Origin of the sequence: Reyranella soli (genome assembly GCF_007992495.1) — a bacterium.
Taxonomy (GTDB): Bacteria; Pseudomonadota; Alphaproteobacteria; order Reyranellales; family Reyranellaceae; genus Reyranella; species Reyranella soli.
Genome location: NZ_BKAJ01000054.1, coordinates 1 through 55,562 on the forward strand (window position 1 = coordinate 1; position 55,562 = coordinate 55,562).

The 55,562-nt window shown below is 66.6% G+C and carries 56 protein-coding genes and 1 pseudogene (1 of these 57 running past the window's edge); 21 read left to right on the top strand and 36 right to left on the bottom strand.

What is annotated here, in order from left to right; translation table 11 throughout:
• The 3 genes and pseudogenes from RSO01_RS16015 to RSO01_RS16025 all read right to left on the bottom strand — a co-directional run.
• Positions 1-397: pseudogene (locus RSO01_RS16015) on the bottom strand (hypothetical protein); the annotation flags it as partial.
• A gap of 282 nt (positions 398-679) precedes the next feature.
• The gene (locus tag RSO01_RS16020; RefSeq protein WP_147150123.1) at positions 680-1,036 is read right to left on the bottom strand and encodes a hypothetical protein; all 357 of its coding nucleotides are present in this window, start codon (positions 1,034-1,036) and stop codon (positions 680-682) included.
• Positions 1,033-1,710 carry a DUF2459 domain-containing protein gene (locus RSO01_RS16025; RefSeq protein ID WP_147150124.1) on the bottom strand — a complete coding sequence of 226 codons (678 nt, stop codon included), beginning with the start codon at positions 1,708-1,710 and terminating at the stop codon, positions 1,033-1,035. The genes RSO01_RS16020 and RSO01_RS16025 overlap by 4 nt, the downstream gene beginning before the upstream one ends.
• 146 nt (positions 1,711-1,856) lie before the next feature.
• On the opposite strand from RSO01_RS16025, the gene RSO01_RS16030 reads away from it, so the two are divergent.
• From RSO01_RS16030 to RSO01_RS16040, 3 genes are read left to right on the top strand one after another with little or no spacing between them, the layout of a single operon-like run.
• Positions 1,857-3,092: an extracellular solute-binding protein gene (locus RSO01_RS16030; RefSeq protein WP_147150125.1), complete on the top strand. Its 1,236-nt coding sequence runs from the start codon at positions 1,857-1,859 to the stop codon at positions 3,090-3,092.
• Entirely contained in the window at positions 3,089-3,991 is a 903-nt protein-coding gene (locus RSO01_RS16035) for a carbohydrate ABC transporter permease (RefSeq protein ID WP_147150126.1), read from the top strand. The genes RSO01_RS16030 and RSO01_RS16035 overlap by 4 nt, the downstream gene beginning before the upstream one ends.
• 34 nt (positions 3,992-4,025) lie before the next feature.
• On the top strand, positions 4,026-4,892 hold the full coding sequence (locus tag RSO01_RS16040) for a carbohydrate ABC transporter permease (RefSeq protein WP_170303101.1): 867 nt from the start codon (positions 4,026-4,028) through the stop codon (positions 4,890-4,892).
• A gap of 291 nt (positions 4,893-5,183) precedes the next feature.
• On the opposite strand, the gene RSO01_RS16045 is transcribed toward RSO01_RS16040, so the two are convergent.
• The 6 genes from RSO01_RS16045 to RSO01_RS16060 are packed head-to-tail and all read right to left on the bottom strand — an operon-like array spanning position 5,184 to position 10,356.
• Positions 5,184-6,146 carry a tripartite tricarboxylate transporter substrate binding protein gene (locus RSO01_RS16045; RefSeq protein WP_246158466.1) on the bottom strand — a complete coding sequence of 321 codons (963 nt, stop codon included), beginning with the start codon at positions 6,144-6,146 and terminating at the stop codon, positions 5,184-5,186.
• Positions 6,146-6,982, bottom strand: a complete 837-nt coding sequence (locus RSO01_RS47285) for an amidohydrolase family protein (RefSeq protein WP_170303102.1) — start codon at positions 6,980-6,982, stop codon at positions 6,146-6,148. The genes RSO01_RS16045 and RSO01_RS47285 overlap by 1 nt, the downstream gene beginning before the upstream one ends.
• The gene (locus RSO01_RS47290) at positions 6,979-7,416 is read right to left on the bottom strand and encodes a hypothetical protein (RefSeq protein WP_170303103.1); all 438 of its coding nucleotides are present in this window, start codon (positions 7,414-7,416) and stop codon (positions 6,979-6,981) included. The genes RSO01_RS47285 and RSO01_RS47290 overlap by 4 nt, the downstream gene beginning before the upstream one ends.
• Positions 7,417-7,422: 6 nt before the next feature.
• Positions 7,423-7,863, bottom strand: a complete 441-nt coding sequence (locus tag RSO01_RS47295) for a hypothetical protein (protein WP_170303104.1) — start codon at positions 7,861-7,863, stop codon at positions 7,423-7,425.
• Positions 7,860-9,281, bottom strand: a complete 1,422-nt coding sequence (locus tag RSO01_RS16055; protein ID WP_147150130.1) for an amidase — start codon at positions 9,279-9,281, stop codon at positions 7,860-7,862. The genes RSO01_RS47295 and RSO01_RS16055 overlap by 4 nt, the downstream gene beginning before the upstream one ends.
• Before the next feature lies 1 nt (position 9,282).
• The gene (locus tag RSO01_RS16060; protein WP_147150131.1) at positions 9,283-10,356 is read right to left on the bottom strand and encodes a dihydrodipicolinate synthase family protein; all 1,074 of its coding nucleotides are present in this window, start codon (positions 10,354-10,356) and stop codon (positions 9,283-9,285) included.
• Positions 10,357-10,487: 131 nt separating this feature from the next.
• Here RSO01_RS16060 and RSO01_RS16065 point away from each other — a divergent pair, with 131 nt between their 5' ends.
• On the top strand, positions 10,488-10,805 hold the full coding sequence (locus RSO01_RS16065) for a hypothetical protein (protein WP_147150132.1): 318 nt from the start codon (positions 10,488-10,490) through the stop codon (positions 10,803-10,805).
• A 29-nt stretch (positions 10,806-10,834) separates the two neighbouring features.
• Here the strand turns inward: RSO01_RS16065 and RSO01_RS16070 are convergent, their stop codons facing one another.
• The 5 genes from RSO01_RS16070 to RSO01_RS16090 all read right to left on the bottom strand — a co-directional run bounded on the left by RSO01_RS16070 (position 10,835) and on the right by RSO01_RS16090 (position 16,037).
• Positions 10,835-11,794: a LysR family transcriptional regulator gene (locus tag RSO01_RS16070; RefSeq protein ID WP_147150133.1), complete on the bottom strand. Its 960-nt coding sequence runs from the start codon at positions 11,792-11,794 to the stop codon at positions 10,835-10,837.
• Between the two features lie 137 nt (positions 11,795-11,931).
• The gene (locus RSO01_RS16075) at positions 11,932-12,801 is read right to left on the bottom strand and encodes a GNAT family N-acetyltransferase (RefSeq protein ID WP_147150134.1); all 870 of its coding nucleotides are present in this window, start codon (positions 12,799-12,801) and stop codon (positions 11,932-11,934) included.
• Entirely contained in the window at positions 12,788-13,813 is a 1,026-nt protein-coding gene (locus tag RSO01_RS16080) for an NAD-dependent epimerase/dehydratase family protein (RefSeq protein ID WP_147150135.1), read from the bottom strand. The genes RSO01_RS16075 and RSO01_RS16080 overlap by 14 nt, the downstream gene beginning before the upstream one ends.
• Positions 13,810-15,222, bottom strand: coding sequence for an enolase-like domain-containing protein (locus RSO01_RS16085; protein ID WP_147150136.1), 1,413 nt, complete (start codon positions 15,220-15,222; stop codon positions 13,810-13,812). The genes RSO01_RS16080 and RSO01_RS16085 overlap by 4 nt, the downstream gene beginning before the upstream one ends.
• Complete coding sequence (locus RSO01_RS16090) at positions 15,219-16,037, bottom strand: sugar phosphate isomerase/epimerase family protein (protein ID WP_147150137.1); 819 nt, start codon at positions 16,035-16,037, stop codon at positions 15,219-15,221. Before RSO01_RS16090 ends, RSO01_RS16085 begins: the two co-directional genes overlap by 4 nt.
• A 64-nt stretch (positions 16,038-16,101) precedes the next feature.
• On the opposite strand from RSO01_RS16090, the gene RSO01_RS16095 reads away from it, so the two are divergent.
• Genes RSO01_RS16095 through RSO01_RS16115 form a run of 5 tightly spaced genes read left to right on the top strand, consistent with a single transcriptional unit; the run spans position 16,102 to position 20,724 of the window.
• The gene (locus tag RSO01_RS16095) at positions 16,102-16,869 is read left to right on the top strand and encodes an ABC transporter permease (RefSeq protein ID WP_147150138.1); all 768 of its coding nucleotides are present in this window, start codon (positions 16,102-16,104) and stop codon (positions 16,867-16,869) included.
• A gap of 44 nt (positions 16,870-16,913) precedes the next feature.
• The gene (locus RSO01_RS16100) at positions 16,914-17,894 is read left to right on the top strand and encodes an ABC transporter substrate-binding protein (protein WP_147150139.1); all 981 of its coding nucleotides are present in this window, start codon (positions 16,914-16,916) and stop codon (positions 17,892-17,894) included.
• A gap of 11 nt (positions 17,895-17,905) precedes the next feature.
• On the top strand, positions 17,906-18,709 hold the full coding sequence (locus RSO01_RS16105; protein ID WP_308933090.1) for an ABC transporter ATP-binding protein: 804 nt from the start codon (positions 17,906-17,908) through the stop codon (positions 18,707-18,709).
• A 52-nt stretch (positions 18,710-18,761) separates the two neighbouring features.
• Positions 18,762-19,973: an acyl-CoA dehydrogenase gene (locus RSO01_RS16110; RefSeq protein ID WP_147150195.1), complete on the top strand. Its 1,212-nt coding sequence runs from the start codon at positions 18,762-18,764 to the stop codon at positions 19,971-19,973.
• A 4-nt stretch (positions 19,974-19,977) separates the two neighbouring features.
• Positions 19,978-20,724, top strand: a complete 747-nt coding sequence (locus RSO01_RS16115) for a sulfite exporter TauE/SafE family protein (RefSeq protein WP_218037355.1) — start codon at positions 19,978-19,980, stop codon at positions 20,722-20,724.
• 69 nt (positions 20,725-20,793) lie between these two features.
• On the opposite strand, the gene RSO01_RS16120 is transcribed toward RSO01_RS16115, so the two are convergent.
• The 9 genes from RSO01_RS16120 to RSO01_RS16160 form a co-directional block, all read right to left on the bottom strand.
• Entirely contained in the window at positions 20,794-21,780 is a 987-nt protein-coding gene (locus tag RSO01_RS16120; RefSeq protein ID WP_147150140.1) for a glutathione S-transferase family protein, read from the bottom strand.
• The gene (corA, locus tag RSO01_RS16125; RefSeq protein ID WP_170303105.1) at positions 21,777-22,844 is read right to left on the bottom strand and encodes a magnesium/cobalt transporter CorA; all 1,068 of its coding nucleotides are present in this window, start codon (positions 22,842-22,844) and stop codon (positions 21,777-21,779) included. Before corA ends, RSO01_RS16120 begins: the two co-directional genes overlap by 4 nt.
• A 25-nt stretch (positions 22,845-22,869) precedes the next feature.
• Positions 22,870-23,154 (bottom strand): putative quinol monooxygenase, encoded by a 285-nt coding sequence (locus tag RSO01_RS16130; protein WP_147150142.1) that lies wholly within the window; start codon positions 23,152-23,154, stop codon positions 22,870-22,872.
• A 15-nt stretch (positions 23,155-23,169) separates the two neighbouring features.
• Complete coding sequence (locus RSO01_RS16135) at positions 23,170-23,655, bottom strand: MaoC family dehydratase (RefSeq protein WP_147150143.1); 486 nt, start codon at positions 23,653-23,655, stop codon at positions 23,170-23,172.
• Positions 23,656-23,682: 27 nt separating this feature from the next.
• Positions 23,683-24,297, bottom strand: coding sequence for an HAD-IA family hydrolase (locus RSO01_RS16140; RefSeq protein ID WP_147150144.1), 615 nt, complete (start codon positions 24,295-24,297; stop codon positions 23,683-23,685).
• Positions 24,294-24,974, bottom strand: coding sequence for a glutathione S-transferase N-terminal domain-containing protein (locus RSO01_RS16145; RefSeq protein ID WP_147150145.1), 681 nt, complete (start codon positions 24,972-24,974; stop codon positions 24,294-24,296). The genes RSO01_RS16140 and RSO01_RS16145 overlap by 4 nt, the downstream gene beginning before the upstream one ends.
• 3 nt (positions 24,975-24,977) lie before the next feature.
• Complete coding sequence (gene mmsB / locus RSO01_RS16150) at positions 24,978-25,859, bottom strand: 3-hydroxyisobutyrate dehydrogenase (RefSeq protein WP_147150146.1); 882 nt, start codon at positions 25,857-25,859, stop codon at positions 24,978-24,980.
• Positions 25,860-25,872: 13 nt separating this feature from the next.
• A complete protein-coding gene (locus RSO01_RS16155; RefSeq protein WP_147150147.1) occupies positions 25,873-26,940 on the bottom strand; it encodes an enoyl-CoA hydratase/isomerase family protein in 1,068 nt (355 codons plus the stop codon).
• Between the two features lie 195 nt (positions 26,941-27,135).
• Positions 27,136-28,275: an acyl-CoA dehydrogenase family protein gene (locus RSO01_RS16160; protein ID WP_147150148.1), complete on the bottom strand. Its 1,140-nt coding sequence runs from the start codon at positions 28,273-28,275 to the stop codon at positions 27,136-27,138.
• 58 nt (positions 28,276-28,333) lie between these two features.
• On the opposite strand from RSO01_RS16160, the gene RSO01_RS16165 reads away from it, so the two are divergent.
• From RSO01_RS16165 to RSO01_RS16175, 3 genes are read left to right on the top strand one after another with little or no spacing between them, the layout of a single operon-like run.
• Positions 28,334-28,765 (top strand): hypothetical protein, encoded by a 432-nt coding sequence (locus RSO01_RS16165; RefSeq protein WP_170303106.1) that lies wholly within the window; start codon positions 28,334-28,336, stop codon positions 28,763-28,765.
• A gap of 19 nt (positions 28,766-28,784) precedes the next feature.
• Positions 28,785-29,795 (top strand): porphobilinogen synthase, encoded by a 1,011-nt coding sequence (gene hemB / locus RSO01_RS16170; RefSeq protein WP_147150150.1) that lies wholly within the window; start codon positions 28,785-28,787, stop codon positions 29,793-29,795.
• Positions 29,792-30,280, top strand: a complete 489-nt coding sequence (locus RSO01_RS16175) for an NUDIX hydrolase (protein ID WP_147150151.1) — start codon at positions 29,792-29,794, stop codon at positions 30,278-30,280. The genes hemB and RSO01_RS16175 overlap by 4 nt, the downstream gene beginning before the upstream one ends.
• A gap of 78 nt (positions 30,281-30,358) precedes the next feature.
• Here the strand turns inward: RSO01_RS16175 and RSO01_RS49470 are convergent, their stop codons facing one another.
• Genes RSO01_RS49470 through RSO01_RS16185 form a run of 3 tightly spaced genes read right to left on the bottom strand, consistent with a single transcriptional unit; the run spans position 30,359 to position 32,469 of the window.
• On the bottom strand, positions 30,359-30,490 hold the full coding sequence (locus RSO01_RS49470; RefSeq protein ID WP_281291464.1) for a hypothetical protein: 132 nt from the start codon (positions 30,488-30,490) through the stop codon (positions 30,359-30,361).
• On the bottom strand, positions 30,483-31,463 hold the full coding sequence (locus RSO01_RS16180) for a YheT family hydrolase (protein ID WP_147150152.1): 981 nt from the start codon (positions 31,461-31,463) through the stop codon (positions 30,483-30,485). Before RSO01_RS16180 ends, RSO01_RS49470 begins: the two co-directional genes overlap by 8 nt.
• A 13-nt stretch (positions 31,464-31,476) precedes the next feature.
• The gene (locus tag RSO01_RS16185; protein ID WP_170303107.1) at positions 31,477-32,469 is read right to left on the bottom strand and encodes a YheT family hydrolase; all 993 of its coding nucleotides are present in this window, start codon (positions 32,467-32,469) and stop codon (positions 31,477-31,479) included.
• A 28-nt stretch (positions 32,470-32,497) separates the two neighbouring features.
• On the opposite strand from RSO01_RS16185, the gene RSO01_RS16190 reads away from it, so the two are divergent.
• The 5 genes from RSO01_RS16190 (at position 32,498) to RSO01_RS16210 (ending at position 39,666) form a co-directional block, all read left to right on the top strand.
• Positions 32,498-33,376, top strand: a complete 879-nt coding sequence (locus RSO01_RS16190; RefSeq protein WP_170303108.1) for a DMT family transporter — start codon at positions 32,498-32,500, stop codon at positions 33,374-33,376.
• Between the two features lie 67 nt (positions 33,377-33,443).
• Positions 33,444-34,601 carry a CaiB/BaiF CoA transferase family protein gene (locus tag RSO01_RS16195; RefSeq protein ID WP_147150155.1) on the top strand — a complete coding sequence of 386 codons (1,158 nt, stop codon included), beginning with the start codon at positions 33,444-33,446 and terminating at the stop codon, positions 34,599-34,601.
• 3 nt (positions 34,602-34,604) lie between these two features.
• Complete coding sequence (locus tag RSO01_RS16200) at positions 34,605-37,046, top strand: penicillin acylase family protein (protein WP_147150156.1); 2,442 nt, start codon at positions 34,605-34,607, stop codon at positions 37,044-37,046.
• 101 nt (positions 37,047-37,147) lie between these two features.
• On the top strand, positions 37,148-38,434 hold the full coding sequence (locus RSO01_RS16205) for an NtaA/DmoA family FMN-dependent monooxygenase (RefSeq protein WP_246158468.1): 1,287 nt from the start codon (positions 37,148-37,150) through the stop codon (positions 38,432-38,434).
• Positions 38,435-38,601: 167 nt separating this feature from the next.
• The gene (locus tag RSO01_RS16210) at positions 38,602-39,666 is read left to right on the top strand and encodes an LLM class flavin-dependent oxidoreductase (protein WP_147150158.1); all 1,065 of its coding nucleotides are present in this window, start codon (positions 38,602-38,604) and stop codon (positions 39,664-39,666) included.
• A 16-nt stretch (positions 39,667-39,682) separates the two neighbouring features.
• On the opposite strand, the gene RSO01_RS16215 is transcribed toward RSO01_RS16210, so the two are convergent.
• The 3 genes from RSO01_RS16215 to RSO01_RS16225 form a co-directional block, all read right to left on the bottom strand.
• The gene (locus RSO01_RS16215) at positions 39,683-41,446 is read right to left on the bottom strand and encodes a hydantoinase B/oxoprolinase family protein (RefSeq protein WP_147150159.1); all 1,764 of its coding nucleotides are present in this window, start codon (positions 41,444-41,446) and stop codon (positions 39,683-39,685) included.
• A 4-nt stretch (positions 41,447-41,450) separates the two neighbouring features.
• Complete coding sequence (locus RSO01_RS16220; RefSeq protein ID WP_147150160.1) at positions 41,451-43,538, bottom strand: hydantoinase/oxoprolinase family protein; 2,088 nt, start codon at positions 43,536-43,538, stop codon at positions 41,451-41,453.
• Positions 43,539-43,607: 69 nt separating this feature from the next.
• The gene (locus RSO01_RS16225; RefSeq protein ID WP_147150161.1) at positions 43,608-44,528 is read right to left on the bottom strand and encodes a polysaccharide deacetylase family protein; all 921 of its coding nucleotides are present in this window, start codon (positions 44,526-44,528) and stop codon (positions 43,608-43,610) included.
• 104 nt (positions 44,529-44,632) lie between these two features.
• On the opposite strand from RSO01_RS16225, the gene RSO01_RS16230 reads away from it, so the two are divergent.
• Positions 44,633-45,298: a cupin domain-containing protein gene (locus RSO01_RS16230; RefSeq protein WP_170303109.1), complete on the top strand. Its 666-nt coding sequence runs from the start codon at positions 44,633-44,635 to the stop codon at positions 45,296-45,298.
• 13 nt (positions 45,299-45,311) lie between these two features.
• Here RSO01_RS16230 and RSO01_RS49475 read toward each other — a convergent pair whose 3' ends face one another.
• Positions 45,312-47,123 carry an amino acid ABC transporter permease/ATP-binding protein gene (locus tag RSO01_RS49475; RefSeq protein ID WP_281291465.1) on the bottom strand — a complete coding sequence of 604 codons (1,812 nt, stop codon included), beginning with the start codon at positions 47,121-47,123 and terminating at the stop codon, positions 45,312-45,314.
• 49 nt (positions 47,124-47,172) lie between these two features.
• Positions 47,173-48,048, bottom strand: a complete 876-nt coding sequence (locus tag RSO01_RS16240; protein ID WP_147150164.1) for an ABC transporter substrate-binding protein — start codon at positions 48,046-48,048, stop codon at positions 47,173-47,175.
• A 313-nt stretch (positions 48,049-48,361) separates the two neighbouring features.
• On the opposite strand from RSO01_RS16240, the gene RSO01_RS16245 reads away from it, so the two are divergent.
• Both RSO01_RS16245 and metG read left to right on the top strand, forming a co-directional pair.
• The gene (locus tag RSO01_RS16245) at positions 48,362-49,051 is read left to right on the top strand and encodes a cyclase family protein (RefSeq protein ID WP_170303110.1); all 690 of its coding nucleotides are present in this window, start codon (positions 48,362-48,364) and stop codon (positions 49,049-49,051) included.
• A 177-nt stretch (positions 49,052-49,228) separates the two neighbouring features.
• Entirely contained in the window at positions 49,229-50,929 is a 1,701-nt protein-coding gene (metG, locus tag RSO01_RS16250) for a methionine--tRNA ligase (protein ID WP_147150166.1), read from the top strand.
• On the opposite strand, the gene RSO01_RS16255 is transcribed toward metG, so the two are convergent.
• The 3 genes from RSO01_RS16255 to RSO01_RS16265 all read right to left on the bottom strand — a co-directional run bounded on the left by RSO01_RS16255 (position 50,917) and on the right by RSO01_RS16265 (position 54,015).
• The gene (locus RSO01_RS16255; RefSeq protein ID WP_147150167.1) at positions 50,917-52,239 is read right to left on the bottom strand and encodes a hemolysin family protein; all 1,323 of its coding nucleotides are present in this window, start codon (positions 52,237-52,239) and stop codon (positions 50,917-50,919) included. The genes metG and RSO01_RS16255 overlap by 13 nt on opposite strands.
• A gap of 120 nt (positions 52,240-52,359) precedes the next feature.
• Positions 52,360-53,202, bottom strand: coding sequence for a TauD/TfdA dioxygenase family protein (locus RSO01_RS16260; RefSeq protein ID WP_147150168.1), 843 nt, complete (start codon positions 53,200-53,202; stop codon positions 52,360-52,362).
• A gap of 3 nt (positions 53,203-53,205) precedes the next feature.
• Positions 53,206-54,015 carry an enoyl-CoA hydratase/isomerase family protein gene (locus RSO01_RS16265; protein WP_147150169.1) on the bottom strand — a complete coding sequence of 270 codons (810 nt, stop codon included), beginning with the start codon at positions 54,013-54,015 and terminating at the stop codon, positions 53,206-53,208.
• On the opposite strand from RSO01_RS16265, the gene mepA reads away from it, so the two are divergent.
• On the top strand, positions 54,014-54,883 hold the full coding sequence (gene mepA, locus RSO01_RS16270) for a penicillin-insensitive murein endopeptidase (protein ID WP_147150170.1): 870 nt from the start codon (positions 54,014-54,016) through the stop codon (positions 54,881-54,883). The genes RSO01_RS16265 and mepA overlap by 2 nt on opposite strands.
• A gap of 69 nt (positions 54,884-54,952) precedes the next feature.
• Here mepA and RSO01_RS16275 read toward each other — a convergent pair whose 3' ends face one another.
• Together RSO01_RS16275 and RSO01_RS16280 are read right to left on the bottom strand one after the other, a co-directional pair.
• Positions 54,953-55,327: a hypothetical protein gene (locus RSO01_RS16275; protein ID WP_147150171.1), complete on the bottom strand. Its 375-nt coding sequence runs from the start codon at positions 55,325-55,327 to the stop codon at positions 54,953-54,955.
• Between the two features lie 16 nt (positions 55,328-55,343).
• On the bottom strand, positions 55,344-55,562 hold the 3' end of the coding sequence (locus tag RSO01_RS16280) for an endonuclease/exonuclease/phosphatase family protein (protein ID WP_147150172.1). The gene runs 516 nt beyond the window's last position; only the last 219 of its 735 coding nucleotides appear in the window; its start codon lies beyond the right edge, outside the window — the gene reads right to left on this strand; its stop codon occupies positions 55,344-55,346.

The window sequence follows — 55,562 nt, forward strand, 5'->3', positions numbered from 1 at the left end:
TCATCGCGTCCGCGCCGGCCGCGCCATTCAGCGCATCGTTGCCGCCACCACCGTTCAGCGTGTCGGCGCCCGCCGCGCCGTCTAGCGTGTCGGCATAGGCCGAACCATTGACGACATCATCGTTGACGGTGCCCGTGAGCACGACCCGACTCGTCAGTCCGATGTCCTCGACCCAGACGGAGTGGGCGCCGCCAATGCGCGGGAAGAAGTTCAGTGTGCCGCCTGCGCCTGCCACGCGGAAGACGATCTGCGCCTCCGCTTCAAAGGGGTCGGCGCCGCCCGAGTTGACCGTTATCGTGCTAAAGGTGGAGAGCTGAGCGACGCTCGTGGGATCCACGATATATTGCCAGCCATCCAACGGAGAGAATTGGCCGACAACCTCAAACGTGACTGGCACAGACTCGTCCCCCCATCATCGGAGTCCGCGCCCCGAAGTCATCTATCATGGCATCCAAAATGTCCTGGACTCCCCACGCAGCCGAACCGGCACTGTCTCGGGCCAATCGGCCCGCCAGCTCACGCTCCCACAACGAATCAGAGTGCCCCAAACCCACCCAATTGCGCAGTAGTAAGGCCCTACTCGACCTCGCTTTTCAAGTGCAAACCCGGCCAAGCAAGCACTGAACTCGGTGAAATGGCGGACGATCCACAGCACCTACGCCGAGTGACCGTTTGCGACTCACCCTCCAGCTGTAGTGGTACTAAGCAGCAAACCAATAGTTGCTATCTCTTGATTGGTGAGTTCGGCACCGTACTGGGCAACACTGATGGTGGCGCCGGAAAGCTGCGTTTGGGTGAGGTCGGTTTTGACCAGAAGTATCAGCCAGTCAGTGTGCCGATCCCCTGTAATGTTCCGCCTGTTCTTTGGCCTGTGCGCAACACATTCCTGGAGGATTGTGCTTCCCTCTGCCAACTCGATCGCGCAGGTGGCTTCATAATATCGGCCGAAACCAATGTGATCTGGAATGGTCGCCACCCTGAAGAGCTGGATCAGGAACTGTCGGCCCCCAATCGGAATGACATCAATCCTCGTCATCTGTGTGCTCCCAACGACCGGAGCTGGTCGGTCAACTGGTCCACGAAAACGACACCCGCCGGAGTCACCGGTACCCCGCCCACACGCAAACCTTCCGCGGTCCATGTGTTGCAGGTGTAGCTCGCGCTGTATGTCCCGGTAGCGGCATAGAAGGCGCTCCCGGGTGCGGGGCCCGCCGCGAGGCGGCGCGGCGTGCCGTCCCCCGACTTTTCGAATGCGGCCCATAGGTAGTTCGACAGCCGATCGAGCCCCGCCGTCGACAGGCTGAGCTCGAATACCTGCGAACTGGCCCTCGACTCCCGTGGCGAGCTGTATAGCGGGGTCACCAGAAGCACCGCCGGCCCAGGGAACAGCGCGCTCATGGCATCGCCGGCCGTGGGCGCGCGCGCCATGTAGTAGTTGCGCTCGCCCCAGCCGAAAGAGAGGTATTGGGCGCCCGGGAAATCGGGCGCGACCGCCCGCAAGGGCTCCTGCACGGTGTTGATCGAGAGGGCGATCTCGGTGTGCCAGCCGGCAGCAATCATGAATATCCTGACGCCGTCACCCTGCGCTTCCTGATAGGTCGGCGGCGATGTCGAGCCGCAACCAGCCAGGGCCTGCAACGTGCCAGCTGCGAGACAGGCGTCCAGCAGCGTGCGACGCGTTACAGCATAGCAGGGCATCTGGTCGGGCATCGCAGGCGTCCGGCACCCATTATCGCGCGCCTGGCACTGAACTTCACTGCTGTTGCACACAGGCCGGCAATCAAATCCTCATCTGGCGGTCATCCCACTGACATGCAGGGCAGCGACATCGCCCTCTCATTTCATGGGAGGTCGCAATGTCCCGCGCCGTCAGCCGCCGCCATTTCACCCTGGCCGCCGCGGCGCTTGCCGCGCCGGTCGTGCTGCCGCGCGAATCGCTGGGCAACGACGTCAAGGTCGACCTGGTCCATCTCTTCTCGGGCGCCGAGCATCCCATCCAGAAGGTCATAAAGGCCTTCAACGACAAGGGCACGGGCGTCACGGTGGTGAGCCGCCAGGACGGCACGACCTACGAGACCATCACCCAGAAGGCGATGGCCTCGATCGCCGCCGGTCGCGGGCCGGCGATGATGACGACCGGCTGGAAGCTCGGCGACTTCGCGCGCAAGACCCTGGGTGCGCAGGATTTCAGGCAGATCTTCGGGCCCGACCGCACCCAGGCGCTGCTCGCCAAGTTCCGCCCGCAGGTCCGTCCGCTCGCCGCCATCGGCGGCGTGCCGATCGGCCTGCCCTGGTCGATGAGCACGCCCGTCCTCTACATCAACCAGTCGCTGTGGACCGAGGCCGGCCTCGATCCCGCGGCCACGCCCAAGACGGTCGAAGAGCTCTATCCCATGGTGCGCCAGCTCCAGGACAAGACCGGCAAGCAAGGCCTCTGCTACGAGGTCAACGAGTGGCTGCCGCAGGCCTTCATCCAGAATGCCGGCGGCGATGTCATCGACGGCGACGGCAGGCCGGTGATGGACAGCGCCGCCGCGGTGAAGGGCATCGAAGCCTTCGTCCAGCCGCGGCGCGACAACCTCTGGCGGGTCATGACCATCCCCGAGATGGTGGCGGCCTACCAGGCCGGCGCGATCGGCGTCATGGCCTCGTCGTCGGCGCGCCAGTCGGTGGTGCGCCAGGCCGCCAAGTTCGACCTGCGCCTGATCCAGATGCCGGGCCTCGCGGGCCTGCCGCGCCGCATGAACTCGGGCGGCAACTTCCTCGCCGTCTATTCCAAGGTGAAGGAACAGCAGGACGGCGCCTACAAGTTCATGGAGTTCGTCACCAGCAAGGAAGGCTTCGAGATCTGGCTGGAGACGGGCTACCTCAACGTCACCACCAACGACATCCCTGTGCGTCCCGGCAGCGAGGCGGCGCAGGCGCAGATGGAAGGCGGGCTCACCAGCGAGACGATCTGGCCGGGCGCCCGCGGGCTGGAAGCCCTCACCGTGCACATCGACTGGATCACCAAGATCGTCAACGGCGCGGTCTCGGTGCCGGACGGCCTGCGCAGCGATCGCGCCGCCATCGACAAGCTGATCGCGGCATGACGACGGCGTGGCGAGGGGCCTGGCGACGCCTCGCCGGCTCGCCCTGGCTGTTCGCCGGCCCTGCCGTTGCCGCCGCGATCCTCTTCGTGTGGCTGCCCATGGCCTCGACCCTGGGCCTGTCGTTCTTCGACTGGAGCCTGCTCCGCCAGGAAGCGACCTGGCGCGGCCTCGATCACTATCGCGGCACGCTCGCCAATCCCGACTTCCATCTCGCCCTGGTCAACACCGGCGTCTACCTCGCGGCGCTGCTGCCCTTGCAGGTCGGCATTCCTCTGGTGCTGGCCTTCGCCCTGGTGCGCGTCAAGGCGAAGGCGACGGGTCGCCTCTATCGCACCGCCCTGTTTGCGCCGTCGGTTCTCTCCTTCCCCGTCGCCGCGGTCGTATGGCTCTGGCTGTTCAACCCGACGGTGGGGTTCCTCAACACGCTGGGCGGCGCGGTCGGCCTGCCGCCGCAACGCTGGTTGACCGATCCCGATATCGCCATCTGGAGCGTCATCATCGTCGCCTTCTGGAAAAGCTTCGGTCTCAACCTGCTGATCTTTTTGGCCGCCCTCGCCAACGTGCCGACCGACGTCACCGAGGCGGCGCGCATCGACGGCGCGAGCCCGCTGCGCCAGGCCATCGACATCGAGCTGCCGCTGATCTCGCCCGCCCTGTTCTTCGCCGTCGTGACCACGATCATCGTCGTGCTCGACGAGATCGTGGGCGCCGTCGACGTGCTGACCGAGGGCGGGCCCTACCGCACCTCGAGCAACCTTCTCTACTTCCTTTACGAGCGCGGCTTTCGCCATTTCCAGTTCGGCGAGGCGGCCGCGGTCGCCGTGCTGATCGCGGCCATCGTGGCCGGCGTCACCTGGGCGCAATTCCGCTTCGGGGAGCGGCATGTCCACTACGACTGAGACTCTCACGGAGCGCGGACCTCCAGGTCCGCTCATGACTCGTGATGCGGACCTGGAGGTCCGCGCTCCGATGCGCTTCCGGCACGGCAGCCAAATCGTGCTGCACATCGCCTTCATCGTCGCCTGCCTGGCGACGCTCTTCCCGTTGGTCTGGATGCTGCGCACGGCCTTCGCGCCGCCTCACGACGTGTTCCGCGCGACGATGTCGCTCTGGCCCGAGAATGCGACGCTGGCCAATTTCACCGCCGCCTTCCGCCTGCATCCCGTCGGCACCTGGTTCGTGAACTCGGTCGTGGTCGCAGGCGCGATCACCTTCGGCAAGCTCGCGGTGTCGGTACCGGCGGCGTTCGCCTTTGCGGTGATGAGCTTTCGCGGCCGCGATGCTGTCTTCGCTTTGGTGGTCGGCACCATGACAGTGCCCTACGTCATCACCTTGCTGCCGACCTATGTGGCCGTGGCCAGCATCGGACTGTACGACACGCTGACCGGCGTCGTCGTGCCGGCGATCGGTCATTGCGGCTTCGTCGTCTTCTTCCTGCGCCAAGCCTTCAAGGCGCTGCCGCGCGAGCTGTTCGAGGCGGCTCGCATCGATGGTGCGGGGCCATGGCGGCAGATGCTCACCATCGCGTTGCCCAACATCTGGGGCGCCGTGGCGGCCATGGCGGTGCTGTCGTTCCTCGGTGCGTGGAACCTCTACCTGTGGCCGCACCTCATCCTGGATTCGACAGAGCACAAGACCCTGTCGATCGGCCTGAAGCTGTTTGCGACCACGGGCGAACAAGGCGGCGATTGGGGGCCGTTAATGGCGACCGCCCTGCTCGCCGCCTTGCCGGTGGTGCTGCTTTACCTGATGGCGCAGCGACAGCTCGTGTCGGCCTTCGCCACCTCAGGCATACGCTGAATCATCGCTCGGAAAATCGGCCGAGCTTCTTCGCCTCCGTCGCGAGGCGACTGCGAGCCCGGGCCTGTACCAGGGCGGGTGCCGGCACGGCCAAGCCACCCCGAAGTTGCCGCAACGGTTCCAGTGCGCGCTCGAGAGAGAGCAGCGGACGCTTCGCCCGCCAGAATGGAATCGTCCGCTTGGATCCAAGCACTACATCCTCCATCCGAATGCCAACGTTACTTCCGGCAACATGGTGACGGGCTGCCATCCGATTCAAGGCACAAGCGGCGGAGAGGTTCCCTGTAGAAGCTACTCGATCTTGATGTTGGCAACCTTCACGACTTCGGCCCACTTGGCCATCTCCCCGCGCAGGAAGGCGGCAAGCTCGGCCGGCGTCGAGCCGATCGGCTGGGCGCCGAGGTCGGCGAACTTGGCCTTGATCTCCTCGGTGGCGAGGATCTTCGCGACCTCGGCCTGCAGCCGTTCGATCGCCGCCGCCGGCGTGCCGGCGGGCGCCAGCAGGGCGTTCCACTCGGAGATCTCGCAGCCGGTGACGCCGGCCTCGGCCATCGTCGGAACTTCGGGGGCTGCCGGCGAGCGCTGCGGGCTGGTGACGGCGAGCGCCCGCACCCGCCCGGCACGCGCCTGCGGCAGCGCCGCGCTCATGTTGCCGAAGTAGAACGGCACGTGGCCGGCGGCGACGTCCGCCACCGCCAGGCTGCCGCCCTTGTAGGGCACGTGCTGGATGTCGGTGCCGGTGCGCAACTTGAAGAGCTCGGCGGCGAGATGCTGGGCGCTGCCATTGCCCGACGAGGCGTAGGACAGCTTGCCGGGCTCGGCCTTGGCCATCGCCACCAGCTCCGCGACCGTCTTGGCGGGAAAGGTCGGCGTCACGACCAGCAGCTCGGGCACCGTGACCAGCAGCGACACCGGCGCAAAATCGTCGGGCGTGCGGAACGGCATCCTGGGCATCAGCGACGGATTGACGGCATGCGCGAAGGCGCCGATCAGCAGCGTGTGGCCGTCGGGTGGCGCCTTGGCGACGGCATCGTCGCCGATCGTGCCGCCGGCGCCCGGCTTGTTGTCGATCACCACCGTCTGGCCGAGCGCCTCCTGCAGCTTGGGCCCGATCAGGCGCGCCGTCGTGTCGGCGCCGCCGCCCGCCGTATAGGGCACGACGATGCGCACTGGCTTCGAGGGAAACTGCTGCGCCAGAGCCGGCGCGGCAAGACTTGCGGCCGCTGCTCCAAGCAGGACGCTACGCCGACGCATCAAATCCTCCATCCGATCCATTCGCACACGCCGCGGCCCATGACCCAGTCGAGGTCGTCGCCCTTCAGCCACGGCATTTCCTCGGTGAACATGGTGACGCCCTGGCGGTAGCTGCAGGGCAGCCGCGACCAGTCCGTGCCCCAGAACGTGCGCCTGGGTCCATAGGCGTCGAAGACGCGGCGGATATACGGATGCACCGACCGGAAGGGATAGCTCTTGGCGGCGGCGTAGCACGGCATGGCCGAGACCTTGGCCGCCACGTTGGGCCGCTTGGCGAGCGCCAGAACGTTGTCGAGGGTGGCGAAGTTGGTGGCTTCGCTCACATCCTTCGCGCTCTTCAGCCCGAGATGGTCGAGCACCAGGCGCAGGCCCGGGTAGCGCTCGGCGATCTTGTCGGCGAGGTGCATGTATTCGTGATGGAACAGGACCATGGCGGGAATGCCCGCCTTCTCCATCTCGCCCCAAACCCAGTCGAAGCGGCCGTCGAGCAGCGGTTGGCGCAGGACCTCGGTATGGAAGGTGAAGCGCATGCCCATCATGCCCTTCTGCTTCCTCCATCCGGCGATCTGGTCACGAGCACCAGGTGCGTCGGGATCGAGGCGGCCCATGATGCAAAAGCGGTCGGGATGGCTGGCCGTGGCGTCGAGCGCCACGTCATTGCGATCGCCCTCCCAGGACGGCGGCACGATGACGACGCCGTCGACGCCGGCCTTGTCCATCTCGGCCAGGAGCTCTTGCTTGCCGAGCGGCGCGCGATGCGGCTCGGCACGCGCCGGCCATGGACGCTCAGGTGTGTTGGCCGCCCAGATGTGCACCTGCGCGTCGACGATCTTCATCCTTTCCTCCCTTGCAGTCGCGTCGCGGCGACACGAACCCCGACCATGACCAGCCACGTGCCGAGCGCCCACACGATAGCGAAGACCAGCACGAATTCGACATGAGCAAACGACAGGTAACCGCCGTGCAGTCGCTGGAAGATCAGGAAAATGGCGGCGAAGAGCACGGGAGCCGCCAGACCGGTACGACGACCGAACAGCCACTCGACCAGCACCGCCGCCACCGCGCCGCAGAGGCCAGCCCACAGCGCGCCGGCGGTATATAACGGCACCGCCATGCGCCGGACTTCCTGAGCCACGGCCTTGACCGGGACAACCGACTCCGGCTGAAGCCCGAAGCGGGCGACAAGCCAATACGCCGCCTGGGTCAGCACCAGCATCCAGAGAGCGCCGGCCAGGAATCCGACGACGGCCGTGCCGAGCCAGCGCTGCATGCCGCTTTATCGCCAACCCAACGCGGCGCGCGTCCCGCGGGCGATCAGCCACATGCCGAAACCCCAGAGGCCATAGACCAGCGGCAGCACGACGATGATCGGCAGCCCGGGCATATTGAACCGCCCGTTCTTGATGGGCAGCACGACGGTCCAGTTCACGATCGCCACGATGATGGCGGCGAACAGGATCCAGCCGAGCACGCCGCCCAACGCTCCGGGCAGCCTCGGCACCAGGAATGCCGCGACGATGCCCCAAAGGCCGCCCCAAAAGGCCGACGACGCGATCGTGGGCACGCTCCACGGCGGTACCGGACGCATGTTGTAGATAACCGCTTGCGGGGTGTAGCCGAGCTCCTTGCTGAGCCAGAAGCCGAACTGATGGAAAATGAGAACGCTCAGGGCGCCGGCGACGAAGCCGACGATGACGGTACGCATCCAGCCGCTCATGCGATCCCTCCCTCGGTTGGCCGGCGGTCACGCCACGGGCGGGCGCGTTCGAGCTCCGCCGCCAGCGAAAATAGCATTTCCTCCGCGCCGAAGCGGCCAACGAAGTGCAGACCGATCGGCAGGCCATCGCCGGTCCAGGCGAGCGGCACGGACATCGCCGGCACGCCGGCGACGTTGCAGACCGACGTGAACGCCACCATGGGCGCGAGGCCGGCCTGGTACGCCTCGGGAGTCCCGTCCATGCGAACGGTGCCGAGCGGCAGCGAGACCCGCGCGATCGTGGGCGACAGCAGGATGTCGTACCGTTCGAAGAACGCACCGAGCAGCCGGCCGGTGCGATGGAAGGTCTGCACGGCGCGGATGTAGTCGTGCGCGCCGATGGTGCGGCCCTGCTCGGCTGCCTGCCGCGTCACCGGCTCGAGATCGTCCGGTCCGGGCACGCGGCCAGTGGCGCGAATCTGGATGTTGGTCCAGGTGTTGGCTGCCATCACCGTGCCCAGCGCCATGCCGGCCGCCGATGCGTCGTAGTCTGGATAGGCCTCCTCGACCTCGTGCCCGAGCTCTTCGAGAAGCTTCGCCGTACTCTCGACCGCCGCAACCAGCGTCGGATCGAGCGCCCCGCCGCCCACGGGATGCCGCATGAAGGCGACGCGCAGCTTGCCCGGCGCGCGCTCGGTCGCCGCCAGGAAGGAGCCGGCCGCCGGCGCCGTGTAGGGATCGCCGGGCTCGCTGCCGGCAATGACATCGAGCAGGGCCGCGCTGTCGCGCACGGAGATCGACACGCCGAGCTGCGCGCCGGCGCCGGCCAGGGTCTCGCCGATCGGCGCCAGGCTGACGCGGCCGCGCGACGGCTTCAGGCCAAACAGGCCGGTGAGCGCCGCGGGTATGCGGATCGAGCCGCCGCCGTCGGTCGCATGCGCCATCGGCAAGCCGCGCGCCGCGACGATTGCCGCCGACCCGCCGGATGAGCCGCCGGGCGACAGGCCCTTGCGCCAGGGATTGAGCGTCGCGCCCCCGAAGGCGGGCTCGGTGGTCGGCGCGAGTCCGAACTCACTGGTGTTGCTGCGGCCCACGATCACCAGCCCGGCGCGGCGCATGCGCGCGATTGCGGCGCTGTCGGCCTGGGCGACGGGTTCTCGGGCAAAGAAGCGCGACCCCAGAGTCGTCGGCGTGCCGGCGCAATCGGCCATGAGCTGCTTGACCACGAACGGGACGCCCTGGAAGGGCCCCTCGCCCGCCCACGCCACCGACCGCTCGAGCAATGCGCCTTCATGGAAGTCGGTGATGGCGTTCAGCGCACCGTTCAGCGTCCGCAACCTTGCCAGCGTGCCGTCCACCAGCTCGCGTTTGCCGAGCTTGCGCGCCTTGACCAGCTGGGCGACCGCAAGCGCGTCATGCGTCGCGAAAAGATCGTCCACCTCAGTTCCGCCAGCGCTCGAGGTTGGCCGCGACGAAAGCGTCGTCGTTCAGCTCGGGGTAGGTCGCATACAGACGATCGATGCCGGCGCTCTGCCCCGGGCTCAGGGTCTCGTGCGGATCGAGGCATTCAATCGAGTTCATCAGCCCCTGGCGGCGCAGGATCTCGTGGCAGCCCGGGATGCAGCCCGCGAAGTCATGGTCGACGTCGAACACGACGGAGTTGCAGTCGGTGACGAACGAATCGAGCGCCAACATCTCAGGCGGGATGGCGCCGGCCTTCACCGAAAGCTTCAGGCGCTCCAGCATCTCGACCGCTCCGCGCGTCCACACGCTCCAGTGGCCCAAAAGGCCGCCCTGAAAGCGCAGCGTCACCTCGCGGTTGCCGGTGCGCACGACCATCGGGGTCAGCAGATCGGCAACGATGTGGTCGTCGTTGCCGGTGTAGAGCGTGATGCGCTCCTCGGCATGGGCCTGGGCGATACCGACGGCCACGTCGAGCGTGCGATAGCGGTTGAACGGCGCCACCTTGATCGCCACGACGTTGTCGATGGCGGCGAAACGGGCCCAGAAGGCGCGCGACAGCGGGATGCCACCGACCGCGGTCTGCAGGTAGAAGCCGACCAGCGGCATCTCCTTGGCAACGGCCGTGCAATGCTCGATCAGCTCGTCCTCGCTCGCCCCCTTCAGCGCGGCAAGCGACAGCAACACGGCGTGATAGCCCAGCGACCGCGCTGTGCGGGCCTCCTCGACGGCCTGTGCCGTCTTGCCGACCGCGCCCGCAATCATCACCAGCGGACGGTCGGTCCATTCACGCGCCGTCTCGATGGCGAGTTCGAGAACCGGGCGATAGAGCCCGACGTCGCGGATGGCGAACTGCGTCGAATGCACGCCGACCGCCAGGCCGCCCGATCCCGCGTCGACGTAGTAGCGGCTGATCGCGCGTTGAGACTGCTCGTCGAACTTGCGGTCGGGTCCGAGCGCCAACGGATGGGCGGGAATGACCGAACCCTGCCGCAGCAGGGAGAGGACCGACGCTGGCAGATCGCGCCAGTGGAGGGCGGCAACGGAAGTCATGTCTGCATTCATGAACCCTTTTCAGCACCACATGCAATATCCATGGGCTTCTCATCGGCACCGGCCACCGACACTCTCATGCGAAAGCCCGCCTGTAGACGGGCACGTCGAAGCACACAGGAGGAAGCGCCATGAAAATCCCAAGCCTTTGCTTGATGACCGTCCTGACGTTAGGCCTTCCCTTGGCCGCATCCGCGCAGCAAAACGTTGCGAAGGGCACTGCCGCGGATGTCAAGTATTGCAACGCGTTGGCAAAGTCGTACTCGAGCATGTTTCCGGCGCAGGAGGGAATGGCGGTATCCGACGTCGTCACCTTGAGCCGATGCGATACCGAAACGCAGGCGACGATCGCAACGCTCGAGAAGAAGCTCGGCGACAAGAAGATCGACTTGCCGCATGACGAACGGGTCGCGCAACCACCAGGCGGCACGTCGGGCGGTACGCAGTAGCTGCAATTCCGCTCCAGCCCGTCGCCTGTTCAGCGTCCCCTGCGATCGCGCTTTGTCCCTTTCGCGACAGGATTCTCAATTGCCGACCTGGCGTTTGGCGGATCGCGGCCGATGCGGATCATGTCGATGAGCGCCCGCAGCGCCGCCGGGACTTGGCGGCGCCCGGAATAGTAAAGGAAGTAGCCTTCATAGGACGGTGACCAGTCTTCGAGCACGCGGATCAGCTGGCCCGATCGTACGAACGCCTCTATCCGGGCTTCGATCGTATAGGCGATCCCGAGACCGTCGATCGCTGCACGAATCGCCAGCCCGGAACTGTTGACCGTGACCGGACCTCGCACCGAAATCCGTCGCGTCTTACCCCTTCGCTCGAAGGACCAGACGAACATGCTGTCGCCCCATCGGTATTGGACGCAGCTGTGGCGGGAGAGATCATCGGGTGTGCGCGGTGCGTCCCGCCGCGCGAAGTACGACGGCGCACCAACCACGGCGACCTTCATGGGCCTCGTCACCCGGACCGCAATCATATCCGCCGGCGCTCGTTCCCTGATGCCGATCGGAGCGTCGAAACCCTCTGCCACGACATCGACAGGCCCGTCATCCACCCCGAGCTCGAGATGAACGTCGGGATAGGTCGCCAGGAAGCGGTCCCACACCGGCGCGATCACCGCTGCCGCCGCGCCGGCGCTGGCGTGGATACGCAGCCTGCCGAAGGGCCTGCGCCGTTCCTGGTCGAGATCCTCCAGAGCGCCGGTGATCTGAGCAATGGCTGGTCGCAGCCGCGCCAACAGGCGCTGCCCTGAGTCGGTCAGCGCGACGCTCCGAGTCGTGCGATGCAACAGGCGAATGCCGAGGCGCTGCTCAAGGTGTCTGATCGCGTGGCTGAGCGCAGAGGGTGTGACTCCCACCCGCGCAGCCGCAGCCCGGAAGCTGAGTTCGTCAGCTACGGCGACGAATGCCGTCAGATCCGCAAGATCGCCGCGGTGCATTCATGAGTTCCCACTCCCCGAGAACTCAATACATAGGCATGACTTTTTTCGGGACGTCTGCCAATCAGCGGAGGTGCCATGCTCGCCCGTCAGAGCTCGAAACCTCTGCACGCCGCGGTCGAATTCGTTGCGACCAGCTAGCCCAGCTCCGGACCAGCAAGAGCAAAGATGTGAGTGGGATCGTCGAGCCCCTTCGCCTCGCCCAGGGTCATGCGCATGTAGCCGCGCGGCGTCGTTGCCCCCTGCCCTTCGAGCCAGGCGCGCACGGCGCGATGCGCCACCGGTACATCGACGATGAACGGACCCGGAGCCGACGCGGCCGCCTTGGCGATCAGGGCCAACGCGATGGCCTCGTTGTCGGCCACCACCGGACCGAGCGACGTCGCCATCCTGCCCTCGCGGCCCAGGACGAACCCGACGATCTTCCCCGCAGCATCCTCGGCGATCCAGGCACGGCCGGGCTGGCGCAGGGCGAGATGGACGAGGATCGCCGGCCGTTCCATGCCGGTCAGCGGCCGGTCGTAAAGAGCGAGCCTGGGGAGGTCGGCCGCCACGATCGGCCTCAGCGAGATGCCGGCAGGAGGCGCAACGGCCACGGCCTTGGCCGCATCGAAGTGCCAGCGTGAAATCTCGTAGAGATCGCGGAACCCCAGAGGCAGATAAATCGGGCGACCCAGTTCGGTCGCATCGAGGCCGGCGACCGCGCCGGCCGACCGCACTTCCTCGATGCAGTGCCTCAGCAAGCCCGTGCCGACGCCGCCACGCCGCCGCTCCCGGGTGACCAGGACCATGCTGATCCACGCGAGCTTCTGGCCGAGCGGCAGGACCAGCGAGCTCGCCTGCCATTTGCCGTCCGGTCCGACGCAGCCGAAGCCGCGGCCGGCACCCAGCATGAAGCGCCAGTCGGCGACGTTCTGGTTCCAGCCCGCCTCGATGGACAACGGCCAGACCGCATCGCTGTGCGCAGCATCGATCGGCCGAACGTCCAATGACTCAATACTTGCCATCGCGCACCTCGTAGTGCGTGGGCTTGTTGATCGTGGCCATGTCGCGGGCGAGCCAGTCGGCCGTCCATTCGATCATCGTGGCGAGCGGCACGGACGGTGGGCCGAACTCCTTCACCATGCGTCGCGAATCGTTCAGCCAGCCCGTCGCTGCCGGCGTGCCGGTGAGCTTCGGAGATTTGCCCAAAAGCTTGCCGAACTCGCCGGCCGCCCACCGGACCTCGATAGTCTCAGGGCCTGTGACGTTGATCGGCGTGGTGGGCGTCGTGGCGTGGGCCAGGCAGCGCAGTGCCACCGTGTTCGCGTCGCCCTGCCAGATCACGTTAACATGGCCCATCGTCAGATCGATCGTCTCGCCATCGCGCACCTTGCGGCCGATGTCGTGCAGGACGCCGTAACGCATGTCGATGGCGTAGTTCAGGCGGAACAAACGACCCGGCGTGCCGTGCTTGGCGGAAAAGTACTCGAACATGCGCTCGCGGCCGGCACAGGTGACGGCGTAGTCGCCAGGCGGCGGCACTGGCGGCACGTCTTCGCTGGCGCCGCCGCTCTCCACCGGCACGAACGGATAGACGCATCCCGTCGAGAAGGCGACGATGCGCGACTCCTTGAAGACCTCGGCGACCATCGCCGGCACCTGCACGTTCATCGCCCAGGTGAGCGGCACGTCGCCGGCGGCGCCGAACTTGCGGCCGGCCATGAAAACGATGTTGGGGGCCTTCGGCAGCTTCTCGAGTTGCGCGCGGTCCAGCAGATCGGCGGCAACCGGCTCGACGCCGGCCTTGACCAGCGCCTCGCGGACCCCGGCTTCGCTGAAGCGCGCCACGCCGATCACCCGCTTGCCCGGCGCCGCACGCTTGGCGAGGCGCGCCAGCGTCGGGCCCATCTTGCCGCCGACGCCCAGCACCATGATGTCGCCGGGCGTGCGGGCAAGATCGCCAATCAACGCGTCTGATGGCGTCGTCATGAAATCCTCGACGGCTTCGACGCTGTCGAAACGGGCGGGCAATGTCATGTCGAAGCTCCCTCGGTCATCGGCGTCATCGACTTGAAATCCATCTCGGCGCCGACCGCAAAACCCGGCACGTTCAGCGAGCGCAGCGCCAGCGTGCCGCCGGTCGCCTTGAGCCGGGCGGGCCGGCCGTCCTTCTTTTCGTAGAGCTCGGGATGGGCCGCCACGAACGCAAGCTGCTCGCGCTCCGGTGCGAAGGCCATGCCGTCGATGAAATGATGGGCGTTGCGTTCGACATGCGTCAGGCCGAGTAGCGAGACAAGGGCCAGATCCTGCTGCACGCTCACGCCGGGCCAGGTCGTAAGATCTTCGGCCGACATGAAATGCCCAGCGCCGAGGTGAGCGACGCGCAGCGCGTTCAGGATCGACTTGTAGAAGCCCTTGCAGTTCTTGCTCGAGACGCCGCTGTAGCCGAGGCGCAGCGCCGACGGGAACGACGACAGCTCGCCGTCGGATTCGTCGATGATCACCGGCCGCAACTGGGCCAGCGGTCCGACCGATCGCGACAGGGCCACCGCGCGCTTGATCGGCTGCTCGATGAACAGCGTCGCCTTCGCAAGCTTCGCCAGGCCCGGTGTCTCGATCACCTTGCGCCACAGCTCGACGATGCCTTCGACGTTGTCGTACTGCTCGTTGCCGTCGAGCGTCGCGAGGTAATCCCCAGCCCCGGCGTCGAGCACCGCGGCGATGCGACCGAGCCGGTCGAGGTCGGCCTTGATGTCGCCGCCCACTTTCAGCTTGTAGTAGCGGCCGCGATAATAGGAGACGACCTCCTCCAGGGTTTCCGGCAAGCCGTCATTCACACGCTCCGCTGCCGGACGGTCGGCTGCCGTCAAAGGATCGACCAGACCCACGGTGTGGCGGACGTCGATGCTCTTGCCAGGCGTCAGCTTGGCCAGGAAAGGCTCGATCTCCAGCTCCTCGATGTCCGGGGTGAGCGCGGTCGCGACGATGCCCGGCGCGTTGCGCGTGATCATTTCGGCGAAGGACTGCCCGGTCGCCTTGCCGAGCGCATCCAATATGGCGCGATCGAGCAAGGCTGGACCGTAAGCGGCGACCAGCGGGTTGAGACCCTGCGCCGCGCCGCGCTTCTGCTGCTCCAGGTAGGTGCCTGCGAACAGGCCGAACGGAGTGTCGAGGCCGCGCGCGCGATAGAGCTCGATCGCAAGATCGAGCGCCTGCCGCAGCTGGTCGAGGTTCTGTTCGTCGGTGAATTGCGGGCTCTTCTCGAACCACTTCGCGGCCAGCGCCTCGGCGGCGACGCCGTGGCTACTACGGCCGTCGGGCAGCGTGATGCGGGCACGGATCACCGCCTGCGTCGCATCCGTGACGGTGATCACGCCGAAGCGGAAGGCGAGCCGCATCTTCACATGCCGCTCGTAGCGCTCGACCTCGTCCAGCTTCACTTTCATACGCTCGACTCCAGGAGGCCCGCGACATAGCCGATCATGCGCGCGGCGCAGGTCGGCCCGTCAGGCTCATAGACGAAAGGTTCCATGGCGATCCAGCCGCCATAGCCGGTTTCGCGCAAGGCTTTCACGACGGGGGCGAACCGGTCCTCGCCCTGCCCTGGCCCGCGCCGGTTGCGATCGTTGAACTGCACATGCGCCACGAGGCCGGTCGGCATCCAGCGCCGGATGGCATCGGCCACCGGCTCGGGCTCCATGAGGCTGGCGGCCAGCGTATCGACCATGGTGCGCAGGGCGGGATTGCCCAGCCGGCGCACGACCTCGGCGGCTTCGGCCAGCGTGTTGACGAAGTTGCAATCGGGCGTGGCCAGCGGCTCGATGCAATACGCGACCTTGGCCGTTGCCGCCTGCTCTCCAGCCAGGATCCACGCTTCTTCCGCACGAGCGGCGTCGTCAGGCGTCGCCACCCGACGCTGTGCGGGCGAACCGTGGACCAGGTAGGTGCCGCCCAATTCGGCGCACAGATCCACCGAGGCACGCAGGACATCGACGCTCTTCTGCCAGACCGCACGATCGGCGGCCGTGATCGACAGGCCGGCCGGTGCGGCCAGCAACCAGTGCAGACCGCTCACCTCGAGACCGTTAGCGGAGCAGATGTTGCGGATTTCGGAACGCCTGGTCGCCGGCATGCGCCATGCATCGTCGCCGAACGTGAACGGCGCGAGCTCGAGGCCGCGATAGCCGAGGCCCGCCGCCAACGCACACTGACGCTCGAAGGAAAGCTCGCGGATCACCTCGTTGCACAGGGCCAGTTTCACAGATGATCCTCAAGCTTGACGGGATTCTGACGCTTCGCCAGTGTGCCCGAATGTGCGGCCGCGGATGATCAAATTCCAGCCTTTGCTACGCCAGTACTGGCCGACCGTCGCGCTGTTCGCCTTTCTGCTCGCATGCTGGCAGCTCGCGGTGAGCCTGGGCGGCATCCGCGAATATTTGCTGCCTTCTCCGCTCGCGGTGTGGAACGCGCTGTGGCACGGCGACACCGCCTGGACGCAACACATCTGGGTCACGACCTTGGAGATAATCGGCGCGTTCTTCCTGGCGGCCGGCGTCGGTGTGGCGCTGGGCGTGGCGATAGCCTGGTCGCCGCTGATCGCCAATGCGCTGGTGCCCTTCCTGGTCTTCGTGAACACCTTGCCCAAGGTGGCGATCGCGCCGCTGTTCTTGATCTGGATGGGCTACGGCATCTTTCCCAACATGCTGATGGGCGCGTTGATCGGCTTCTTCCCGGTGGTGATCAACACAGCCGTCGGCCTGAGCCAAGTCGAGGCCGACATGCTCGATCTCGGCCGCGTGTTCAACGCGCCGAAATGGAAAATCTTCGCCAAGATCCGCATTCCCAACGCCCTGCCCTACATCCTGAGCGCGCTCAAGATCACGGCGACGGCCGCCGTGGTTGGCGCCATCGTCGGCGAGTTCGTCGCCTCGCAGAAGGGCCTGGGCTACGTCATCGTCACCACCCAGAGCAGCATGAACACCTCGGTGGCGTTCGCCTCGCTGATCTGGATCTCGGTGGTAGGCCTCGTGCTGTATGGCGCCGTCGTGCTGGTCGCCAAGCTGTGGGCGCCGTGGGCCGAAGGAATTGACTGAATTGGGGCCATTTGAATCGGGGAAGGGTAAACAGGGAGCACATCATGACTAAGACAATATCATTGGCACTTGCCGCCCTGCTGGCGACCGCCGGCAGCGCGTCGGCGCAGGAGAAGTTCACCTTCGCATTGAACTGGTTCGCCGTCGGCGACCACGCCGCCTACTGGGTGGCGCTCGACAAGGGCTACTACAAGGCCAAGGGCCTCGACGTGACCTTGGAGAACTCCAAGGGCTCGGGCGATTCGATCGCCAAAGTCGACACCGGTCGCGCCGATGCAGGCCTCGCCGACGCCGCCGTGGTGATCGCTTCGGTCGGCCGCGGCACGACCATCAAGACGGTCGGCATGGTATTCGACAAGACGCCGCTCAACATCTTCAGCCTCAAGAGCAGCCCGCTCACCAAGCCCAAGGATCTCGAAGGCAAGACGCTGGGCGCGCCTCCGGGCGACAGCCAGCGCCAGATGTTCCCCGCCTTCGCCAAGGTGAACGGCATCGACGCCTCCAAGGTCGCCTGGGTGAACATCGAGCCTGCCGCCAAGATCGCCGCCGTCGCCGAGAAGCGCATGGACGGCGTCGGCGACTACTCGACCGGCCTGCCGCTTTACGAGAAGGCCGCCGGCAAGGGCAACGTGGTGATGATGCCGTGGGCGGACTTCGGCTTCGACATGTACTCGATGTCGATCATCGCCGGCGCCAAGACCATGAAGGAGCGGCCGGCGGTGCTGAAGGCCTTCCTCGAAGCCTCCTACATGGGCTGGCGCGATGTCATGGCCGATCCCAAGGGGTCGATGGAGATCTTCAAGAAGCGCGTGCCCGAGGTCGACGTCGAGGTCATGACGCCCAACATGATGATCGGCCTCGGCCTGATGAAGACCGAGCGCTACGAAAAGAATGGCATCGGCTGGATCGACGACAAGAAGATGTGCGAGTCGGTCGACCTGGTGAACGCCTACATGGGCCTGCCCAAGAAGGTGGAGTGCAAGGACGTCTACACGACCGAGTTCTTCACCAAGGTTGCGATGTAGTCGACGGTCGAGTGACCAAGCAACTGATCGGCCTCGACCAGGTCGGCATGACGTACGAGGCGGCGAGCGGCCCGGTCGAGGCGCTCGCCGGCATCTCGCTGTCGGTCGGCGTGGGCGAATTCGTCTCGCTGGTGGGCCCGAGCGGCTGCGGCAAGTCGACGTTGCTGCGCATCGTGGCGGGACTGCGGCCCGCCACCGCCGGCACGGTGACGGTCGCGGGCCAGGAGGTGCGCGAACCCATCCCCGATATCGGCATGGTGTTCCAGGCGCCGGTCCTGCTGAAGTGGCGTTCGATCCTGCAGAACGTCCTGCTGCCGGCCGAACTGGCCGGGCAGCAGGCAGCCGCCTTCCGGCCCCGTGCCGAGCAGCTCCTCGACATGGCTGGGCTGCGAGGCTTCGGCGACAAGCTGCCGCGCGAGCTCTCGGGCGGCATGCAGCAGCGCGCCGCCCTCTGTCGCGCCTTGCTGCTCGACCCGCCACTGCTCCTGATGGACGAGCCGTTCGGCGCGCTCGACGCCATGACGCGTGACGACATGGCGCTCGAGCTCCTGCGCATCTGGGGCGAGTGCGACGTGGCGCGCGAGGCGCGCAAGACGGTGCTGTTCGTCACCCATTCGATCCCCGAGGCGGTGTTCCTGTCCGACCGCGTGGTGGTCATGTCGCCGCGCCCCGGCCGCATCGCGGCAGACCTGCGGATCGACCTGCCGCGGCCCCGGACCGTGGAATTGCGGGCCTCCGAGGCTTTTGGCCGCTACAGCCTGGAGATTTTCCGGGCCCTGACGGGGCGGACAGTTGGCGCGGCCGGCACTGCCTGATAAACCCCGGCCAACAACGCCAGGAGCAGACATGGCCACCGCCGCCACCCCGATGAAAAGCGCCGCCAAGGGCATCAGCGCCGACGCCAAGCCGTTCGACTGGGAGGACCCGTTCTTCCTCGACGACCAGCTCACCGAGGAAGAGGTCGCGATCCGCGATGCGGCCCGCGACTACTGCCAGGACAAGCTGATGCCGCGCGTGCTGGAGGCCAACCGGCACGAGAAGTTCGACCGCGAGATCATGAACGAGTTCGGCGCGCTCGGCCTCCTGGGCTCGACGCTGCCGGAGAAGTACGGCTGCGCCGCCGCCAACTACACGACCTACGGCCTGGTCGCGCGCGAGGTCGAGCGCGTCGATTCGGGCTACCGCTCGGCGATGAGCGTGCAGTCCTCGCTGGTCATGCATCCGATCTACGCCTACGGCAGCGAGGAGCAGCGCATGAAGTACCTGCCCAAGCTCGCCACCGGCGAGTGGGTCGGCTGCTTCGGCCTCACCGAGCCCGATCACGGCTCCGATCCCGGCGGCATGAAGACGCGCGCCGTGACGGTGCCCGGCGGCTACAGCCTCTCGGGCTCCAAGATGTGGATCACCAACTCGCCGATCGCCGACGTGCTGGTGATCTGGGCCAAGCTCGACGGCGGCGCCATCCGCGGCTTCATCCTGGAGCGCGCCTGGAAGGGCATCGAGACGCCCAAGATCGAGGGCAAGTTCTCGCTGCGCGCCTCGGTGACGGGCGCCATCATGCTCGACGAGGTGTTCGTGCCGGCCGAGAACATGATGCCCAACGTGTCGGGGCTTGGCGGTCCGTTCGGCTGCCTCAACAATGCGCGCTACGGCATCGCCTGGGGCGCGCTCGGCGCCGCGGAGTTCTGCTGGAAGCAGGCGCGCAACTATACGCTCGACCGCAAGCAGTTCGGCCGGCCGCTCGCCGCCAACCAGCTGATCCAGAAGAAGCTTGCCGACATGCAGACCGAGATCGCGATCGGCCTGCAGGCCTGCCTGCGCGTCGGCCGCCTCAAGGACGCGGGCCACGCCCAGCCGGAGATGATCTCCCTGATCAAGCGCAACAACTGCGGCAAGGCGCTCGACATCGCCCGCGTCGCCCGTGACATGCACGGCGGCAACGGCGTGTCGGACGAGTACCACGTGATCCGCCATGTCATGAACCTCGAAGCGGTCAACACCTACGAGGGCACACACGACGTGCACGCCCTGATCCTCGGCCGCGCCATGACCGGCATCCAGGCCTTCACCGGAGCCTGATCGCGTGCCCCTGCCACCGGCCGGCGACATCGCCATCGTTGTCGTCGGCGCCCTGGTGGCGGGTTTCGTGAACGGGCTCACCGGCACCGGCTATGCGCTGATGGCGCTGGGTTTCTGGCTGCAGGCCATGTCGCCGGTGACGGCGGCGCCGCTGGTCGCCATCTGCTCCGTCGCGGGCCATCTGCAGGCGCTGCGCTCGATCTGGAGCGGCGTGCGCTGGCCGCGCCTCTGGCCCTTCCTTGTCGCCGGGCTTTTGGGCGTGCCGATCGGCACGTCACTCCTTGAACAAGTGCAGGTCCAGCCGCTGAAGCTCGGTGTCGGCATCCTGTTGATCTTCTACAGCGCCTGGATGGGCCTCGTGCGCCGGCCGCCGGTCGTCACGGTTGGCGGTCGGCCAGCCGATGCCGCGGCGGGCTTCATCGGCGGCGTCATGGGCGGCCTGGCGAGCCTCAGCGGCCCCGCGCCGACCATCTGGGTGCAATTGCGCGGCTGGAACAAGAATGAGCAGCGCGGCGTCAACCAGCCCTTCAACATGGCCGTCCTGGCCACCGCCCTGCTGGCCGCGGCGATCGCCGGCCTGCTCGATCTCACCTTCCTGGTCTGGGCGGTCATCACCGTGCCGACCAGCCTCGTCGGGGCGCGGCTCGGGCTGATGCTCTACGGTCGCGTCAACGACGCGGTCTTCCGCCTGCTCGTCCTGGTGCTGCTTGGCCTGTCAGGCATCACGCTGATCGTGACGGCCTTGCACTAAAACTGTCGTCCTGAGCGCAGCGAAGGACCTCATCGCCGTCTGCAATCGGCATGAGATCCTTCGGTGCGCTCAGGATGACAGATACCGAAGGCAACCGCTTTCGCGCAGGATCGCGTCGAGGCCCGGTGCGTCTTTCGCTGCTGCGTACTTGCGACGGATCTCAGTCAGCGAGCGGGCGTGGTACTTCTGCGGCTCTTGCGACCACGCGGCGCCGGCAAGCGACGTCTCGAAGCTCTTCTGCCCCGCCGCAATGGCGGCAGCATTGGCGCCCGACCACGGCAGGAACAGGCTCGCGACTTCTTCCTTCAGGAGCGGCATCAGGGTCGGCGCCAAGGCCGGCCAGGCCTCGAACGATCCTTCGTTCTTCGGTGACAGCATGCGCTGCACCCAGGCCATCACCTTGGGCGCCGAGGCGCGCATGATGGCGCCGGGCGTGGGATCGGTCGCCATTTCGTAGAGCTGGCCCCACAGGCCGAAGTCGGCCATGGCCGGCCGGCTGCCCAGCATGTACGGCCGCGTCTGCAGATGCGCCTCGATGAGGGCAAGCGCGTGCTTGAACGATCCTTCGATGGTGGGCTCAGTCGTCGGGTTGGAGCCGACGAAGCCGATGCGCGGCACCATGCGCTCGGCGACGGCGGCGCGGGCCTGCGCCACGGCGAGCGTGCCCTGCCCTTCCATCATCTGGAGCGCGATGCGCTCGGCGGTCGACCAGACGTCGGGCTGATAGCGCCAACGGTAGTGGAACATCCACTTGTTGCCCCACTCGTCGCCGTATTCCTCGAGCAGCGCCGAGAGGAAGGCGAGCGCGCGGTCTTCGGGCGCCAGCGAAGGCTCGGCGGCTTCGAAGCGCTCGATGATGGGCGTCGAATCCTGGATGCCCTCGCCCTCGGGCGTCACCACCAGGGGCACCAGCGGCAGCTTGGCGTATTTCTGGAACTCGGCCTGGACCGCCGGCGAACGCGGGATCCACTCGTGCGGCAGGCCCTTGAAGCGGAAGTAGGAGCGGACCTTCACCGAATAAGGTGAGAGTTCCGAGCCGAAGATCCGGTAGATCATATCCAGCGCTTGCGCTTCAGCCAGACGAACAGGCCGCAGACGATCACCACGACCATCACCCAGAAGAACGCATAGCCGTACTTCCAGCCGAGTTCGGGCATGTTGCCGGCGTCACGCTCGAAGTTCATGCCGTAGATGCCGGCAAGGAAACTGAGCGGCATGAAGAAGACGGTGATGATGGCCATCGTCTTCATCACCTCGGCCATGCGGTTGGACGCATGCATGAGATAGACTTCCATCAGGCCGTTGGTCATTTCGCGGTAGCTTTCGACCAGTTCCAGCACCGCCACGGCATGGTCGAAGCAGTCACGCAGGTAGGTCCGCGTCTCCGGCATGATGAACGGCACTTCCGGCCGCATCAGCGCCAGCACCGTCTCGCGCTCGGCCCATTGCAGGCGATGGAACGTGACCAGCGCCCGCCGTGCCTGGTGGATGTGATAGAGCGTGTCGTCGGTCGGATGTTCCAGCGCCTCGTCCTCGAGTTCCTCGAGATGCGTCGACAGAGCCTCGATCAGCGGAAACTTGCGATCGACGACCAAATCGACCAGCGCATAAACGAGATAGTCGATGCCGAAGGTGCGCAGCCGCGAGCCCGCCGTCTGCACGCGATCGCGCACCGGCTTGAAGATGTCCTGCTTGTGATCGTGGAAGGAGATCACGTAGTTGTCGCCGAAGAAGATGCTGGCCTGGCGCGGGATCAGCACGCCGTCCTCGTAGATGGGATCGTTCAGCACGATGAAGCCCTGGCCCTCGTAGAGGTCGAGCTTGCTTCGCTGGTTGGCGTGGAACACGTCCTCGAGCGCCAGCGGATGCAGGTTGAAGGCCATGCCGAGGTCGCGCAGCATGTCCGAGCTGGGCCGCCCCGCGACATCGATCCAGGTATGGCCGGGCGTGCCGAGATGGAAGCGACACTCGTCGACCTCCACGCCGTGCAGCACCTGCACGTCCTCCGAGGTGTACTCGACCAGGGTGAAGTCGAGCGCCTCGTCGGGCACCGGCGCGCGACCGGCGAGCGTGCCCGGCGCAGTGCCGGGCTTGGTATGGCGATGGATGATGCCGTCCATGTTCCCAGCGACACCGTGACCGGCGTCAGACCTCCTGCATGACCTGGACGTCGGGCCGCCCGGCGAGATAGTCGCCGAGCTTGCGGCCCAGTTCCTTGAAGTGCGGCGCCGCGCGATGGGCGTCGAGCGCCGCCTGGTCGTCGTAGCGTTCCAACATGACGTAAACGTTAACGTCGCCCGTCTTGTGCAGGGCATAGAGCTTGTTGCCGGGCTCGTCGGCGTGGACCTTGGCCTGCAGGGCCTTCATCGTCGCCTCGAAGTCGGCGTTGGTGCCGGGCTTGATGGTGAGCTTCGCAATGACGCCGAGCATGTGCGCCCCTCTTCCCTACTGTGGCCGCTTCTTCACAAGGTACTTGTGTTCGCCGTCGCATACCAGCGTGCCGGACTGATTGTGAATGGTGAGCTTCATGGTGACGACGCCGGTGGTCCGTCCGGCCTTGAGCTCGCTCACCTCGAGCATGGGATAGAGCGTGTCGCCGCAATAGACCGGCTTCAGAAAGCGCGACGACTGCTCGAGAAAGCCGATCAGCGAATCGCCGATGACATGCGGGAAGATGCCGGCGCCCGCCGCACCCTGGATGGCGACCTGCAGGCCGTGCGCCAGCATGTCGCGATGGCCGCGCGCCCGGCAGTACTCGCGGTCGTAGTGAATCGGATGGTTGTCGCCGCTGGCGAGTTGGAACGCGGCGAACATCGATTCGGTCTGGGTCCGAGAGTTTATGTAGAACTTCTGGCCGACCGTGAGGTCCTCGAACCAGTGCGTCGGTCCGAAACGATGTTCCTCGGGCCTGAATGGGTTGGCTTCGGCCACGTGTTCCCTCCTGCTTTGGCCGGCACCTTAGGTCCGGTCGAACAGGCCGGCCAGCTTGTCGAGGGTCGGCTCGAGATGGTCGGGCCGGGCATCATCGCGTGGCGGAAGACCGACGCGATTATGCCAGTAGACCGGCATGCCGACGCCCATGGCGCCGGGCACGTCCGACGCCGAGCCCGCAACGAACAGCGTGCGCTCAGGCGCCGTACCCAGGGCTGCGAGCACGGCGCGGTAGGGCTCGGGCCGGGGCTTGTAGAAGCCCGCGCTCTCGGCCGTGATCACGACCTTGAACGGCACGCCGACGCGACCGGCAGCCAGCCGGCCGAGCCGGACCGAGCAGTTGGTCGCGACGGCGAGCGGCACCGGGATCTTCGCCAGCACCCGATGGGCCTCGGGCCAGGGCTGCAACTCGGGCCAGCGCCGCTCGAGCTCGCCGCCCAGTCGCTCGGGCAGGCCGACATCGCGCGCCGCCTCGCGCACCAGGGTTTCATACGGTCTGTAAGAGCCGCAGCCGTAGGTGATTTCCAGATAGCGGCGGCGCCACGTCATGCCGGCCTCGGCCGAGCCCGCGACGTCGTTCCACAACGTCCAGGAATCGATCAGCGCCGTCAGCAGGTCGAAGATGACGGCGTCGTACTTCACGCCACCTTTGCCTTTCGCCCCATGCCGTCGAACAGGTCGAGCATGCGCTCGCGCCAGGGATGGACTGGGTCGTCGGGCAACAGCAGCTCGAGCGGGGTCGCGACGCGCGCCCAAAGGAAGGCGCCGCCCAAGGAGTAGTCCGCGTAGCCCGGCTGCTCGCCGCTGAGGAACGGCTGCTCCTTCAGCACGCGCCGCGCCGGCTCGAGCACGGCGCGAAAATTGTCGACGCCCTTCTCGCGCGCCTTGGCCTGGAATCCCGCGAAGTCGGTCGTGCCCAGGCGCTTGCCACGCGATTCCTTGAAGTACGGCTGATCGACCGGACGGACGCGATCGTAGAGATCGCCGACCAGGAGCGGGAACAGCGCCAGGTGCACGGCGCCGTCGACCCAGTGGGCGACGAAGCGCGCATGACTGAGCGCCGGCCCGAACAACGGCTTCTCCGGATAGGCGCTGTCGAGATGCCGGGCAATGTCCCAGCTGTCCTTCACCGGCTTGGGGCCGTCGTGAATGACCGGGACGGTCTGCGACTGGGCGAAGGCAATCTTCTGCTTCTCGGTGAAGCCCACCGGCTCATCGCGCCACGCCAGGCCCTTGTGCTTGAGCGCAAACTTGGCCCGCCAGCAGAACGGGCTCGGGCGGCGGTCGTCCTGGAAGACGAGGTCATAGAGCGTGATCATCGGCTATTTTCCTTCGAGCATCTTGATGATGCCGGAGAAATCCTTGGCGCCGCCGCCGGCGTTGACGAACATGTTGAAGAGCTGCGCCGCCTCGGCGCCCATCGGCGTGCTGGCGCCGGATGTCTGCGCCGCCTGCTGGGCGAGCTTCAGATCCTTCAGCATGTTGTCGGCGGTGAAGCCCGCCTGGTAGTCGCGGTTGGCCGGCGAGGTCGGCACCGGTCCGGGCAGCGGCAGGTAGTTGTTCACCGCCCAGCAGCTGCCGGACGACGTCGACACGATGTTGAACAGCTTCTGCACATCCAGCCCCAGGCGCTTGCCGAGCAGGAAGCCTTCGGCCACGCCGATCATGGTGATGCCGAGGATCATGTTGTTGCAGATCTTCGCCGCCTGGCCCGAGCCGGGCGCGCCGGTATGGACGATGTTCTTGCCCATCTTTTCCAGGACCGGCTGCGCCTTGGCGAAGGCGCCATCCGTGCCGCCGACCATGAAGGTGAGCGTGCCGGCCGTGGCGCCGCCGACACCGCCCGAGACCGGGGCGTCGACCATCTCCAGCCCGGCCTTGCTCGCGAGCTCGCCGACGTGGCGGGCACTGTCGACGTCGATGGTCGAGCAGTCGATCAGCAACGTGCCCTTGGCCGCGTTGGGCAGCACGTCGTTCTCGTAGACCGCACGCACATGCTTGCCAGCCGGCAGCATGGTGACCACGATCTCCGCGCCCTTCACGGCTTCGGCGGCCGACGCGGCTTTCTTGGCGCCCTTCTCGACGGCGGTGTCGAGGGCCGACGCCGACAGGTCGAAGGCGGTTACCTGATGCTGGCCCTTGACCAGATTGGCGGCCATCGGCCCGCCCATGTTGCCCAGACCGATGAAGGCGATCTTCGCCATGCCATCCTCCCTTTCAATCGAAGAACAGGTCGTTCGCGACCGGCTTGAAATGCGCCTCGACCATCTCGCGGGTCACGCCCTCGATGGTCGGCGGGTTCCATCTCGGCTTCTGGTCCTTGTCGATCAAGAGCGCACGCACGCCCTCGAAGAAATCGTGATCGGGCCGCATGGCCGCCTGAGACATGCGGTACTCGATGGTCATCGTGTCCTCGAACGAGCGGTTGGCGCAGCGCTTGAGCTGCTCCAGCGTGATCGCCATCGACAATGGCGACAGCTTCAGCAGTGCGGCAAGCTGCTTCTGCGCCCACTCGCCCGGCTGCTTCTTCAGCTTGGCCACGATCTCGGCGACGGAGTCCGCCGAGAAGCAGCGGTCGATGTCGGGCATCAAGGCCGGCAGCGTCGGCATTCCGGCATCCGCCGAAAAGCGGGCGATCACGGCATCGACCTTGCGGTTGGCGTCGGGACCCGAAAGATCGGCCGCGCCGAGGGCTGCCTGCAGCTCGCCGATCTTCGCACTCGGCACATGGGCATCGACGATGCCGGCCCACAGCGCATCCGCCGCCTTCAGGCGATGGCTGGTCAGCGCCAGGAAGGTGCCCAGCGCGCCCTGCAGGCGGGTCAGGAAATAGCCGCCGCCGACATCGGGGAAGAGGCCGATAGTGGTCTCCGGCATGGCGAACAGAAACTTCTCGCTCGCCACCGAGTGCGAGCCGTGCGCCGACAGGCCGACGCCGCCGCCCATGTCGATGCCGTCGATCAGCGAGATCCACGGCTTGGCGTAGCGGTAGATGCGGCGGTTGACGATGTACTCGTCGTAGAAGAAGTCGCGGCGCAGCGTGCCCGCGGGATTGTCCTTCATCTCGCGATAAAGGCCGGTGACGTCGCCGCCGGCACAGAAGGCGCGGTCGCCGGCGCCGCGCAGGATCACGGCCTTGACCGCAGGGTCCTTCTCCCACTGCGGGATCACCTTCTCCATCTCCAGGATCATGCCGTGCGTCAGCGCATTCAGCGCCTTGGGCCGATTGAGCGTGATCACGCCCAGGCCGTCTTTGATTTCAAACAGGATTTCAGACTCGGACATTCCAACTCCAAAAACGTGTCACTTTCCTTTCCTCCCCCGTCATACGGGGGAGGATACAGGAGGGGGCAGGCCACGCGCAGGATGATGGTCAGTTTCAGATCATGATCTCTAGCCTGGAGAGATCGTCCCTGCGGCTTTACCCCTCCTGTATCCTCCCCCGTATGACGGGGGAGGAATAAGAAGGTCAATCTTCGCCTACCCCATCAACAGCCTGCGCGAAATGATCACGCGCATGATCTCGTTGGTGCCTTCCAGGATCTGGTGCACGCGCAGGTCGCGCAGATAGCGCTCGATAGGAAAGTCCTTCAAGTAGCCGTAGCCGCCATGCAGTTGCAGCGCGTCGTTGACGACCCGGAAGCCCACGTCGGTGGCAAAGCGCTTGCCCATGGCGGCAGCCTGCGTCGCCTCGGGCGACTTGGCGTCGAGCAGCGAGGCCGCGCGCCAGATCAGCAGGCGCGCCGCATCGAGCTCGGTCGCCATGTCGGCGAGCTTGAACTGCGTCGCCTGGAAGTCGGCGATCGGCTTGCCGAACTGCTTGCGCTCGACGACATAGCGCGACGCCGTCTCCAGGCAGGCGCGCGCGCCGCCCAGCGAACAGGCGCCGATATTGATGCGCCCGCCGTCGAGCCCCGCCATGGCGATCTTGAAGCCGTGACCTTCCGGGCCGAGGCGGTTGGCGACGGGCACCTTGCAGTTCTCGAAGATCACCGCGGCGGTCGGCTGGCTGTTCCAGCCGAGCTTCTGCTCCTGCTTGCCGAACGACAGGCCGGGCGTGCCAGCCTCGACAACAAGCGTCGAGATGCCGCCAGCCCCTTTCCCGCCGGTGCGCAGCATGACGACGTAGATGTCGCTGCGCCCGCCGCCCGAGATGAAGGCTTTCGTGCCGTTCACGATGTAGTGGTCACCCGACAACTCGGCGCGCGTCGACAGCCCCGCGGCGTCCGAGCCGGCGCCGGGCTCGGTCAGGCAGTAGCTGGCAAAATGCTCCATCGAGCAGAGTTTCGGCAGGAAGCGCCTGCGCTGCTCGTCGTCGCCGAAGCCGTCGATCATCCAGGCGGCCATGTTGTGGATCGAGATGTACGCCGCCGTGCTGGGACAGGCGGCAGCCAGTTCCTCCATAATCAGGGCCGCGTCGAGCCGCGACAACCCACTGCCGCCGACATCGTCCTTCACATAGATGCCGCCGAAGCCGAGTGCCGCGGCCTCGCGCAGCACCTCTTCGGGAAAGATCTTCTCGGCGTCCCAGCGCGCCGCCTCGGGCAGCATGCGGTCGGTCGCGAATTGCCGGGCCGTATCGCGGAAGGCCTGCTGGTCTTCGGAAAGGGTGAAATCCATGCGCGGCGGATCATATCGGGGGGTCCTGGGCAGTCAATGAAACCGCTATGCTGGGGTCATGGCCTGGCGGGACATGACCGAGCGCGAACAGGCGACGCGGCCCGAGGCGCGGCTGGGCGGCGCATTGCTCTGGGTCGTGCTCGCGGCCGGCGTTGTCTGCATCTTGGCCATCGGCGGCGCGCTTTTCGCCTTCGACCAGCTTCGCCTGGTGGGCGTCCGCTATATGATCGCCGTCGGCTTTGCCGGCGTCTGGTCGGCCGTCTTCGTCGTCATGACCCTTCTGCGCCTGCCGGCGACGCCGCTGGTCGCGAGCGCGGGCTTCCTCACCTGGATCGCCTGGCGTTTCGCCGTGGCACTGTGGGGCCAGGCCGGCTGGCCGTTGGCGGTCGACCTTCTGGCCGAGGCCGTTCTGGCCGCGGGTTTCTGCGGCTACATGGCCGACGGGGTGCGACCCAATGCCTATTATCGCCGTCGCCTTCCGAGGGCCTGAGCCGCTATAAACGTGCGCCATGGGGAAACGCTTTACGACCTTGGGCCGCTATCCATCGACGCGGCTGCGCCGTAACCGCCGCGAGGAGTGGTCGCGCCGACTGGTGGCCGAGACCAGGCTCTCGGTCGACGACCTGATCTGGCCGGTGTTCGTGCAGGAAGGCACCAACGCCCGCACGCCGGTCGAGTCGATGCCGGGCGTCGATCGCCTGACGGTCGACCTCTTCGTCGAGGCCGCCAAGCAGGCGCGCGATCTCGGCATTCCCGCCATCGCGATCTTCCCCGAGACCGATCCCGCCAAGAAGACGCCCGACGCACGCGAAGCCTATAATCCCGACGGCTTGGTCTGCCGCGCCATCATCGCGGCGAAGAAGCACGTGCCGGGCATCGGCGTCGTCTGCGACGTGGCGCTCGATCCGTTCAACAGCGACGGCCATGACGGCATCGTGCGCGACGGCTATGTGCAGAACGACGAATCGCTGGAAGCCCTGGTCAAGCAGGCGATCGTGCAGACCGAAGCCGGCGCCGACATCCAGGCGCCGTCCGACATGATGGACGGCCGCATCGGCGCCATCCGCCAGGCGCTCGATGCCAAGGGTTACATCCACGCCCAGATCATGAGCTACGCCGCCAAGTACGCCTCGGCCTTCTACAATCCCTTCCGCGACGCCATCGGCAGCTCGGGCGCGCTGAAGGGCGACAAGAAGACCTACCAGATGGACTACGCCAACTCCGACGAGGCGCTGCGCGAGGTCGGTCTCGACATCGAGGAAGGCGCCGACATGGTGATGGTCAAGCCCGGCCTGCCCTATCTCGACATCGTGCGCCGCGTGAAGGACGCCTTCGGCGTGCCGACTTACGCCTACCAGGTGAGCGGCGAGTACGCGATGCTGAAGGGCGCCGCCGACCGCGGCTGGCTCGACTGGAACAAGGTGCTGATCGAGACCCTGACCGGCTTCAAGCGCGCCGGCTGCGACGGCGTCCTGACCTATGGCGCGGTCGATGCCGCGAGGTTGCTGAAGGCTAAATGATCGAACGCCCTTCGGCGCGGCTGATCCTGCTCGATCCCGACGACCGCCTCTTCCTGTTCAATGTGCACGATCGGGGGGTCTTCGATCCGGCCAACCCGCATTTCGATCCCTTCTGGGTGATGATCGGTGGTTTCGTCGACCCGGGCGAGGAGTTCGCCGATGCCGCCGTGCGCGAAGCGCGCGAGGAGACGGCGATCGTGGTCGACGGGCCGGTGCGCTGGGTGTGGAAGCGCGAGCGGCGCATGAGCTGGCGCGGCAAGGACGTGCTGCACCGGGAACGCTTCTTCCTTGGCCGCACCACGCGCACGGAGATCGATACGTCCGGTCTCGACGAGCGCGAACGCAGCTGGACTCTCGGTCATCGCTGGTGGCGCGCCGACGAGATCGCTGCCTCCAGCGAGCGCTTCGAGCCGCTCGATCTTGCGATGCAGCTGGATGCGTTGCTGAAAAACGGCCCGCCCGCCGAGCCGATCACCGTCCGCTAATCTTGACGGACCGCGGGCCTCCAGGCCCGCTCATGATCATGAGCGCGCGAGGACGCGCGCGGTCCGGAAGAGCATAAGTCAGTCCCGCCTCTCCTTTTCCCGCTTGCGTCTCTCATGCTCGTCCGAGGCGCTGCGATAGGCGCGCCAGGCCAGCACAAGCGCCACCAGCGAGCAGGCCACTCCCACGATCATTGCCATCTGGTCAGCCATGTTCAAAGAACCTCGCGACAACGAGGTCGCTCCACGGCTGGCGGCTGCCGGTGCCATGGAAGCCGACATGGCCACCTTGGTCGGTCAGCACCGGCGAGAGCGACGGGTTCCCAGCCCAATCATACGCGCGATAGAGCGCCCCGGGTATCCAGGGATCGTCGAATGACGCCAGCACCAAGGTCGGAATGCCGATGCCGCCCATGAAGCGCGTCGGCCGGCAGCGCTCGTAATAGTCCTCGGCGCTGGCAAAGCCGTAGCGTGGCGCGATGAAGAAGTCGTCGTAGTCCCAAACAGTGCTCGAGCCCATGATGGCGGCGCGCTCGGCCGCCGAAACGACGGCGCCGTCGCCCGTGGCCTCGACCTTCATCTGATCGAGGATGTAGCGGTGATAGAGGCGGTTGCGCCGCCGCATCATGTAGCGGCAGGTGACGGCAAGGTCGATCGGCGCCGACACGCTGGCCGCGGCGAGCAGCGGTGCCGCCTTGCCTTCCTCGCCGAGATACTTCAGCAGCATGGCTCCGCCCAGCGAGTAGCCCACGGCGACCACGCCATCGGCCGTCAGTTCCTTCGGCAGGACCGTCAGCAGCGCCCGAAAGTCCTGGCTGCGGCCGGCATAATAGTGCTGGCCGCAAACTGCACGTGACGGCCCCGCGCCGCGCAGGTTGAGCCGCAGCACGCGGCTGCCCCGGTCGAGCAGCAGGCGCGCCATGCTGAGGACGTAGCGGCTGTCCTCCGCTCCGGTCAGGCCGTGGATGAGGATCGCCAGGGGCGCCCCGGGGCGCGGCGTCGCCGGCCGATCGAGGCTCGCCAGCAGCGTGTCACCGGTGCCGTCCGGCAAAGGAAACTTCAGCCGTTCGCTGGTGTGCGGCGCCAGCGCGTCGGCGCCGCGAAAGCGGTTTGCGATCGTCTGCAGATCGCTGGTCCACCAGGGAAAGCGCGGCTGGAAAGGCGGCAGTTCGGGTCTCGGGCTCACGCCCTAAAGTCTATCAGACCCGCTCCAGGAATTTCTCCAGGACCGTGTCGCACCACGGCCGGTCGCTGTCGGTCGAATGGAAACCGAGATGCCCACCACCCTCGGCCATCACCGACAGCAGCGAGGGATTGTCGGACCATTTGAAGTCGCGATAGTAGCCCGCGGGGATCCACGGGTCGTCGCTGGCCGCCAGCACCAGCGTGGGCACGCGGATTTCCGGCATGTAGGCGAGCGGCGTGCACAGCGAATAATAATCGTCGGCGCCGCGGAAGCCGTAGCGCGGCGAGATGAAGCGATCGTCGTATTCGCGGACGCTCCTCGCCGCCCGCACGATCTCGCGTTCCTCTTCGGTGAGCTCGCCGCCTTTGCCCAGCGTCTCCTTCTTGAGATCGGCCAGGATGTAGTTGTGATAGAGCCAGTTGCGCGGCCGCAGCATGTGCTCGCAGGTCTGCACCAGGTCGAGTGGCGCGCAGATCGTGGCGGCGGCCCGCAGCGGCGAGAACGCGCCCTCCTCACCAAGATATTTCAGCATCATCGCGCCGCCCATCGAGTAGCCGACGGCAACCACGCCCTGATCGGTCAGGTCGTCGGGCAGTTGCGCCAGCACACGGCGGAAATCGGCGGTGCGCCCGATGTGATAGTGCTCGCGGCAATGGGGACGCGAGGCGCCGCAGCCGCGCAGGTTCAGGCGCAGCACGCGATAGCCGAGATCGAGGAGATGGCGCGCGGCGTTCAGGACGTGGGAGCTGTTCTCGCAGCCGGTCAGGCCATGCACGAGGACGACCAGGGGACGTCCCGCTTGCGGCAGTGCGGGACGATCGAGCATGCCCACCAGGATGTCGCCGCTGCGATCTGCCATGCAGAAGCACAGGCGTTCGCTGGTATGCGGCGACATATCCGACTGATAGGTGCCAAGCAGCACCGCGATGGTCTGCAAATCCGCGCTCCACCACGGGAAGCGGGGTCGAAACGGCGGCAGGTCGAGGGAATCGATGGACGGGGGCACGTCGAATCCGTATTCACAATTTCTTGCCATGAAAACGCGCGCCACTTCCCGGAGTTCCACCGCTGCGGTCGGCATCGCCTGTGCCGTCGGCGCCGCGGCGATTTTCAGCACGGCGGGAGTGATCGTGCGTCACATCCATCTGCCGGCATGGGATGTGTCGTTCTGGCGATCAGCCTTCCTGGTTGCCTCAATGTTGCCACTGCTTTTGCTGCAGCGCCGTGGCGTGCTGGTCGACGTGCGCAATGCAGGTCTTGCGTTGCTCGCGAGCGCCGTGTTGCTTGCCGGAAGTTTCGTGAGCTTCATCCTGGCGCTGGGGCTCGCGCCGGTCGCCAACGTGCTGCTGATGTTCGGTGCCACGCCCTTCATCACCGCGTTGCTCGCGCGCGTCTTCCTCGGGGAGCCGATCCATAGTCACACGATCCTCACCATGGGAGCGGCGGTGGTCGGTCTTGGTATCAGCGTTGCAGGCTCGGTGCAGGCCGGCGCGCTCGCCGGCATGGCGGTGGCGTTTATCGTCGTGCTGTGCATGAGCGGAAACTACGTTGTGGTGCGCCATCGCCGCGACGTCGGCATGGCGCCGGCGATCTGGCTGGCCGGCGTGATCTCGGGCCTGATCGCCCTGCCCTTCGCCGAGCCGGGCAACGTCACCTGGCAGCAGGTGCCGTGGCTGCTGGCGCTGAGCCCGGGGCAGCTCGCCGGCGGCCTGCTGCTCTACATGGCGAGCCTGAAGCGCATTCCGGCCGGACAGGCCGCCCTGCTCGGCCTGCTCGAGCTGGTGCTGGGCCCGGTCTGGGTGTGGCTGTTCGACGGCGAAAAGCCGGACGATCTGACCCTGTTTGGCGGCGTGATCGTGATCGGCGCAGCCGCGGCCAACGTCTGGCTCGATTCAAGGCGAGCCGCACGTTAAGCCTTGCCGGACCGTGCGGTGAAATGGCCAGCTGGATTCGCGGCGGGCCACTGGTTAAGAAACCATCATGACCCAAGCTACCAAGGGCCCGTTGTCGGGCGTCGTCGTCGTCGACCTGTCGCGCATCCTGGCCGGCCCCTACTGCACCCTGCTGATGGCCGAGATGGGCGCCCGGGTGATCAAGGTCGAGCCACCCAAGGGCGGTGACGATGCGCGGGCGTACGGCCCGTTCGTCAACGGCAAGTCGACCTACTTCGCCTCGGTCAACCGCGGCAAGGAGAGCATCGCGCTCGACCTCAAGGCCGAGGGCGACCGCAAGACCTTCGAGAAGCTGCTCGAGAAGGCCGACGTGATCGTCGAGAACTTCCGCCCCGGCACGATGGAGAAGCTGGGCTATGGCTGGGACACGCTGCACAAGAAGTATCCCAAGCTGATCTACGCCTCGGCGTCGGGCTTCGGCCACACCGGCCCCAACTCCAAGGACCCCGCCTACGACATGGTGGTCCAGGGCATGGGCGGCATCATGAGCATCACCGGCAACGAGGGCCAGCCGCCGGCACGTGTCGGCATGTCGATCGGCGACGTCGGCGCCGGCCTGTTCACCGCCGTCGCGGTCAACGCCGCGCTGGTGCATCGCCTCAAGACCGGTGAATCGACCAAGGTCGATATCGCCATGTTCGACTGCCAGCTCGCGCTGCTCGAGAACGCCATCATGCGCTACACGGTCGAGGGCGAGGTCCCCGGCCCGCTGGGCGCGCGCCACCCCACCATCACGCCGTTCCAGGCCTTCAAGACGTCGGACGGTGCCATCATCATCGCCGCCGGCAATGACGGGCTGTTCGTCAAGACCTGCGAGGCGCTCGGCCGTCCCGACATGGCGACCGACCCGGGCTACAAGACCAACGCGTTGCGCCAGAAGCATCACGGCAAGCTCGAGCACGAGATCGAATCGGTGCTGAAGGGCAACACCACGGCGCATTGGCTGGCCGTTATCGGCAAGGCCGGCATACCCTGTGGCCCCATCAACAACATCAAGCAGGCGCTGGAGCATCCGCAGGTGGCGGCGCGCAACATGCTGATCGAGGCGCCCGACGGCAGCGGCGGCACGCTGAAGCTCGCCGGCAACCCGCTGAAGATGTCGGCCTTCGAAGATCCAAAGACGCGGCGGCCCGCGCCCGACCTCGACAGCGACCGCGACGCCATTCTCTCTTTCCTTGGCGGCTAGTCAGTGCGTCGGCTTGCCCGACTCGCCGTCGGCCTCGGGAAGTTCGTGGCCGGCACGGTTCTCGCGATCCTGGTGTTCCTGACCGGCGCTTTCTTCCAGGTGCGCGGCGCGCTGCCGCCGTACAGCGGCCATATCGAAGCCGCGGGCCTCAAGGCGCCGGTCGAGATCCTGCGCGACAAGAACGCCGTGCCGCACATCATCGCGGGCTCGATCGAGGATGCCGCGTTCGGCCTGGGCTACGTCCACGCCCAGGACCGCTTCTGGCAGATGGAGATGCTGCGCCGGCTGGGCCAGGGGCGCCTGGCGGAGCTGCTGCCGCCGCGCCTGATCGGCTCGAGCATCGTCGACACCGACCGCACCATGCGCGGCCTCGGCCTCTACCGTCGCGCGACCGAGAGCCTGAACGCCTTGTCGCCCGGCATGCGCGGCACCATCGAGGCCTACGCTGCCGGCGTGAACGCCTGGATCGGCGACGACGACCAGCAGTTCGGCCTCGAGCTCACCCTGATCAAGCTGCTGTCGGGCGGCTCCTACAAGCCCGAGCCGTGGCGGGCGGCCGATTCTCTGGTGTGGGCCAAGCTGATGGCGCTCAGCCTCGACGGCAACTGGCGCGCCGAGCTGCTGCGCCTCCGCCTCTCGCGCAAGATCGGCGCCGACACCGTGAAGTTCCTGATCGAGCCGGTGGGCGACAACCAGGACGCCACGCTGTCGATGGCCAACGAGGCCCTGAAGCGCACCGACCTCGACCGGCTCTATCGCGAGACCGACAACATCGCCACGCGCAAGCGCGAGGCCTCGAACGAATGGGTGCTGTCGGGCACCCATTCCGTGTCGGAAAAGCCCCTGCTCGCCAACGACCCGCATCTCGGCCTCGGTTTCCCGGGCACCTGGTACCTGGCGCGGCTGGTCGGACCGGGCTTCGACATCCGCGGCGCCACCTCGCCCGGCTCGCCGGCGGTCGTGCTGGGCCACAACGGCACGATCGGCTGGGGCTTCACCACCACCAACCTCGACAGCCAGGACCTGTTCATCGAGCGCGTCGATCCGACCGATCCCAACCGCTACATCACGCCCGACGGGCCGCGCCCGTTCGCCGTACGCGAGGAGACGATCAACGTGCGCTGGGGCGAGCCGATCACCATGCGCGTGCGCGAGACGCGGCACGGGCCGGTGATCGACGACTTCATCCAGCGCACCGGAAACGATGACCTCACGCCCCAGGGCCACGTCCTTGCCCTGCAGGCGACGGCGCTGGACGGCGCCGATACCTCGGCCGAAGGCTTCGGCCGGCTCGGCCTGGCGCAGAACTGGGAGGATTTCCAGGCCGCCGCCCGGCGCATCGTCTCGCCGATGCAGAACATGGTCTACGCCGACACCGCGGGGAATGTCGGGCTGATCGCGCCCGCCCGCGTGCCGATCCGCCGCAAGGGCGACGGCTCGATGCCGGTGCCGGGCTGGACGTCGGAGTTCGACTGGGCGGGCTTCGTGCCGTTCGACGAGCTGCCGAAGGTCTACAATCCGCCGAGCGGCATCATCGTCAACGCCAACGCCCGCCTGGTGCCCGACGACTACCGCCACTTCATCAGCCGCGACTGGGCCGATCCCTATCGCCAGCGCCGCGCCAACGAGATGCTGCGCGAGGTCGAGCGCCATCCGGTCTACGGCATGATCGTCATGCAGGCCGACAACCGAACGCTCGATGCCGACGACATGCTGCCCGTGCTGCTGAAGGGAACGCCGCGCAACGCGCGCGCCGCCAAGGCGCATGCCATGCTGAAGAGCTGGAACCGCTTCATGCTGGCGAGCCGCCCGGAGCCGCTGATCTACACGGCGTGGATCTGGGAACTGCAGCGCGGGATCATGGCCGACGAGCTGGGCGCGGAACTCTTCCAGTCGATGGCCTCGCCCGACGTGCCGCTGCTGCTGCGCATCATCCGTGACAAGCCGGGCTGGTGCGACGACGGCGGCACGCGCCAGGTCGAGACCTGCGAGGACGCCATTGCGCTGGCGCTCGATCGTGCGCTCGCCTGGATCAGCCGGCGGCAAGGGCCGGACATCGAGACCTGGCAGTGGGGCATCGAGCACGACGCCGCCCACCGTCATCCGATGTTCGACGGCATACCGCTGCTGCGCGACATCGCCTCGGTGCGCTTCCCCTCGGACGGCGGCGGCCAGACGCTCAACCGCGCCCAGCCCTCCTACCGCGGCAGCCGGCCGTTCGAGGCGATCCATGGCGCGGGCTATCGCGGCGTCTACGATTTCAGCGACCTCGACAACAGCCGCTTCGCCATGCCGCTCGGCCAGTCGGGCAACATGCTGTCGCCGTGGGCCCGCAACTTCGTCCAGCGCTGGCAGAGCCTGAGCTACATCGAGATCGCCGGCAGCCGCGCCGAGGTCAACCGCAGCGCCGTCGGCACGATCACGTTGGCGCCGCCCACTCGATAGCAACGCGCATCGCTTCGGCGATGGCATGTTCCATGCTTCGTGTTACCGCATCGAAACCGCAAGCCGAGCGGCTTTCCGATCGAGGTTGATCAATGTTTCACATGGGCTGGTTCATCGGCCGGGGCTATTCGGTGCATGCCTGGAACCAGCCATGGTCGGGGACCATCGGCACCGACTACATGCAGCCCGACATCTACATCGACCTCGTGCGAGCGATGGAGCGGGCCTGCTTCGATTATGTGATGATCGAAGACGGCTCGTTCGTGCCCGACGCCTACCAGGGCTCGCCGGAATGGTACCTGCACAACGCCTCGACAGTGCCCAAGCACGACCCGATGCCACTGGTCCCCCTGCTTGCCCACGGCTCGAACCATCTCGGCATCGTCGCCACCATGACCACGGGTTTCTACCCGCCCTATCTTGCTGCGCGCCTGGGCGCGACGCTCGACCACCTGACCAACGGCCGGGTCGGGCTCAATCTCGTGACGGCGCACAACGACCGGACGGCGCAGAATTTCGGCCTCGAGCGCCATCATGAGCATGACCTGCGCTATGAGATCGCCGACGAGTGGATCCAGGTCGTCGACAAGCTCTGGCAGTCGTGGGAACCGGGCGCCGTCGTCGCCGATCCGGAAACCGGCATGTATGCCGACTACCGCAAGGTCCATCCCATCGACTTCGTCGGCAAGTACTTCAAGTCGCGCGGGCCGCTCAACATGCCGCCCGGCCCGCAACGCCGGCCGGTCATTTGCCAGGCCGGCCTCTCGCCAGCAGGTCGCGCCTTCGCCTCGAAATACGCCGACACCATCGTGGCCGTGGCCCGCGGCGCGGCCGCGGCGAAGCGTTATCGCGACGACGTGCGCGCCCGCATGGTAGGGCATGGCCGCAATCCCGACGATTGCAAGGTGATGTTCTCGGTCAGCCTCGTGCTCGGCGAGACCATGGAGGAAGCCCGAGTCAAGAAGGCTCGCGCCGATGCGGCGCGCGCCGGCGACTTGCAGGCCGGACTGGCGCGACTCTCCTTCCTGAGCGGCGTGGATTTCTCCAAGTTTCCCCTCGACGAACCGCTGGGCGCCGTCCAGACCAACGCCTCGCGCGGGCTGACCACGCTGCTGACCAGCGGCACCGGCAAGGCCACGTTGCGCGAGATGCTGACCGATCCGGCGAGCGGCGGCATCGATTTCGTCGGCACGCCCGACAGCGTCGCCGCCGAGATGGGTGAAGCAGCGCAGGAAATGGGTGGCGACGGCTTCATGATCACCGACGGCGTGACCCGCCGCACCATCAGCGAGATCACCGACGGCCTCGCTCCGGCCCTCAAGCGCCGCGGCCTGATCCGCGACGGCTATCCGCACAAGCTCTTCCGCGACAACCTGCTGGCGTTCTGACCAGGCCCGCCCCCCTCCAGGCGACGCGATTCGCGGCGCGGGCGTTTGCGCGCGATTCGGCTCAACGCCTCCTCTTTGATCTCCATGCAACTCGTTTGCACGTTGGCAAGATCCTTGCACAGCTTTCGGCGGTTGCAGCTCAACTCGCGAAAGATTGTTGCCCGATCATGCGTGCCCTCGAGCTCGGAATCTTCCTGCCCAACGCCAAAGGCGGCGCCATCATGTCGACCGAGGCGCCGCCGCAATATTTCCCGACCTGGGCACTCAACAAGAAGAACTCCCTGATCGCCGAGGCCGCGGGCTTCGACTTCCTGCTCTCAATGGTCAAATGGCGCGGCTTCGGCGGCGTCACCAACCACTGGGACTATTCCCTCGAATCCTTCTCGCTGATGTCGGCGGTCGCCGCGGTGACGTCGCGCATCCATCTCTATGCCTCGGTCGCCATCCCGACCATCCACCCGGCGGTCATCGCCAAGATGACCTCGACGATCGACGACATCAGCAACGGCCGGTTCGGCGTCAACATCGTCTCGGGCTGGAACAAGTTCGAATACCTCCAGATGGGCCTGTGGCGCGGCGACGAATATTTCGGCTACCGCTACGACTATGCAGCGGAATACCTCGAGGTGCTGCGCAAGCTGTGGCACACCGGCCGGACGTCTCATGACGGCCGCTTCTTCAAGCTCGACGACTGCAAATCGCTGCCGCAGCCGTCGCGCCCCATCCCGATCGTCTGCGCCGGCCAGTCCGACCGCGGCATCCAGTTCACGGCCGAGCACGCGGACTACAGCTTCCTGGGTGGCCAGGACGACAGCCTGGCCGATCTCGCCCGCCTGAACCAGAAGCTGCAGGCCGCCGCCCGGCCGCACGGCAAGACCGTGGGATCCTATGTGCTGCTGACGGTAATTGCCGAGGAAACCGACGAAGCGGCCTTTGCGCTGCGCGACCGCTTCATCGAGACCAGCGATCGCGCGGCCCTGCAGGAGTGGTCGGGCAACGCCGGTCAGGATTTCTCGCGCGCCACCTACAAGGATCTCGCGGTCCAGACCTTCATGGCGATCCCCTATGTCGCCGGCTCCTACGCCACCGTGGCGGCCTACCTCGACGGTCTGGTCGAAAGCGGCATCGCCGGCGTCTGCTTCATCTTCCCGGACTACGAAAACGACCTTCAGAAGGTCATCGATCACGTGCTGCCGTTACGCAAGTACCAAGGCCAGAAGCTGGTCGCCTGACCACAGGCCGCCTCGATCACGCCCGCAAGGCGGCCGTGGTCACGACGTCGACCCTGCCCGTCTCGTCCAGAGCAACCTTGTACACCGTCGTCGCGCGTGCGGCCGAGATCCAACCTTCGCGGACGTCCTCGGCGACCTTTTCCGGGTCGCGCTTCGCCGGATCGCCGAAACCGCCTCCGCCGTTGGAATAGGAGACCATGAGCTGGTCGTTGCGGATGGTGACCTGCTCGCTGGTGCCGAGCGGCGTCACTGCCCCTGAATCGGCGCGCAGGAACTGGCGCGCCGGAATGGCCGGCTGGCCGCCGCGCGCCCCCAGGGCCGGGTTGACGGTGCCGTCGCTCACGAAGCCGATCTCGATGTCGCAATCGACGGGGCGGAACTCGGTGAGCACGCCCGGCGCGCCGCGATAGGTACCGGCGCCCTCGCTGTCCGGCACGATACGCCTCGTCTCGATGCGGATCGGATGGTGCAGTTCGTCGATCTCGATGCTGTCATAGAATGGCATGCCGCCATTGCCCATTGTGAACAGCGACAGCCAGCCGTCGTTGCTGAAGGTGCCCGGCCCGCCGCCGCCGGCCAGGATCACCTCGTTGACGAACAGCGCGCCGCCATGCCGCGGGTCGCGGCCCGAGATGACCCCCGAGGCCGGCGGGATGCCGGCGCCGCCTTCGGCCATGCCGAGCGCCGGATCGATCTCTGCCATCGCCCGTTGCACCGCGCTGGTCACGCGGTCGGCGAGGTTGGTCGTCGCCACCGAGGTGGAGGTCGGATGCAACGGGATGCCGACGATGCAGTTCTCGCGCAGGCGTACGTCGACCCGCCGGAAGCTGCCGGCATTGGCCGGCACCGACTGCGGCAGGCTGTTGAAGACGCCGACCATCGCCGCCGTGCGTGAACAGGCTTCGCTCAGATTCACGCCGACCGGCAGGCAGTCGATATTGTCGGTAAGATCGACCGTGATGCGGACCGCCGCGCTGTCGACGATGACGTCGGCATTGGCCGCGATGCCGTCGCCAGGGCTCTGGGGCAGCGGATCGTGGATGCAGGTCATGCGCGCCCGCCCGCTCCGCATCGCGGCGATGGTCTCGACCATGCGGCGTTCGCTGAAATTGAACCATTGCCGGGCATGGCCGGCAACGGCGGCCCAGCCCAGTTCCTCGCCCATGCGGACGATCTCGCGCTCGCCGATCCGCGCCGCGCCCACCATGGCGAGATAGTCGCCGCGCCACTGGTTGGGCACGCGGATGCGCATCATGCACATGTTCATGACGTCGAGATTGTCCCGGTAGTCCTGCTGCACGCGAACCGCGGGGAAGATCAGCGCGCCTTCCTGATAGACATCGCGCGCCGTGCCCATGTAGGTCGTCGGCAGCGAGTTGCCGCAATCGGCCTGATGGGCCTTGGCCAGCACCGTGAAGCGATGTACGCCCCTGTCGTCGAAAACCGGCACAAGGATGGTGTGGTCGGCGGCGTGCGTGTTGCCGTGATAGGGCGAGTTGTGCAGGAAGGCGTCGCCCGGCTTGACGTCGGGATGGAAGTGCAGAATCGCCCTGGCCATCAGGTCGGCGCCGCGCAGCACATGGATGGGGTAGCTGTCGGCGGCGGTCAACAGGTCGCAGTCGGCGGTCACCAGCGCGCAGGAGAAGTCGCGCGCCGTGTTGATGACGCCCGAGCGCGCCGTGCGCAGCAGCGTGTTGGCCATCTTCCGCGTCACGCCTTCGAAGCGCTTCTGCATGATCGCGAGCTTGACGCCATCGATCCTGGGCGGTGCACCGTCCATGCGATCAGCCTCCCTGCCCGGCCAAACGGCCGAGGAACGGTTCAACGACGATCTGGGCGGGCTGGCGCACGGCACGGCTGCCCGGATCGACGACGATGGTGGTGAAGCTCGATTCGATGATGGCCGGCCCCGTGACCGGATGGTCCTGCGGCAGGGCGTCGAGATCGTAGACCGGGGCGTCGAGCCGCCCGGTATCGCGAAACACCATGGAGCGCACTCGTTCCCCCGTAGCGGGCGGCGCCGTGGCGAGGCGCAAGCCAGCCCGCGAATCCGCGATCCGCGAGCGCGCCACGGCGCGCCAGCTCACGATCTCGACCTCGTCATGATCGTCGGCGAAGCTGAAGATCTCGCGATGCCGGGCGTGGAAGTCGCGGATGAGGTTGGCGGCGCCGACCGTGGCATCGAAGATCGGCCCTTCGAGCGCAACTTCTATCTCCCACACCTGGCTCGGATAGTGCCCTTCGATGAAATAGTCGATGACCGTGTCGCGCCCGGCACCGACGTTGCCGTCGAGGAAGGCCTGCGCCTCGGCTCGCAGCCCGGCCACGATGACATTGGCACGGGCGACATCGAAATGGCTCACCCGCATGAACTCGGTGCGGACGAACTCGCGGCGCAACTCGGACATGATCGCGCCGGCTGCGCTCAGCACCGCACCGACCTCGGGGAACAGCACGGTGCGGCATTTCAGGCGCCGCGCAATGGCTACCGCATTCAATCCCGCCGCCCCGCCGCCGCCCACGATGGTGGTGTCCTCCGGGTCGATGCCCTGCTTGACGGTGATCTCCTCGATCGCATTGATCATCGTTTCGGTCGCGAGTTCGATGATGGCGAGCGCCGCATCGTCGAGCGAGAGGCCGAGCGGCTGGGCGATCTGCGTGGCGATGGCCGTGCGGGCGGCCTCGACGGCCAGCGCCATCCGCCCACCCAGGAAGAAATCGGGATCGATATACCCCAAGACCAGCGCGGCATCGGTCACGGTCGGATGGATACCACCGCGCCCGTAGCAGACCGGGCCGGGGTTTGAGCCGGCGCTTTGCGGGCCGACGTGCAGCATGCCGCCACCGTCGACCGAGGCGATGCTGCCGCCGCCCGCGCCGATGCTCTTGACGTCGACCGAGGGGAAGCCGGTCATATGGCCCTGATAGAGCGGCCCGATCCAGGTTTCCCGGGTCCACGGGATGGCGCCGTTGCGCACCAGGCTGACATCGTAGGTGGTGCCGCCTGCGTCGGTGACGATGGCGGTGTGGCCGTGCTCGGCCAGCGCATAGTGGCGGCCGGACACCGGCGCCATCGACGGGCCGGAGTTGAGCGACAGGATCGGCCGCTCGGCGAGTTCCTCGATATCGGCAATGCCGCCCTGCGAGGTGACCGCGAACATCTTTCCCGCGAGGCCGCTTTCGCCCAGCCGGCTGGTGAGCGCGCGGAGATAGCGGGTCATCACAGGCTTCAGCGAGGCATCGATGCAGCACGACGACGCGCGGCGGTATTCGCGCAGCGACGGGTTGAGCTGATGCGACAAGGTCACCGGCACGCCCGGTAACCGCTCGGCCAGGATCGCAGCCACCGCCAGCTCATGGGCCGGATTGACGATCGACCACAGGAGGCAGACGGCGACGGCCTCGACGCCCGCCGCCTTCAGCCGGTCGGCGATGTCGTGCACCGAGGCTGCGACGAGCGGCCGGACGATGCGTCCGTCGGCGCCGATCCGCTCCTCGACCTCGAAGGTGAGCGAGCGCGGGACGTAGGGCGCCGGATACGGGATACGGTAGTTGAAGGCGTCGGTCCGCCCGCCCTCGCGTACCAGCAGGATGTCGGGGTGGCCCCGGGTCGTGAGAAAGGCGGTGTGGGCCGTCTTGCCTGTCACCACGGCATTGATCGCCCGCGTCGTGCTGTGGATGAACATGTCGGTCGCGGCGAGCAACGCCTGCGTCGTCCGGCCCTCCCCGGCAGCGGCCAGCGCTACGACGTCGAGGACGCCCTCGATCGGGTCGGGGCTGGTGGTCGGCGACTTGTAGACCTTGAGCAGCCCCGCGCCGTCATCCACGACCAGGTCAGTGAATGTGCCGCCAACGTCGACTGACAACCGCATCCGACCGCATCCCGTTGACTTTGTGCAACTAGTTGCATTTTATGCAACACGTAGCAGAATCTGCGCCAGCTATGACCCGGCGGCGCCCGGCGGCGGAAAGTGCTGGCGCCAGTGGCGGGCGACGTCGATGCCGCGGCAGAACCAGACCCTCTCGAAACCCTTCACATAGTCGAGGAAGCGGATGAGTCCGACGGCGCGCGCCGGTCGGCCGACCAGTCGGTCGTGGATAGCGATCGACATCAGCTTGGGCTGGTCGGCGCCCTCCTCGTAGAGCAAGTCGAAGCCGTCCTTCAGGTAGGCGAAGAAATCGTCGGCCTTGCTGAATCCGTGGTTCTCGTTGAAGCGATTGTCGTTCATCTCGAACGAATAGGGCACGATGAGATAGGGCTGCCCAGCGACTGCCACCCAGTAGGGCAGTTCGTCGCCGAGCGAGTCGCGGTCGTAGAGGAAACCGCCATGCTCGGCCAGCAGCCGGCGCGTGTTGGGGCCCGGGCGCCCGGTCATCCAGCCGAGCGGGCGACTGCCGGTCAGCTGCGTCAGCGCCGCCACCGCCTTGGCGATGTGCTCGCGCTCGATCGCCTCAGGAACATGGTGATAGTCGATCCAACGATAGCCATGGCTGACGATCTCATGGCCGGCCTCGACCATGGCCCGCGCCACCTCCGGATTGCGTTCCAGGGCGCGCACCACGGCAAGGATGCTGACCGGAACGCCAAAGCGCGCAAAGATGCGGAGCAGCCGCCAGACGCCACAGCGGCTGCCATATTCGAACACCGATTCGACCATCGGGCTGCGCACGCCCTCGTAGGAGGGAAAGCCGATATCGGTCAGCATGCCCTCGGAAGCGGAATCGCCCTCCAGCAGGCTGTGCTCGCCGCCAGCCTCGTAGTTGAGGTTGATGTTGATCGCCACCCGGGCGCCGCCGGGCCAGCGCGGATCGGGCGGCGTAGCACCGTAACCGACAAAGTCACGCTCTGCGTCATCGGGCATCAGTTGCATATCGCTCAACCTCGGTGTGGGGAAGGAGTCGATTGAGTTTGGTCTCAAGAGTGGGTATGGACGCGGCAAAAGTGGCCACAGGAGACTTGTTCAGAATGGCGTCGAGCCGATCCGCCCGTGCCGTGCAACCGCGGGCCGTGCAACCGCGGGCCTCGACGCACCGTGCGCGCCCCGGCACGACGGCCCGGCCGGCGGACGATGACCTTCCCGCCATCGGCCGCCGCTTGCGCTACTTTCGCCGCGCCAAGAACCTCACCCTGCACGATCTCGCCAGGGGAGCGGCATGCTCGGCCAGCCTGCTCTCGCGCATCGAGAACGATCGCGCGACTCCCTCGCTCACCACGCTGCACCGGCTGTGCCGAGCGCTCGACATCAGTGTCGCCGCCCTGCTGACCGAGGCCGACGAGCAACCCTGCGTGGTCTACAAGCCCGGCGAACGGCCGAGCCAGGCCGGCAGCGGCATCGTCGAGGGCGACGGCAGCATCGCCGAGAACCTGGTGCCCTTCGCCAGCGCGAGGCTGCTCGAGGGCTTCGTCATCACCCTCGCCGCCAACCGCAAGATGTGCGGCCCCTTCGAGCATGACGGCGAGGAAGTCGGCTACGTCATCGAGGGCGAGCTGAAGCTGGTCGTCGGCGGCAAGACCTACATCATCGCCGAGGGTGGCAGCTTCTTCTTCCGCTCCGACCTGCCCCATTCCTACGGCGCCAGCGGCCGGCGCCGCTGCCGCGTGATCTGGATCAACACGCCGCCAACATTCTAGGACGCAGCCGGCCTCAGGCATCGGCAACCGTCTCCTCGCGCTCGACCATGCGCAGGAAGCGCTGGGTGCGTTCCTCCTTCGGATTATCGAGCACCTCGGCCGGCGTGCCCTGCTCGACGATGGTCCCCTCGTCCATGAAAACGACGCGGTCGGCGACCTCACGGGCGAAACGGATCTCGTGGGTGACCACGATCATCGTCATGCCCGCCTCGGCCAGCCGGCGGATCACCGCGAGAACCTCGCCGACCAGCTCGGGGTCCAGCGCCGAGGTCGGTTCGTCGAACAGCATCAGGCGTGGCGAGATGGCGAGCGCACGGGCAATGGCGACGCGCTGCTGCTGGCCGCCGGAGAGCCGGTGCGGCAGATGATCGGCATGACGGCCGAGGCCGACGCTGGCCAGCAGGCTGAGCGCAAGGTCGTGCGCCTTCTTGGGATCCTGGCGATAGACCTGGATCGGCGCTTCGCTGATGTTCTGGACCGCGGTGAGATGGTTGAACAGGTTGAAGTGCTGGAACACCATGCCGATACGCGCATCGGCGCGCGCCTTGGCGAGATCTCGGATCGGCCGCATCGTGGCACCGGACTTCTCGTATCCGACGTACCGGCCGTCGACCTTGATGTCTCCCCAATCGACATGCTCGAGATGGTTGATGAGGCGAAGCAGCGTGCTCTTGCCCGATCCGCTCGGGCCGATGATCGTCACCACCTCGCCGCGCTTGACCGTGAGGTCGAGGTTGCGCAGCACCTCGCGGCCGCCATAGGACTTGCATACGTTGTAACAGACGACGAACGGTCGATCCTCGGCGCCGTCTTGCGAGGCATTCGCCGCCAGCAGGTGCTCGCGCCAGAGCAGCCCGTGCGCCGATCGTTCGGCCGCCGTCTCCGGCCGCGGCGCTGTGCGGACTGGCGAAGCGTTGGCGGCGGCGGGCTGAGTGGCCTTGGCAGCGACCCGTCCCGGCAGCCAGGACGCCCCCCATCCCAGGAACCGCTTCCAGCTCGACGAACTGCCGGCCGACGGCTCGAGCTCGTGGTTGAAGCGACGCTCGAGCGCGCTCTGGGCCAGCGAGATGGCGCTGGTCAGCATCAGGTAGATGATGCCGGCCGCGGCGAAGACGGTGAAGAACTTGAAGTTCTGGCCGACGATCTGCTGGCTGCGGAAGGTCAGCTCGTTGACGAATATCACCGAGGCGATCGAGGTGCCCTTGATCATGCCGATCGTGTCGTTGGCCATGCCGGGCAGGATGGCGCGCATGGCTTGCGGCAGGATGATGCGGCGCAGCGCCAGCAGCGGCCCCATGCCGAGCGAGGCCGCCGCGACCGTCTGGTTGCGGTTGACCGACAGGATGCCGCCGCGAATGATTTCGGCGCTGAACGCCGCCTCGTTCAGGGCAAAGCCGAGGACCGCGGTCGTGAAGGTATCGAGCTTGATGCCGATCCCGGGCAGGGCATCGTAGAGAAAGACCAGCTGCAGGAGCTGGGGCGTGCCGCGCACGAACCAGATGTAGACCCAGGCAAAGGCCCGGATCGGCGCGTGCGCCGACAGGCGCATCAGCGCCAGGCCGAGGCCGAGGAAGACGCCGCCGATCATCGCCAGTGCGGAAATCTGCACGGCCAGCAGGGCGCCCTCCCAGAGGAAGGGAAGGACGACGTAGCCCAGAAGCTCGCCCAGCCAGCCGACCTGACTCTCGCCGGCGGACCCACCACCGGCGAGCTGGGACAGTGTCGCGCCGCCGGTACCCTGCCCGCCGCTGCGGTTGTCGCAGCCCAGGATCAACAGCACGACAAGACAGAGCGGCACGGCGAAACGTGCGAGCCAGCCTTTCACGACGTGCCGCCCTCCTGAACCCCCACGAATACTCTCGCCCGGACCCTCTTCAGCGCTGGATCGCGATCGGCTGCATGAGCGCGGGATCGAGCTTGTATTGCTCGTAGATCTTCTTCTGGGTGCCATCGGCCTGCAGCACGGTGAGCGCGTCGGCCAGTGCCTTGAGGAGGTCCTCGTTGCCCTTCTTCATGGCGACCCCGATCTTGAAATCGCTGATCACCTTGAAACCGCGCTCGAAGACCGTCGGGTTGTTCGCCGAGAGCTGGTCGACCATGGCCAGGTCGCTCAGCAGGATGTCGGCCCGGTCGTTCTGGATGAGGCGGGTTCCGGCCGGAATGTCGGGATAGGTCATGATGTTGATCGCGGCCTTGCCGGCCGCCTTGCACTTCTCGCTCTGGTCGCGAAACGCCGCCTCCTCGACCGTGCCCAGCCCGGCGGTCGCGGTGAGACCGCAGGTGCTCTCCATGCCGGTGATCTTCTTGGGATTGCCTTTCTTCACCAGGGAGCCGGTGCCGGCGAGCATGTAGATCACGTAGTCGACCTGCTTGGCGCGCTCGGCCGTATAGTAGAGGTTGTCCCACATGACGTCGGCCTGGCCCGCGATCACCGCCGGCAGCAGGCCGGACCAGCCGCCCAGCTTGAACTCGAAGGGGACGCCGATGCACTTGAACGCGGCGCGCGCCATGTCGGCGTCGGCGCCAATGATGGTGTTGAAATCCTTGGGGTCGCGGAAGCTGTAGGGCGGGCTCTCCCCGTCCTGGCCGACGATCACCTTCTTGCCGACGAGGCTGGGGTACTTGGCGGCGAGCTTGTCCGGCTCGCATTTAGGTGGGTCGGCGGCGTGCACTGTCGGAACCGTTCCCAGCATCAGGGCCGAGCTGCTCAGGGCCACTGCAACGGCAAAAAGCATCCTCCATCGAGCCATCGCCTTCTCCTCTGATTTCTGTGTTGTTTTCCATCCCTTGAACTGACGGCTCGCTGGTCGCGTTGCCGAGATATCCCGCCCGTTCCATCAAGCAAGTTGCACGCCAAGCAGGCCCAGCCGGTGCCACTCAGTGCGTTGCCTGGCACGCCGGTTGCACCGCAATCCGTAGATTGCACCACAGTGCACAAGTTGCACGACAGTCACATAGCCGTCGGTTCGGAAGCCCGCGAGATCAGCGCGTTGTGCGTATTATTTGCGCAGTCTGCACAACATGACGTGTGAGTCCGCGGCAGCACTAGGGAGGCGTCAGGCGATGAAGACGTACTACAAGGAGATCATCGATCTCGGCCACGAGTACTACAACAACATGCCGAATCTCGGCGCCAATTGCTGCGCCTTCTGGCCCCTCGAGACCTTCGAGCACACTCGCAAGATCACCGGCGGCAAGCTCGCCACCGAAGGCAAGATGATCCTGATGCCCGAGCATTGCGGCACCCATATCGATGCGCCGCGCCACTTCGACGAGCACGGCAAGACCGTCGACGAGGTGCCGCTCGACCAGATGATCCTGCCCGGCCATCTCCTCGACCTCACCCATCGCCAAAAGGGTGAGGCGATCACCATCGCCGACCTTGAGGCCGCCGAGGAAAAATCCGGTCAGAAGATCGGCAGCGGCACCGCGACCATCTGCTGGACCGGTGTCGACAAGGACTGGCAGACGCCGGGCTTCATCATGGAGCGGCCGTTCGTGCCGACCGACACCGCGCAGTGGCTGGTCGATCGCAACATCACGATCTTCGCCACCGACCTCATCGGCATGGACGACCCGCACCAGTGGTGGTGGCCGACCCACGAGATCTGGCTGAAGAAGGGCATCTGTATGGTCCAGCAGCTCTGCAACCTCGACAAGCTGTTGGGCAAGGAGTTCCTGTTCGTGTGCTTGCCGCTCAAGATGCGCGGCGGCACGGCCTCGCCCGTGCGACCGGTGGCGCTCGTCATGTAGTCCCGAGCGCGTTGACGCCCGCTCGGTACGACACCATATTGGAGGCGTGATCAGGCACCGCAGCGCCTCCTTCTTGCGAATGCGCCGGCCCCTTCGACAGGACGGGGCGGAACGCTGACGCGCGGGCATTAGACGTCCGATCGGTCTCTCCGGCCCTTCCTCGCGAAGGGCTTTTTCATGTCCAGACGCGACACGACGGAGAGTCCTATGAGCAAATTCCTGATCACCAGCGCGCTGCCTTACGTCAACGGCGTAAAGCATCTCGGCAATCTCGCCGGCTCCCTGCTGCCGGCCGACATTCATGCGCGCTTTCGCCGGCAGACCGGCCACGACGTCCTGTTCCTGTGCGGCACCGACGAGCACGGCACGCCGATCGAATTGGCGGCCCACGCCGCCGGCGTGCCGGTGGCCGACTATTGCGCGCGCCAGCACGCGGTACAGGCCGACATCTATCGCCGGTTCGGCCTGTCGTTCGACCATTTCTCGCGCACGTCCAACGCTGCCAACCGGCAGCTGACCCAGAACATCTTCCGGGAACTGGACAAGGCGGGCTTCATCGAGGAACGCACGATCCTACAGGCCTACTCGCCCACCGACAGGCGTTTCCTGCCCGATCGCTACGTCGTTGGCACCTGCCCGCACTGCGGCCACCCTAACGCGCGCGGCGACCAATGCGAGAACTGCACCACGCTGCTCGACCCCGAAGATCTTCGCTCGCCGCGCTCGGCGATATCGGGTGCGACCGACGTCGAATTCCGCGCGAGCCGCCACCTCTTCCTGAAGCTCTCGGCGTTCGAAGGCCGCTTGCGCAACTGGCTGGCGACGCGCCGCGACTGGCCGCCGCTCGTCCGCTCGATTGCGCTGAAATGGCTCGACGAGGGCCTGCGCGACCGTTGCATCACGCGCGACCTGGAATGGGGCGTGCCGGTACCCAAGGCAGGCTTCGAGGACAAGGTCTTCTATGTCTGGTTCGACGCCCCCATCGGCTATATCGCAGCCGCCATCGAGTGGAGCGAGGCGGCGCCGGGACGGGACTGGCGCAACTGGTGGCAAAGCGGCGAGGACGTCACCTACGTGCAGTTCCTCGCCAAGGACAACATCCCCTTCCACGCGGTGAGCTTCCCCGCGACACTGCTGGGATCGGGCCTGCCGTTCAAGCTCGTGGACACGATCAAGGGGTTCAACTGGCTAACCTTCGAAGGCGGCAAGTTCTCGACCAGCGCCGGCCGCGGCATTTTCACCGACACCGCCCTCGATCTCCTGCCGGCGGATGCCTGGCGATGGTGGCTGGCGGCCAATGCGCCGGAGACGGCTGATACCGATTTCACTCTCGCCCGCTTCGTCGATGGCGTGAACAAGGACCTGGCCGACGTTTTGGGCAATCTCGTCAACCGTTGCCTGACGTTCACGGCCACGCGCTTCGACGGCATCGTGCCGGAAGTGGGCCAACCGGGTCCGCTCGAGCAGCAGCTTGCCGGCGCGCTCGATGAGCACCTGACAGAACTGCGGCGCCATCACGAAGGCCTGGCGCAGCGCAAGGCCGCCGAAGAAGTCCGCGCCATCTGGCGGCTCGGCAATGTCTATCTCGCCGAAGCCGCCCCCTGGTCCGCCATCAAGGACGACACGGCGCGGGCGGCAACCATCGTCAACACGGGCATCAACCTCGTCCGGGTCGCAGCGCTGACCGCCTGGCCTTTCATTCCGTCGAGTGCGGAGAAGATCCTGTCCAGCTTGGGTGAACCCATCGGGCCGGTACCGTGGCCGCTGGACAGCAAGCACGCCCTGTCGGCAATTCCCGGTGGCCGACGCATCGCTGTGCCGCCCCTGCTGTTCCCCAAGATCGCCGTCGACGATCTCAGGACCGCTCAGCCCATCTGAGCATCCGGCGTTTCGCGTTTCACGATCAGCTTGTCGATCCGCCGGCCGTCCATGTCGACGACCTCGAAGCGCCAGCCGTCGTAGCTGAACCAGTCACCGGTCGCGGGCAGTCGCCCGAGCTCGGCCAGCACGAAGCCCGCGATGGTGTGGAAGCCCGTATGATGGTCTCGCAGGCTAAGACCCAGGCGGCCGAGGACGCCGTTCACCGGCGCCATGCCGTCGATCAGCAGCGAGCCGTCGTCGCGCTCGACGATGTCGGGCGTGTCACCCTCGTCGTCGGGCAGATCTCCCGCCAGGGCTTCCAGCAGGTCGGCTTGCGTGGCGATGCCCTCAAGGCCGCCATACTCGTCGACGACGACAGCCAGCCGCACCGGAGCCTGCTTGAAGAGTTCCAGGACCTTGAAGATCGGTACACCCTCGTGAATCAGCAGCGGCTTGCCCACCGCCGCGGCTGGGTCGAGCTCGCGGCCGGCGAGCACCTGGGCCAGAAGATCCTTCTTTGCGACCACGCCCACGATCTCATCGATGCTGCCGCGTCCGACCAGCAGCTCGCCGTGACTGCTTTCGAGCACCACGCGGCGCACCGCCTCGCGATCGTCATTGATGTCGATCCAGTCGATCTCGGTGCGCGGCGTCATGATCTCGCCGATTGCCCGATTGCCGATGTCGAGCGTCCGCAGGACGATCTCCTCCTGCGCCGCCTGCAGCAACCCCGCGTCCTGGCTCTGGGCGACGATCAGCTTCAGCTCGCTGGCCGAATGCAGCGAGCCCTCAGCAGTGCCCGGCCGCAGGCCGAAGGAACGCACGACGAGGTTGCCGAGGCCGTTCAGTACGGTGATGGCGGGATTGAACAGCCAGCGGAACAGCGCGAGAGGTCTGACGACCCAGAGAGCAGTCCCCTCGCTGCGCTGCAGGGCGAGGCTTTTGGGTGCGAGCTCGCCCAGCACGATGTGCAGCGCCGTGATGATGATGAAGGAGATCGCAACGGCAATGGTATAGGCGCTGACGCCGGCGAAGGAGCCGGCGACGCGGCCGAGCGGCCCTTCGATCAGATGGGCGATCGCGGGCTCGCCGACCCAGCCCAGCGCCAGCGACGAGATGGTGATGCCGAGTTGGGTGGCGGCGAGATTGGCGTCAAGACTGCCGAGCGCCTGCTCCAGCGCCTTGGCGTTCAACCGCTTGGCGGCCACCAGCTCCGTCACCCGGCTGCGGCGCACGGCGACCAGCGAGAACTCGGCGGCGACGAAGAAGCCGTTGGCGAGGACGAGGACGAGAACGGCCAGCAGGCCGCCGAGGTCGGACATGGTCATTTCTCCAGAGTCGTGCGGTCGTCCCGAGCGTAGCCGAGGGACCTTCTCTCCTCCCAAAGCCCTGCTTGTCGAGAGAAGGTCTCTCCACTCGGGCCGTTGGCCCTCGGTCGAGACGACAGACTACCGCGGCTTGTCGCCCGCCAGGGTGATGCGATGCATGACGCGGCGATGGCCGTGATAGTCGTTGATGGCGTTGTGCATCGCGCAGCGGTTGTCCCAGAAGGCGAGCGAGCCGGCCTCCCAGCGGAAGCGGCAGGTGAATTCGGGCCGGACCTGATGCTCCCACAGGAACTCCAGCAGCGCCAGGCTCTCCCGCTCAGTCCAGCCCTTGATGTGCGACGTGTGTGCGCTCGAGGTGTAGAGCGCCTTGCGCCCGGTCTCGGGATGGGTGCGCACGATGGGATGCTCAGCCGCCAGCGGCTTGGTCTCCTTGCCGGCTGCCTTCAGGCGGTCCTCGCGTGTCTTGCTGACCTCGGCCTTGGTCGAGCTGCTGACCCCGATCAGCCCGTCGAGCGTTGCCTTCAGGCCGTCCGACAGCGCCTCGTAGGCCATGTACTGGTTGGCGAACACGGTGTCGCCGCCATAGGGCGGAACCTCACGCGCCAGCAGCATGCTGCCCATCGGCGGAATCTCGAGGTAGGTGGTGTCGGAGTGCCAGAGCCCACCGAAGTTGTGGCGCTCGTTCTCGAGCTTGACCACGACAGTGATGAACGGCGCTTCGGGCAGGCCGTCGAGCTGCGGGTACTTGATCAGCTCGCCGAACTTGCGGGCGAAGGCCACGTTCTGCTGCGGCGTCACCTTCTGGTCGCGCAGGAAGATCACGAGATGATCGAGGAAGGCCTGGCGCACCTCGGCGACCACATCGTCCTCGAGATCGCGCGACATGTCGACGCCGTGCAATTCGGCGCCCAGCGCGCCGGCGATCGGCCTGACCTCGATATGGCGGTAGTTGCGCATCGTCATTCCCTACCCTTGCTCCTTCGCCCACGGCGGCAATGTCTTCGCCATGAAATGCCGGATGCCCTCCGCGGCCTGCGGCCGGCGCAGCAGGCCGACCAGGCTCTCGGCGGCATCGTCGAGCACGGCGCGATCATCCCTCGTGGCGCTGCTCAGCACCAGACGCTTGACGGCGGCGACGGCCTCCGGTTCCAGCCGCAGCACGTTGTCGAGCACGGCCTTCAGGGTGCGGTTGATCTCAGCGGTGTTGGCACAGAAGTGCCGGCCGATGCCCAGACGATGCGCCTCCCTGGCGTCGATCACCCGGCCGGTGACCGCAAGGTCGCGCGCCGGCCCCTCGCCGACGCGCCGTACCACGAAGGGAAGGATCTGCGAGGGGATGAATCCCACCTTGGGTTCGGGCATGCCGAAGGCCGCGCTCTCATGCAGGATCACGACGTCCGAGCAGCACGCCATGCCGAAGCCACCGCCGACGGCGGAGCCTTCGACGATCGAGATGGTGACCTGCGGCAGCTCGTTCAGGGCCAGCAAGGCATCGCCGAACTGGCGATAGGCTGCGACCAACGGATCAGCGGCGCCGTTTGCAGGCTTCGGCGGCATGGCGGCCATGGCGTCCAGATCGCCGCCGGCGCTGAAATGGCCGCCGGCGCCACGGATCACCAGCGCGCGGCAGCGATTGTCCTGGCGCAATTCGGCGAAGGCGTCCTCGAGCTCGAGCATCATGGCATGCGTGAGCGCATTGCGCCGCTCCGGCCGGTTCAGCATCAGCCGTGCGACGGCTCCGTCGCGTTCCAGCTTGATGTTGGCGTAGTCGGCCATGGGCAAAGTCTTAGCGGGCGAGTATCGTGCCAACAAGATGACGCGTTTCGTGGTTTCGCTGATCGCGGCGATGCTCTCGACCTTCGCCGCGTCGGCGCAGGACTGGGGCCAGGTGACGACGCCGGCGCCGGGGCCGACGCAATCCGTCGGCTTCTATACGGCCGGCTGCCTACAGGGCGCGCAGGCCCTGCCGCTCGACGGCCCGGGCTACGAGGCGATCCGGATCAGCCGCAATCGCTACTGGGGCCAGCCGGTCACGCTCGACTTCATCAAGCGCTTCAGCGAGCAGGTGCGCGCCGCGGGCCAGGCGCCGCTCTACATCGGCGACATCGGCCAGCCGCGCGGCGGGCCCGCGCCGAGCGGCCATGCCAGCCATCAGACCGGGCTCGATGTCGACATCTGGTTCGAGCGCCAGCCCGGCGCGCGCCGGGCCCCGGCCGAGCGCGAGAACCCGCGCCTGCGCTCGCTGGTGCGCGCCGCCGACGACGGCATCGACGACACCGTCTTCACCGACCAGCACGTGGCGCTGCTGCGGCTGGCCGCCACCTCGCCCGGCGTCGACCGCATCTTCGCCAACAAATGGATCAAGCAGCGGCTCTGCCAGACCGTCACCGGCAATCGCGGCTGGCTGAACAAGATCGTCGTCTGGGCAGGCCACGACGAGCACTTCCACGTCCGCATGTACTGCCCACCCGGCAATCCGCAGTGCCAGGCTCAGGCCGGCTACTACGCCGACGAGGGCTGCGGAGAGCAGCTCGATATCTGGTTCACCAAGCCGCCCGTGCGCCTGCCCCCGCCGGGCACGGTGCTACCGCCGTACCGGCCGAAGCTGCCGGCCGCGTGCCAGGCGGTCCTGCACGCGCCTTAAGGGAGCGCGTGCCTCCGGCCCGCTCATGCTCTTCCGGATTATGAGTGGGCCGGAGGCCCGTGCTCCCGATCACATCCCCGCGCAGGCGTTGGCGCGCTTGCGGGCTTCGCCGTCGAGCCAGTCGAGCCCGCTGCCCGTGGTGTTACCGAAACGCTTCCAGCTCACCATGCTGTTGTTGCCGACCATCTGCAGCACGACATACTCCGACCGCGCCTGCGGCGTGTTGGCGGGAATGAACACGATCCGGGCCATCCCCGCTTCCGGAAAGGCCGGCGCATAGACCTGGAAGGCAGGAGGCGGCGGCGCGGCCAGGCAGGCCACCATGACGTCGAACGACACGTTGTAGTTGGCCGACCAGACGTCGGGTTGCGGCTGGTTCTGCTGAGTTTGACAAGCGGCGGCAGCCAATGCCATTGCGGCAGACACGAAGACCTTCTTCACCATCACTTACCTCCGAAACTCAGACATCCACATCGACAACCACCGGGACATGGTCGCTCAGCCCCGCGCCGCACCAGGCCTCGAAGGCGCCGACGCTGAGATGGCTCACTTTGCCGATCCAGGCGGTCGGCAGGAAGACATAATCGATATGATAGGTCGGCCCGTCCTTGGTGCGATCGCGCCAGTACAGCGTGGGCTCGCTCTCCTGCCCATGCGCCTCGCCGCGGATCGCATGATA

Coding starts and splice junctions, on each gene's coding strand:
- RSO01_RS16020 (WP_147150123.1), bottom strand. CDS start 1,036: ATGACGAGGATTGATGTCATTCCGATTGGGGGCCGACAGTTCCTGATC.
- RSO01_RS16025 (WP_147150124.1), bottom strand. CDS start 1,710: ATGCCCGACCAGATGCCCTGCTATGCTGTAACGCGTCGCACGCTGCTG.
- RSO01_RS16030 (WP_147150125.1), top strand. CDS start 1,857: ATGTCCCGCGCCGTCAGCCGCCGCCATTTCACCCTGGCCGCCGCGGCG.
- RSO01_RS16035 (WP_147150126.1), top strand. CDS start 3,089: ATGACGACGGCGTGGCGAGGGGCCTGGCGACGCCTCGCCGGCTCGCCC.
- RSO01_RS16040 (WP_170303101.1), top strand. CDS start 4,026: ATGACTCGTGATGCGGACCTGGAGGTCCGCGCTCCGATGCGCTTCCGG.
- RSO01_RS16045 (WP_246158466.1), bottom strand. CDS start 6,146: ATGCGTCGGCGTAGCGTCCTGCTTGGAGCAGCGGCCGCAAGTCTTGCC.
- RSO01_RS47285 (WP_170303102.1), bottom strand. CDS start 6,982: ATGAAGATCGTCGACGCGCAGGTGCACATCTGGGCGGCCAACACACCT.
- RSO01_RS47290 (WP_170303103.1), bottom strand. CDS start 7,416: ATGCAGCGCTGGCTCGGCACGGCCGTCGTCGGATTCCTGGCCGGCGCT.
- RSO01_RS47295 (WP_170303104.1), bottom strand. CDS start 7,863: ATGAGCGGCTGGATGCGTACCGTCATCGTCGGCTTCGTCGCCGGCGCC.
- RSO01_RS16060 (WP_147150131.1), bottom strand. CDS start 10,356: ATGACTTCCGTTGCCGCCCTCCACTGGCGCGATCTGCCAGCGTCGGTC.
- RSO01_RS16065 (WP_147150132.1), top strand. CDS start 10,488: ATGAAAATCCCAAGCCTTTGCTTGATGACCGTCCTGACGTTAGGCCTT.
- RSO01_RS16070 (WP_147150133.1), bottom strand. CDS start 11,794: ATGCACCGCGGCGATCTTGCGGATCTGACGGCATTCGTCGCCGTAGCT.
- RSO01_RS16075 (WP_147150134.1), bottom strand. CDS start 12,801: ATGGCAAGTATTGAGTCATTGGACGTTCGGCCGATCGATGCTGCGCAC.
- RSO01_RS16080 (WP_147150135.1), bottom strand. CDS start 13,813: ATGACATTGCCCGCCCGTTTCGACAGCGTCGAAGCCGTCGAGGATTTC.
- RSO01_RS16085 (WP_147150136.1), bottom strand. CDS start 15,222: ATGAAAGTGAAGCTGGACGAGGTCGAGCGCTACGAGCGGCATGTGAAG.
- RSO01_RS16095 (WP_147150138.1), top strand. CDS start 16,102: ATGATCAAATTCCAGCCTTTGCTACGCCAGTACTGGCCGACCGTCGCG.
- RSO01_RS16100 (WP_147150139.1), top strand. CDS start 16,914: ATGACTAAGACAATATCATTGGCACTTGCCGCCCTGCTGGCGACCGCC.
- RSO01_RS16110 (WP_147150195.1), top strand. CDS start 18,762: ATGAAAAGCGCCGCCAAGGGCATCAGCGCCGACGCCAAGCCGTTCGAC.
- RSO01_RS16120 (WP_147150140.1), bottom strand. CDS start 21,780: ATGATCTACCGGATCTTCGGCTCGGAACTCTCACCTTATTCGGTGAAG.
- corA (WP_170303105.1), bottom strand. CDS start 22,844: ATGGACGGCATCATCCATCGCCATACCAAGCCCGGCACTGCGCCGGGC.
- RSO01_RS16130 (WP_147150142.1), bottom strand. CDS start 23,154: ATGCTCGGCGTCATTGCGAAGCTCACCATCAAGCCCGGCACCAACGCC.
- RSO01_RS16145 (WP_147150145.1), bottom strand. CDS start 24,974: ATGATCACGCTCTATGACCTCGTCTTCCAGGACGACCGCCGCCCGAGC.
- mmsB (WP_147150146.1), bottom strand. CDS start 25,859: ATGGCGAAGATCGCCTTCATCGGTCTGGGCAACATGGGCGGGCCGATG.
- RSO01_RS16155 (WP_147150147.1), bottom strand. CDS start 26,940: ATGTCCGAGTCTGAAATCCTGTTTGAAATCAAAGACGGCCTGGGCGTG.
- RSO01_RS16160 (WP_147150148.1), bottom strand. CDS start 28,275: ATGGATTTCACCCTTTCCGAAGACCAGCAGGCCTTCCGCGATACGGCC.
- RSO01_RS16165 (WP_170303106.1), top strand. CDS start 28,334: ATGGCCTGGCGGGACATGACCGAGCGCGAACAGGCGACGCGGCCCGAG.
- hemB (WP_147150150.1), top strand. CDS start 28,785: ATGGGGAAACGCTTTACGACCTTGGGCCGCTATCCATCGACGCGGCTG.
- RSO01_RS16175 (WP_147150151.1), top strand. CDS start 29,792: ATGATCGAACGCCCTTCGGCGCGGCTGATCCTGCTCGATCCCGACGAC.
- RSO01_RS49470 (WP_281291464.1), bottom strand. CDS start 30,490: ATGGCTGACCAGATGGCAATGATCGTGGGAGTGGCCTGCTCGCTGGTG.
- RSO01_RS16190 (WP_170303108.1), top strand. CDS start 32,498: ATGAAAACGCGCGCCACTTCCCGGAGTTCCACCGCTGCGGTCGGCATC.
- RSO01_RS16195 (WP_147150155.1), top strand. CDS start 33,444: ATGACCCAAGCTACCAAGGGCCCGTTGTCGGGCGTCGTCGTCGTCGAC.
- RSO01_RS16205 (WP_246158468.1), top strand. CDS start 37,148: ATGGGCTGGTTCATCGGCCGGGGCTATTCGGTGCATGCCTGGAACCAG.
- RSO01_RS16210 (WP_147150158.1), top strand. CDS start 38,602: ATGCGTGCCCTCGAGCTCGGAATCTTCCTGCCCAACGCCAAAGGCGGC.
- RSO01_RS16215 (WP_147150159.1), bottom strand. CDS start 41,446: ATGGACGGTGCACCGCCCAGGATCGATGGCGTCAAGCTCGCGATCATG.
- RSO01_RS16220 (WP_147150160.1), bottom strand. CDS start 43,538: ATGCGGTTGTCAGTCGACGTTGGCGGCACATTCACTGACCTGGTCGTG.
- RSO01_RS16225 (WP_147150161.1), bottom strand. CDS start 44,528: ATGCCCGATGACGCAGAGCGTGACTTTGTCGGTTACGGTGCTACGCCG.
- RSO01_RS16230 (WP_170303109.1), top strand. CDS start 44,633: ATGGCGTCGAGCCGATCCGCCCGTGCCGTGCAACCGCGGGCCGTGCAA.
- RSO01_RS16240 (WP_147150164.1), bottom strand. CDS start 48,048: ATGGCTCGATGGAGGATGCTTTTTGCCGTTGCAGTGGCCCTGAGCAGC.
- RSO01_RS16245 (WP_170303110.1), top strand. CDS start 48,362: ATGAAGACGTACTACAAGGAGATCATCGATCTCGGCCACGAGTACTAC.
- metG (WP_147150166.1), top strand. CDS start 49,229: ATGTCCAGACGCGACACGACGGAGAGTCCTATGAGCAAATTCCTGATC.
- RSO01_RS16255 (WP_147150167.1), bottom strand. CDS start 52,239: ATGACCATGTCCGACCTCGGCGGCCTGCTGGCCGTTCTCGTCCTCGTC.
- RSO01_RS16260 (WP_147150168.1), bottom strand. CDS start 53,202: ATGACGATGCGCAACTACCGCCATATCGAGGTCAGGCCGATCGCCGGC.
- mepA (WP_147150170.1), top strand. CDS start 54,014: ATGGGCAAAGTCTTAGCGGGCGAGTATCGTGCCAACAAGATGACGCGT.
- RSO01_RS16265 (WP_147150169.1), bottom strand. CDS start 54,015: ATGGCCGACTACGCCAACATCAAGCTGGAACGCGACGGAGCCGTCGCA.
- RSO01_RS16275 (WP_147150171.1), bottom strand. CDS start 55,327: ATGGTGAAGAAGGTCTTCGTGTCTGCCGCAATGGCATTGGCTGCCGCC.